Consider the following 57,671-nt stretch of genomic DNA (forward strand, 5'->3'; position numbering starts at 1 on the left):
TAACAGTATCTGAGAAAATGTAAACATAGAATGCCAAACAGAAGCCGTACTTTTAGGATCTACTTTAATCCTAAAAACAACGCATCATGAAGACAATGACTTATCTTGGATTCTTATCGGTTCCCCTATGCTTCTGCCAGCACCTACAGGCACAAAACAACTCCCGGCAAACAAATTCCCCCAATATTGTTTTCATCCTTGCAGATGATATGGGTTATGGCGATGTCTCGGCATTCAATGAACATTCCGGCATTACTACCCGGAACCTGGATGAAATGGCCGATAACGGAGTCTCTTTTACCGATGCTCACTCCTGCTCGTCCGTTAGTACGCCTACCCGCTATGGGATTATCACCGGAAGATATAACTGGCGTTCGAGCCTTAAAAGCGGTGTATTATATGGGTACTCACGCCCCATTATCCCTACCACACGAAACACAATAGCTTCTATGCTAAAACAAAGCAGATATACCACAGCCTGCATCGGCAAGTGGCACCTGGGGTGGAACTGGGGTACGAAAGCCGGACACGAAAAACCAAATGCCAATGCACTGGCAGAGGAAGATGTGGATTATAGTAAACCCATCACTAACGGCCCTGCCGATTTAGGATTTGATTATTTTTACGGCTTCTGTGGTTCATTAGACATGGCTCCTTATGTCTATGTAGAAAATAGCCAGCCTACTACCACTCAGATACAAACCATCGCCAAGTCGGGAGGATCTGCCATGTGGCGGGCAGGTGCCATAGGTTCCGACTTCTCACATCAGGAGTGCTTGCCCAACCTTACCCGCCGGGCCGTAGACTATGTAAATCAACACGCCCAAAACAAGCAGCCGTTCTTTCTGTATCTGCCTCTTCCTGCACCACACACCCCTATCCTTCCGGACGAAAGATTTAAAGGGAAAACCGGGTTAGGAGATTATGGAGACTTTGTGCTAATGGTAGATGATGTGGTAGGGCAGATCCGGAAAGCGCTCAAAGACAATAATATCTCAGAAAATACCATCCTAATATTTACCACAGACAATGGTTGCTCACCGGCCGGAGGTATTGACAAGATGGCACAGAAAGGACATCGCGCCAATTACATATGGAGAGGTATGAAAGCCGATCTTTTCGACGGAGGACACCGTGTCCCTACCATCGTAGAATGGCCCAAAAGAGCCGGAAAAGGCAAATGCAACCAAACGGTCTGCCTAAACGACTTTTATGCAACGTTCGCAGCACTGAACCAATATCAGATAAAAGAGAATGAGGCAGAAGATAGTTACAACATTTTGCCATTGATCGAGAATCCCGGTTATCCCCAAACAATCCGGGAAGCCGTTGTACACCATTCCATCCGTGGTGAGTTTGCTATACGCAAAGGCGAATGGAAACTACTTTGTTCACCCAGTTCAGGAGGTTGGAGTTACCCGAAACCAAATGTAGACAAAGAAGTCATTGCTACACTGCCTCCTATTCAACTCTACAATATGAAACAAGATCCGGGAGAGAAAAACAATGTATATCAGGAACATCCGGAGGTAGTACAAGAATTAAAACAGCTGTTACAGAAGTATATACAAGACGGAAGAAGTACCCCGGGAACAGTTCAGAAAAACGATGCGACCAACAAATGGGAACAGATAAAAGGCATTATGCAGGATGATTAAAGAGAGGGGAGAAGGGAGAATGGAGAGGGGAGAAGGAGCTGCGCTATTACGCTGCATAGTACTTCTCCCTTCTCCATTCTCCCCTCTCCCTTCTCCCCTCTCCCTTCTCTTAACTCCCTTTAATTACTGCACTGTTACAGTCAGCGGAGCACGCAATTTCTGTGCAAATGCAGCTACGTATTCATTCCATGCATCGGCAGTCTTGATATCAGCTTTATCCCATGCAGAACCCCAATAATAAGTATATTCAGAGCCCGGTTCATAGTCACTGACAGCCAGTACATGACCATCTGCACCACCACGCAATTCTTTCTTCTCTTTTTCAGGGAAAAGAACCACTTTGGCGTCTTTCACTGTAGCAGGAAAAGCAGCACCCACAAAAATCTTTCCGTTATTATTGTTCACATTATCCGTCGGATCTACATAAGTAATATAACCGTTAGCAGCATCTGTCACAACGGCACCGTCCGGTTCGTGAAGAACAATACCGGTAGCAACAGGCATTGTTTCTTTCAGATTACTGTAAGCAACAACAGTCTTGTTCATATGTGAACCAGCATCCAAAGAGATCAGACGAGTCTCTATAACGTCAGAATTATCCTTTACTGTCAGCGGGTTATACACCAGTTTCACTGTGAAACGCAACGGACCATTGTCAAGTATTTCCTGTGTTGCATAGCAATACGGATAGATAATCGAATCACCCGACATCAAAGCGGCCGTACCTCCTCCGAGCGTAGGACCTACTTTATAGCAATCCAGGCCGTTACCATGATCTACATGATAAGAAACAGAACGATAAAGTTCACTTGCTGCTTTAGGATCTGTCTTTTTCAGTTCAGCAATTTTAGCTTTTGTGTCCGGGTTCAACTCGCTTGCATAACGAGCCTCTACCACCGGCTCTGTTGTATTGTATTTAGTCCAGATATCATAACCGAAAGCACGCTCACCAGTTGCCTGCAAAGCAGGGCCGTAAGTACGGAAAGCAACCAGATCATTTTCCCATGCCACGTCATCTACACGTTCAGGATAGTAACGTCCGCAAGCCTTTGTATCAAATACGGCAGGAGTACCGGCCTGAATAGTATAAGCCGCTGTTCCGTTAGCTTTTACGGTAGCCGGGAAAATTACTTTCTCATCATAAGTAATCTGATAGGGCACTTGCTGACCATCAGCATCAAGCACAACAATCTGAGCAGTGTCAGCCAATTGCAGTTTAGAAGAGACATCACCCATGGATACCTCTACCATTTCACCGGCACGTTCCATAGCGGTGGGATTTGTTACTGTAACAGTAACTGTCTTGCTCTCAGTACAAGCAAAGCTTACAAGAGCAATTGCAATAAAGAAAAATAACTTTTTCATCTTTTTGTCGTTAGTTTGATAATAAAACCCGAAAGGGCGGAGTATTCCTCCGCCCTACAGCATAACTGTATTTTATCTCTTATTTCGGTTGTTTTCCGATATATGCCAAGATACCACCGTCAACGTATAATACGTGTCCGTTTACAAAGTCAGAAGCATCTGAAGCCAGGAACACTGCAGGTCCTGCCAGGTCTTCCGGAGTTCCCCAACGGGCAGCCGGAGTCTTAGCAATGATAAATGAATCAAATGGGTGACGTGAACCATCCGGTTGGATTTCACGCAACGGAGCTGTCTGCGGAGTAGCAATATAACCCGGGCCGATACCATTACACTGGATGTTGAATTCACCATATTCAGAAGCAATGTTCTTAGTAAGCATCTTCAAACCGCCCTTAGCAGCAGCATAAGCAGATACTGTTTCACGACCCAGTTCACTCATCATAGAACAGATATTGATGATCTTACCGTGACCTTTTTTAATCATAGAAGGGATAACAGCCTTAGACACAATAAACGGAGCATTCAAGTCTACATCAATTACCTGACGGAATTCAGCTGCCGACATTTCGTGCATCGGGATACGCTTAATGATACCTGCATTGTTAACCAGAATATCGATAACGCCTACTTCTTTCTCAATCTGAGCAACCATAGCGTTCACCTGTTCTTCATTGGTTACATCGCATACATAACCTTTAGCTTCAATACCTTCAGCCTTGTAAGCAGCAATACCTTTGTCTACCAGTTCTTGTTTGATATCGTTGAACACGATTTTTGCACCTGCCTGAGCAAAAGCAGTAGCCAAAGCAAAACCGATTCCGTAAGATGCACCAGTAACAAGTGCAACTTTACCTTCTAATGAAAAGTTTACCATTATAATAATTTATTAATGTGCCAATGTACAGAGTGCCAATGAAAGCACTTATTCACACATGTGGCACGAAGGTTATTAATTAATTGTTCTTATTAAGTCGTTTCTTAAATTGACACAGGGCATATCAGCACATGCCTCATTATTTAAGATCTGTAATCAGTGAGAAATCCTGATCTCCGTAATCCAGATTTTCACCCCCCATACCCCAGATGAAAGTATAGTTATGAGTAGCAGCAGCCGAGTGAATAGACCATTCAGGAGATAATACAGCCTGATCGCCTTTCATCCATACATGGCGTGTCTCATCTACTTCACCCATAAAGTGACATACAGCATGTTCTTCGGGCACTTCGAAGTAGAAATAAGCTTCCATACGACGGCTGTGAACGTGTGCCGGCATTGTATTCCAAACACTTCCCGGAGCCAATTCCGTCATACCCATCTGCAACTGGCAAGTAGGTAATACCTGATTTACCAGCATCTTGTTTATATTTCTATGGTTAGATCCTTCCAGTGAACCCATTTCAGCCACCACTGCATCCTTCTTTGTCACTTTCTTATCAGGATAGTTACGGTGAGCAGTCAGCGAATTAAAATAGAACTTAGCAGGATTCTTTTCGTCTTTACTTTCAAAAGTCACTTCACGATCTCCTGAGCCTAAGTAAAGTGCTTCTTTATAATCGAGTTCAAATACAGCATCGCCAGCTTTTACCACACCAGGACCACCGACATTGAAAATACCCATTTCACGACGAGTAAGGAAATAAGGAGCCTTCAACGGATCGATAGCTTCAAGCTTCAGCACCTCTCCTACCGGCATTGCACCACCTACTACCATACGGTCATACATGGAATACACCATATTTACTTCGTTTGCCGAAAATACTTTTTCAATCAGAAAATCACGACGGATTCTCTTGGTGTCATAGCTTTTTGCATCTTCAGGATGCGCAGCATAGCGAATTTCATAGTTCGTTTTCATACCTTATTTATTTAAATAGTTCATAATATCATACTCTCAAATGCACGTCGTTTGCGTACACGATGCAAAAATAAGAAAAGAAAACGGCAAAACCTTGCATTTTTGTTCTTATTATCTATCAATATTGTCCACAGATGTACAATAAGGCAGTTGTTTAACAATATATAATACGAATTAAAGGAGAAAGGCATTTAAAATTAGAGATAAGAGCACAAAAGGTTTCACAACATACATTAAAAAAAAGAATGCCCCGAAAGCTATTCACTTTCAGGGCGTTTATTCTTATTTTTTGTTGTCCCACCAAGATTCGAACTTAGACAAACAGAACCAAAAACTGTTGTGCTACCATTACACCATGGGACAAACTAACTGTGCTTTCTGTTAAAAAGCGGTGCAAAGATAGTGTTATACGTCTAATTCTCCAAATATTTTGCTACTTTTTTTATTTAGCAATGATCAGATAGTAGTTCTTCTTGCCACGCTGAACAAGTAAATACTTCTCGTCAAGCAGGTCTGCAGTGGTTATAACCTGGTCAAAAGCAGCCAGTTTCTCTTTATTCAAAGAAACTCCCCCACCCTGCACCAGCTTACGCATTTCACCTTTGGATGCAAATACAGCAGCATCGTCCACAAACAAATCAACTGCCTTTACACCTTCCACCAATGCATCACGGGATACTTCAAACTGAGGAACACCCTCAAAAACCGCCAATAGCGTGTCTTCATCAAGTTTTCTCAGCGCATCAGAGGTTGCATTACCAAACAAGATGTTCGAAGCATCTACAGCCGCATTATAATCCTCTTCAGAGTGAACCATGATTGTCACTTCTTTTGCCAGACGTTTTTGAAGTACACGCAAGTGCGGAGCCTGCTGATGTTCTGCAATCAACGCATCAATCTCTTCTTTCGACAAAGCAGTAAATATCTTGATGTAACGTTCGGCATCCGAATCGCTCACATTCAACCAGAATTGGAAGAATTTATACGGAGAAGTATATTTTGCATCCAACCATACATTTCCCGATTCCGTCTTACCGAACTTACCACCATCGGCTTTTGTAATCAACGGACAAGTCAAGGCAAAAACCTCTCCCCCATTCGTACGGCGTATCAGCTCAGCACCAGTAGTGATATTGCCCCATTGATCCGAACCACCCATCTGAAGTTTACAACCTCTTGTCTGATTCAGATGCAGGAAGTCATATCCCTGAAGAAGCTGATAAGTAAACTCAGTAAATGACAAACCATCGCGAGCTTCGCCATTCAGACGTCTCTTCACCGAGTCTTTTGCCATCATATAATTTACAGTGATGTGTTTGCCCACCTCACGAACAAAATCAAGGAAAGTAAATTCTTTCATCCAGTCATAATTGTTGACCAGCTCAGCCCGATTCGGAACATCCGATTCAAAATCCAGAAACTTAGCCAACTGCTTCTTTATACAAGCCTGATTATGACGCAACGTCTCTTCGTTCAACAGATTACGCTCTGCCGATTTACCGGATGGATCGCCAATCATACCTGTTGCACCACCGATGAGTGCCAATGGTTTATGACCACAACGCTGAAGGTGGCGGAGCATCATTACGCCACACAAGTGACCAATATGCAGCGAATCAGCAGTCGGATCAATTCCGAGATAAGCCGTTACTTGCTCCTTAGCTAACAATTCTTCTGTGCCTGGCATCATATCCTGTAACATGCCACGCCATCTTAATTCTTCTACAAAATTCATCGAATGATATTAGTTTTTAAATATTTAGTCTGGGCAAAAGTACGACTCTTTCTTCGAAGAAACAACTCTTATTCATTAAAAAATACATTCTTAATGTTGCGCTGTACCCGCCCTGTGAGTTCTCCCACAGACATATTCAGTGTATCAGCTACTTTCTTATAAATTTCATGAATATCCGTCTCTGCATCATCTGTTTCCAGAAACAATCGGTCAAGTGGTACAGCACGTAAAGTATCTTCGTTGTATCTGGCACCGAATGAGAGATAAAATCCATGTCGGATAAGTTGCAAAGCAAGAGGTTCTTTCCCTCGAAAACCATGTAATATCCAGGGAACAGGACCAGAACTACGACCTTTCATCAAACTGATGATTTCCGTAGATTTCACATTATGAATTAAAACAGGCTTCAGCAGACGTTCTGCAATGCCCAACTGCCGTGAGAAGATACGTTCCTGAGCCGGTAACAATTCTTTATGTACCAGTTTATCAATACCGCACTCACCAACAGCCAATACCTGGGGATGCATAGCTAACTCCTCAAATACCCCCCAATCAATCTCATCCTCCAGTTCTACATCCCAGGGATGAATGCCTATTGAATAATATCGCCCCGGTTCCGGAGAAAATTCTTCTTTGAGAAAACGAATATTCTTAATTGCAGAAAACGTACTTTCCGTCAGGTGATGGGTATGTATATCTAATAGTTCCATAAGCAATCAAGGCACAGGGTCATAGCCGGAACCACCCCATGGATGGCAACGTAGAATTCTTCTTATAGCCAGATAAAGCCCTTTGAAAGGTCCGTGTTTCTTGATCGCTTCAATAGCATACTGCGAACAGGTAGGAGTAAAGCGGCAAGAAGGAGGGGTCATAGGTGAAATACAGGCCCGGTAAAAGTAAATAGGAAGCAACAATATGTAAGACAAAAAGCGCCTCATTCCAGCTTCTCTGCTATGCGGGCAAGCAAAATCTTCACCTTGTTCTCTATTTCAGCAGAGGAGAACAATTCATTCGACAGATAGATAAAAGCAACAGCCACCCCCTGTTCCTTCTCTTCCAAAGCCTGCCACAATCCACCCTTATTTTTCCGGTAAGCTTCGCGTATCTGCCGCTTCACCCGATTGCGTTTCACAGCACGCTTAAACCGTTTTTTGGGAACACTGATAAGAATAGACGCAGGCACCTCCTGCCTGTCAACAGACATATACACTGCACGCAAAGGAAAGACAGAAAATGAACGCGAAGCCCCGCCTGCAAACATCTTCTCAATAACAATCTTACTATAGAGCCTTTCGGCCTTGCACAATGTATTCATCTTCTCCGGTTACAAGTTAAAAAAATTACGAGCTACAAGCACTAACACACGTACAATACGCAGCACCCGTAGCTCGTAGCCCGTAACTTATTCCTTTCTTTTATTTTCCCTTATTGTTTTCCTTAATAAACATATCCAGTGCAGCTGTCATAGAAGGAGCCTGCACAGTAGGGGCCTCCAAGTCCAAACGAAGGCCGGCATCACGAACAGCTTGCGCTGTAGTAGAACCAAATGTTCCAATCTTAATATTCTTTTGATCAAAATCCGGAAAGTTCTTCTTTAATGAAGAAACACCGGCAGGACTAAAGAATACCAACATATCATAGTCAAACTCTTCTCCCTCTCCAAAATCGTTGCTGACAGTGCGATACATTACGACTTCCGTATGCTGAACATTATGCTTGTCCAGCAGGTTCTTAATGTCATCATTATGCACATCAGACATTGGCACAAGATACTTTTCAGTCTTATGCTTTACGATAGAAGGAATGAGATCCTCAATCTTACCCGTAGCTCCGAAAAATATCTTACGCTTACGATATTGCACATACTTCTGTATGTATAGCGCGATTTGCTCCGTCACACAGAAATACTTCATCGTCTCCGGAATCGTCACACGAAGCTCCGTGCAAAGGTGGAAGAAATGATCAATCGCATGACGCGAAGTAAATATGACAGCTGTGTGGTCAAGTATTGACACCTTCTGTTGTCTAACCTCTTTAGCAGAAACACTTTCCACTTTGATAAAGGGGCGGAAATCTATTTTTACGCCATACTTCTCAGCAATGTCGTAATATGGAGATTTCTCCGAAGCAGGCTTTGGCTGCGACACAAGTACTTTCTTAATTTTCAACGTCCTAAAATTTTATTACCAATATATTGTTTAGCTCTCTCAAACCCTGATACAAAAGCAAACAGGGTATGATTTCAAGGGCACAAAAGTACAAAATTAAAAGGAAAATGCCGCTAATATTATCGAAAAAAAGCTTTAACCACTTATAGAACATCAATATTTTAGTAAAAATTATCAGAAACAATCCGATTGATACTAAAAATATGATTTTCAGATCGAAGTAAACAAGGAACAATACGAATGGAAAAAGGAAAAATCCAAGATAATAGATCAATGTAGAATAGGATTCCAGCCAAAGACTTGTCCGGTTTTTATCAAAAAACACCCATCCCAGAAAAGAATAGAGCATCCATTTGGACAATAGATAAAGCAAACAAACAAGTACATAGACTCCAAGCAGCAGGCGGGGAGAGACTTCCTCCATCAAAGCCGGCTGTACATCATTGAAATAATTAAAAATACAAATACCACCCAAAATACAAGTCTGCAGTACCAACAATAACAGATACCGCACATCAGCTGCCGTAGAAGTGGCAAAGATACTGGTACGTTCCCGATGAAGTACAAAATCCTTCGCCTGTTGAGAAAGAAACTTTTTGCTACGCGCCAATGCAAAAGAAGACAAAAAGAAACAAGTCAGCAATATCAATGCTACTACATCATCCGTGCGGGGAGAGTAGGGGAGGGGCATTCCCTCAAAGCCCGATGTCAGCATTAACCACATACTCATATCGCAGCAAACTTTCGAATAGACGCATCCCAGACAGGAACCGTATATATCAATTCCACAGCCTCTTCCGGTGTAGTAGCCACATGCCAGATCTCTCCGTGCTGACGCCTCATAAAGTTTTCATCAATAGCACGCGTAAGCATATCAAGCAACGGATCAAAGAAACCATTTGTATTTAGTATAACAATCGGATTAAGATAAAGCCCCAACTGCTTCCAGGTAATAATTTCGAGTAACTCCTCCAATGTACCACAACCACCGGGCAACGCAATAACAGCATCACTCAAATCAGCCATCAATTGCTTGCGCTCGTGCATACTTTCCACTTCTACCAGTTTACTTAATCCTGTGTGATGCCATCCCTGTTCTACCATAAACTTCGGAATCACTCCGGTCACCTCTCCACCATTTTCAAGAACAGCATCTGCCACCGAGCGCATCAGCCCGATACTACCCGCCCCATTAATGAGCCGGATATGGCGTTTGGCAAGCAATTGCCCCAACTGTCGGGCGGCATTAAAGTAAACTTCATCTATCTTGGTACTTGATGCGCTGTAGACGCATACTGAATTTATCTGGTTCATAAGTTGGCTCTCTCATTAGTTACGCTTGCAAAAGTACAGGATTTCATCAAGATAACCACAAAAGAGGCCAAGAATTAAAAACAGAAATATTGTATATCTCAAGCAAAAAGAAAAGATGTCTTAATACAAATAATTAAAAGAAACTTAAGTATCCCTCCTCCAGTTTTCCTTTAGCATCCATATTTCAGACATCTTTTTAAGTCCACTCTATAAATATCATTTAAGGTACATCAATCGCCCCACAAGGTAAATCCAGCACTGCGCCATTCTCCATCTCAAATCCGGCACCGCTTCGTAACTTGATCAGACCGTTGTTTTTGACAACCACTGTACCTCCTTTCTGCACCATAAGCCGTGCATTCAGGATACTGCCACCATCCACTTCAAGCGCAGCCCCCGAACGAACTATCACCGATGAAGTATTATTCAGCGTCATCGTCTTACCACCTGGAACCACCAGGCGTCCCGACTGCAATACCACATTTCCGCAAGGAGATTCCCCGTCCCATGTTTCATTGGCATTTATCAGCATTGGTTTACAAACTGTTGGAAAATACTCTCCCGTATTTTGCGGATTACCACGCATAACGCTCCACTCTATCGCAGTAGGAATACCTTCGGTCTTCCACACATACAAATCTTTTTCATTACCAGCGATTAGTTCATTTTTACCATCATTATCAATATCTGCTACACAAGGGGCCACCAGAAACTCCTCATCTGATACTATTGGAAACCCTACAATATCACTTCCGTCATTATGTAAAGCATAAATCAATTTTTTAGAACAGAAAACAATATCCGGTATAGCATCTCCGTCTACATCAGCCAAGATTGGAGTATTCACATTGGCTGCCCATTTTATTTGTGGTAACAATCCATCAATAGGCGTACTAAAAATCTCTTCTCCTGTATGCTTCCAAGCTTTTACCATTCCAGTACCTAATATCACAACTTCCAAATGCCCATCATTATTAATATCTCCTACCGACAAAGTATGGTCTAATGAATAACCATTATCAGTGTAAGGAATAGTCTGGCTTTCATTCCATCCGGCAACTGCTTTATCCCCTTCCATACTAACGGCATAAACGTGACTAACCGCTACATCATGCTGAGAAAAGATTAATTCTTTTTTTCCATCCCCATTCAAATCACATACTACAGGAGCAGATGCCAACTTAAGAATACCCGCTCCCCAAAATGGATTCGTTGTAAAAGCTGTACCATCCTGCCGCCAGATATAAATACCTAAAGAATCATAGGAGGCTATAATCTCCATCTGCCCATCGTTATCAAGATCAGCAACCGCCAAAGCTGAATAGTTACAACTTCTACCATCATTAACATTCGGATTTATTCGCCTCAATTCATTACCATTATGATCCAGAATAAAAATATCAGAAGTCTGATGCGATTTAATAACAACCTCCATCGTCCCATCCGAACTCCCATCTAAATTGGCTATTACCGGACTTTGAAACATTGAATAAGGAATCTTTTTTTCCCATAACAAATCCGGTTTATGATCTCCATCCTTATCAAATGGAGAATAACAGTAAACTGCGTTTTTATCTTTATATGTATCATCCCACGTAGATACTACAATGTTTTGTTCCCCATTCCCAGCTAAGTCTCCAAAAGCCACTTGGCCTGTCAGCATTGTTGGTGTTTTAGCAAAACCGCTGACCGTAGTTACATTTCCATCAATATCAAACAATTCCTCACCCGTAGGCCGGAATCCCATCAAATAGCTGGTACGAGTTCCAGACCGATCTTCGTATATCCAAAATATTTCTTGTTTACCGTCATTATCAACATCTGCAATATTAGGGCTGGATACAGATGAATAAGTGCCAGTAGCAATTCTTCGTGGGAACGGACTTACCACCGGATACGAAGTCCATGTACGATAAGCCGAACTCCAGCTACTTTCATTCCCATTGTCAGAAACTGCCGCAACTTTATAATGGAACATTGTACATCCAGGAAGATTTTCATCTAAATAATATGCAGCAGTCAATGGAAATTTATTCAGTTTCCTATATGTTCCATTTTCCCCATTATCACTGCGATATATATTGTAGCTTATCTTACTATCCATAGATGTCCAATATACATTGATCGACGAACTAAAAGCCTGACTATTAATCGTTGATATATTTACCACAGCAGGTCTTGACAATGGGTTCACCGGAAAGTTCCAGGTCTTCCCATACTCATTACTTACTTGTAAAGTTAAGTTTAACATACCTGTATAGCTGGCTGATGTCTGAAATTGAAAAGCAACCGTATTTGTTTTAGCCTCGGCGAAAGGAATAGCCGGATAAGCTATTTGTGCAGACGGACACGATACTTGTGCATTGTTTGAGATAAGTACAGCTTTCAATCCTGTTGCCGTAGCATTACCTACATTCATCAAATCGATATTCATCTTTACCGTTTCTCCTGCCTCAATCGTAGTATTTCCATTACTCGTCCAAGTTACTTTCTGATTACCCATTTCTATTTCAGGAGCACAAACACCTATCCGGAATTTCTCATTGACAGAATTTGTACCATCTGTTAAGGTTAGTACAAACTCTATTGAATCCCTGCCATTCTCAATGTGTCCTTGGCAATCTTTATCAATAGCAAATACAAACTTCGTATTCGATACCTGGCTGGCTCCCGCATTTATTTTACCAAATGAAGCTACATTATTTATTAAACTGATTTCCGGAGAGTTACAAGTTAACCTTCCCGTTACAACACCAGAGACTGCACCTCCTTCATTTTTCAACGTTACGGAGAGTTCTATCTTTTCTCCTGCATCCAGTTGCTTATCATTATTTCCATTACTTTCTCCCGTCTTATCATCATCATACGTCAAATCGGAAACATGAAGAACAGCATTCGGGCTAACACCCACCGGTATCGTTGTTTCAAAAGGACGGAAATTATGAGATGTGATTGTTACCTCCATTACTCCTGTAGTTTTAGGAGTAACAACAAATGACTGAGTACCATTCTGCATTGTCTGAACGGTATATACCTCGTCTCCTTTTTGCAGGCAGACCATAGCTGTTTGTGAATTGGGCAAATTATTAATTGTTACTGTTATGGTGGCACTTCCATTCTGTATTGAGCTTGGAGTTATACTAACATTCAAATTCTGAGGAATTCCAGTCCACACTTGCATTTCCGGATCACCCAATAGATGTAAAGAGCAATTTCCTTCATTGACAGGTGGATTATAAGAAGTATTTGCTTTTATATGTAAATATGATAAATCGTATCTATCGGTTAAAGATGGAGTTTCTTTATACAACTCTTTACAGAAACGTTGATATTGTGAATATTCACTAGCCCAACCAATATCTGTATTCCCAATAAAAGCAACAGCTCCTCCATTCGGATTATTCAAAAAATGTTCTGCTATACAGTCTTTAGTTATATCCGCAGGAGTACAACCACCAGACATCACTATTTGATTATAATTTCCATTTGATAATTTGTCAACATCAAATTTACTTATCGATTGATTCTTCATTTTTGATGATGTTCCCATACCATTCGGCGAAGAATGATCCATGTGGTAAACAATGTGAAAATGACCATAATTAGAATTTCCACCATTGTTTAAAGCATTTAAAAAATTTGTAGAAGAGAGTTCTTCATTACCTTCAAAACGGCAAACATTACCTAATACAGGATCTGATAAATCCTTTTCTTCATCACATTTTACATAATCCCAATACCCCCGTGCATTTCTATATGCGCAACGAAGTATATCGGTACCTAAATAGTCATCATACATAAACCATGATTTAACCATATTATTTTTGCTGTTTTTATACTCATGATAGTTTATTATCAATGCGTCTTTTCCTTCATCATACAATAAATATGTATTACATTCTCCACTGCTTATAAATGCATCGACAACCAATGCATTATTGTAGTATCGCGTATCTTCTACTCCTATACATTTTTCATAATTAATAACTTTGCTAACAAAAATTTCTGCTTCTTCCTTATTTTCAACAGAAGCTCTTCCCAGCTTAAATGTCACCCCAAACGCATTATTACCAAAACAATCTACAAACATATTATTACCATTAACGCGCCATTCTCCTTGATCCGCACAAGTATAATAATAATCTACTGCAACTAAAGACGGTCCTTTTGAGCTCCTTGACTTTTTCATACGAGTAGGAATAATATTTGTATCTCCCCCTAACAAAACAAATAACGAACCATATATAGACCGAATATCCTTCAGGTAATTACGAATTTTCTCTTGTGTATCACCTCCGCGATATTTTTCAACTATATTCTCCACTGTTTCAATAATAGTAGGTATACCCTTCTTTGTTTTCCAATCTGCCAAAGCTTGAAAAGAATTTTTCAAACTCTCATTCGTGATAATTAAATATTCCGGTACTATCTCTTTCACTGGTGATAAACTTTGATTAGCATATTGCACAAAAAAGTCTAACATATCTGCATTATCTACAATTGATTGAACATATTCTCTGTCCATCGCACTTAATCGTTTAGACTGTTTCTCTGGGGTAGACGTACGAGATATTGTTCTATTCATAGAATATTCTAAAGAAAAAGAGAAATCACAGAGATATAGTTTTCTTTCAAGAGGAATATACTCTATTGGGCAAAACTTAACCGAAACAATATGATAACCAAAATCTTCTCTATCAGAAATAACTTCAGCATATTGCCCCGGAAAGGGGTTCGACGAATTATAAATTTCTTTATTAGGATCTACCCAACTGGAATAACCTTCTCCCACAGGAGTAGGATATTGAGCTGGAATCACCAACAAATTTTCACCTATCAATTGTTTACTTATGGAAGTTATCTGAATCGTTGATACTTCCGCATTATTAGGTAAAACAAAAGATTTCACACAGTATGGAAGTTTAGGACTTCCAACTTCTTCTGTATAACACATTGTCCTTGCCCAAACCTCAGTATATTCATTTCCAGTTTGAATAGAAAAATCTACATTTTGTATCCATTTAATAGTACCATTTATTTGTGCATATGAAACAGTACATAATAATGCAAACAAAATAGTTAAAATGTGTTTTTTCATAGTATTTTAATTTGATAGTTTAAAAATTTCCTGATTACCATCAACAGTAGCAACTTTCACTAAAAGTAGTCCTTTGGATAGTTTAGAAGTGACCAATTCCCAAATCCTATTATTAATACATTCATTCCAAATACAAATTCCAATAGTATTATATATCTCTACTGTTTCAACCTCTTTGTCGCTTTTCAAATACAATATACCACTCTCCATCCAAACTTTTGAAGTAGAATTTTCTACTCGATTTGAATTTATACCGGTGTCTCCATTTATTGAATAAAAATCTTGCCAATAAGGAGTATTACGATAAAGATCAAAACTCTTTTCAGGAACAAATAAATTAATATTACTAGGAGTTGCAAAAGGATTACCAATTATAGTAGGAGGTATTAATGCATTGCATTCTACACTATTTAAGCAAATATAATCCATAAATCTCGTTGGTACACGTCTAACCATCCAAAAAGCATTATCTTCTATTTGGATTATAGATTCTGGTAAAATAACCTTTGACATTTCCCCACTTTCAAAAGCACTTTCACCAATTATTTCAGTTCCCTCTGGAACAATCGCAGGTTCTTTTAATCGTGGAAAACATAAAAGAGTTTTTTCATCTTTAGAAAATAATATACCATCTATAGCTATACAATTCTTACTATCTTTTAATGTCTGAAAAGAGCTAATTCCAGATCCTAAAAAAATATATCTCCCTATTTCTTTGGGGAAATTTTTCCATATAATCGTTTCTAGTCTCCAACAGTCTTGAAAAGCTAAATTCCCTATTTTATTCAATGTAAAAGGTAATATCAACTTATTTACTTGAGCATTTCTAAATGCATTTTCACTTATTTCTTCTACCCCTTCTGGAACTCTATATTCTTCAACTGTTTTATTTGTTGAATAATTAATTAAAGTTTTTCCATCAACAGAAAAAACGACACCATCAATCACAACATTTTGGGAATACAATAAAGTACCCCAAAATATGAAAATCGAAAATTGCAATATTCTATTCATAATTCTTTCCGATTAAATTAATTAAAAGTTTAATTTGATAACTTCTCTATCTCCATCTTCATAAATAACCTGTAGTAAACCGAAAAATCCATCAAGAAAAGAAGTATTACAAGTAGTGTTATTACTATTAACCCTATTCTTTTCATATACAACACTTCCATTTAGATCGATTAATCTTACTGTTTCCAATGGTTTTAAAGTTTCTATGTAAATTGTTCCATCCACACAATTAACTTTCAAAGCAGAAGCTGAATTTTCAGAAATTCCTTGTGGAGGTCCAGGAGTATACCCTTTTATAGTTCCGAATGTATTCCACTGAGAAGTGTTTTTATATAATTCCTCAGACTCTTTTGGAACCAATAAAGTACTATTACCAACATTGTTTTCAGTAAACACTTCACCTTCCAATTCGGGAGGAGTCAATACATCACAAGTAAATTCAAAATTATAATACGAAGGCTCTGAGCGTGTTGGCAAGGCAGGTTTAATATCATCAAAGGCATGCTCTCTAATCAAACGCACACTACCAGGAATATAAATAATTCCATAAGCAAAATAACAATCCTGAAATGTATACCTGTCAATTATTTCAACATACCCCATATTCCCTGCCATATACCCAAAAGCTATGTATACAGTTTTCCTATCTTTGGAATAAACAAAATTATCGTCCGATACTTGACAATAAGGATTACCCTCAGTAACTACAAAACGTCTTCCTCTACTCCAAACACGATTTCCAATAATGGGGAATTTCCCTGTAAGAATGAAATCAGATGGACCATTGTAAAATGCAGAATCGTTTATATGAGTTAATGTAGTTGGGAATGTCACTTCCCCTATTTGAGCTCCTGCAAATGCTTTTTTACCTATAATTTTCGTACCTTCAGGTATTACATATTCTTTATAGAACTTATCTGTAGGAAACTTTATCAATATACTTCCATCTGCTGAAAAGGTAACCCCATCAACCACTATATTCTGAGAATACAACAAAGTACTCCAAAATATAAAAATTGTAAACTGTAATATTCTATTCATAATTACCTCACATTTATTCGGTTAATATCATCTTTTTCGTACCAACTTCTTGGCCATCTACAATCAACGAATACATATACATTCCCGGAGTCAACTCATAGCCATTGATAGTTACCGAACCATTTCCTCGTGACTCAATATTGAGCTGTTTAATCTGTTTCCCTTGAAGGTTATAGATATGAATACTGGCTCTGGAAGATGCTTCGGGGATAAAGAAAGAAATGGTAGTCTGCTCCTTGAAAGGATTGGGTATATTGGAATAAAGTTTGGCTTTCAGCTTTTCATCCAGCAATGAGTTTACATCCGATTGTTCATCTACAGCACCAATAACAGATCTGGTTTGAACGATCTTAGATTGTCTTAATTCATCAATTTCGTTCTGCTGTTTATCTATTTCGTTTTGTTGTTCTTTGATGGCTTCCACTAATAAAGGAATAATTTCAGAATAAGCAATGGCTTTCTTTCCATTGGGTAATGTATAAACAGCTTCCGGGAATATTTCTTCCAATTCCTGAGCGATAAAACCGGACTTCTTTCTTTTCTTTTCAGCTTTTATCTTATTAACGATCTCAACCGGTACAGGAGACTGAGCGGATAAAGTATCTCTGGAAGAAACATCACTTTGAAGAGTGCTTGCAGTAGTTGATTCATCAGCCTGTTCCTTTAGCTTATAGGTAACACCTCTCATTTGTCTGATCGTATTCAGGCTATTGTTTATTGAACTTATATTTTCTTTATAGGATTCATCAGAGGCTGTCAATAAACTACCTTTAGAATAAACATTTCCATCCCCGGTCACATAAAAAGTAAACTGACCACTTCTTCTCACAACATAAGCCACATCGGTATCCCGGTTTGAATAAACTTTTATGACATCACCATAATCGTAGGGATACTTTGCATAAGCCATTAATGCAGATCTCTCCCCATAAGTATATATGTTAATATACTCAGGAGTATCCAGTTCTATAGAGGGATCGGCCCCAAGACCAATACCACCATCTTTATTTATTGTTATTCCAGATTTTGCTACTCCTCCAAAATTTAAATAGCCATAATCTCCGTTAGAATATAATTTAAAAAGAAGAGGATTGGTCAATGCGCTGTTATAAATAGTCAATCCGCCGGCAGTACCTGCCTTTCCAATATCCAGAAGGCTGTACTTGGGAGTAGTAGTACCAATTCCAACTTTACCATTTGAAAGCACTTTTAATTGTGCATGACTCGCTGAACAGCAGAAGAAAAGAATAATTGAGATGAAAATTGCATTGTTAGTTTTCATGAGTGTGTGTTTTTAAAGTTATTAATAATAGCAAATAGTTTAGTCCTAGTTTCTCCTACTTAGTTAGGGTCATTCTTTTCACATCAATCACATTTCCATCAACGATCAAAGAATACAAATACATACCTGCCTCCAGTTGGCTACCCGCCAAAGTGACAGAGCCCTCACCTTTTTGAGATAAAGTGAATTGCTCAATTTGTTTACCGCTCATATTATAGATAAGTAAATTGGCTTTTTGGGCATCTTGTGGAATAATATATTTGATCACCGTATTATCTGTAAAAGGATTAGGCATATTTTGAAATAATTCCGGTGCTATGATATCCCTGTACTCAGAAGAAGAGTCATCATCTCCACCTTTTGATACAGCCGCTCTCGTAAGGCCTTTATCTGATTTCAGATTATTCACTTCCATAGCCAACTCTTGGATAGATTGTACCAATAAAGGAATCATTTCAATATAATTAATGCTCAGTTCGCCTTGTGCATTTTCATACACCAGATCGGGATATACTTCTTTCAGTTCCTGTGCAACAAAGCCATAATGCGCTTTAGAATAAGCCTGAGCCTCTTCTACCGAAAGTTCCAAAGAACTAATCGCCAGGCTATCGCCTGCATTTCTAACCTTGGAAACATTCTGTGCGGCAGGTTGCTCTAAATTGTAGCGAACAGAATTCAACTGACTGAGCTTATCTGTTACACTCACATCAGCAGCAGAAACCCTCGATAAAGGAGACAAGCTTTGCTGAGAAGTAGCCGTAGGAGTTAATAACTGGCCATAAATACTACCAGTCACGTATACATTGCCTCTGAAAAAGCCGGCATAACGCCCCGGAACAGATTCTCCCCAATCATAAGCATTTGAAGTGCCATATATACCCGCTCCATTGACAGAACCATCAAGAGCTCCTAAAACACCAAAGTTATACCCGGAAGTGCAATTCCCTGCTCTTCCAAATACACCGTAAGCCCGTCCGCCTCCCAAAGGAGAACCAGCAACGGTATATCCACGTGTACCTATATTGAAAGAATTTGCATTGGGTGTGGCATCTCCTGTTATACCGATCCCCCACCCACCGTTCGGTGCTATTCCTGTACGATGCACCATTATACCTCTTTTCGTTGATTCAACAAAAACATCACTTTCCGTATTACCATTCCCATTTACACTTATCGTAGATAAAGGAGTTACGTCACTTTTAACAGCAACATTACCATTGGGATTCACTATTAATTGAGCAGATGCGAATGAACAGACAAACAGCAGACATGCAAAACATAAAATCTTTTTCATAAGTAAATGTATTTTAAGATTAGACTTCCAGAACCAATAATGTGTATCAGAAATATAACAACAGCTAATTAACCTCTAAAGATAAACAAAATTCTACAACAATAAAGCAAAAAGATGTCTTAATACAAATAATTAAAAGAAACTTAAGTATCCCTCCTCCAGATTTCTTTCAACATCTATATTTCAGACATCTTCTCAAAATTGTCTTACAAGTATATTATAGTTATTTCATTGCTGATAAATTCACTTTTCTATACTTGTAGCCATCTCCTAATTTCAATACTAACACCATAGTACTTTTTAAGTAGATATACATCATTATAACGAGAATTCAGCCCATAATGCAGTAGCATCCCCCGTAACGTCCAATCGATAATCACCAGCCTCTTCTGCATCTAAGTTTATAAATACCACCTCCGGCGTAGCAAAATTCTCAGAATAAACAACCTCGCCTGTAGAAGCATTAACTACTGTAATAATAACATCTTTAATGGAAGACGAAAAGTCAAGACGCATCGTTTTCTCACACATGAAAGCCTTAACAGGAGTAAGGGCTGGACTACGCAGTATTAGATCATCATTAGAATTTGTAGAGTGTCCTTTTAAAGGAACCGAATACCATACCAGCCCATTCGTTACATCATCATTTAGAACTTCTTCAGCCGCAACCGGCTGGCTATACAATACAGTAGAAATAATGAATAAAAAAAAGAATAATTTTGCCATAATATTATTTGTTTTATATTTACTGTCAAAATTATACGATTTATTCATAAACCAGGGTATAATACATGTGTAGTTATTTGTTAAAGCGCAAACCAACAAATAACTGATTTACAACAAATTAACAAAATAAGCAAAAATAGATAAGTGTAATTTACATGAATACTCCTTCAAATTCAATCAATATGTCTTAATAAAAGCCTCCAAAGATGAAGAAGTATCTAACTCAATTCTTTCAATCACCAGATCACGCCGCTTATACATCATATTAATAGTACGGTCACAAAGACAAGCAATATCCGAATATTTAAATCCCATTTTCAGTAAACAACAAAAATGAATATCATCTTTCTTCAACATAGGAAATTGATCGGACAACCTTATGGTAAAGTTATTAGTAACATCATCCAACTCTGATATTATTTTTCCCCAAAGCTTAATATCTATCATTTCTTTTGATCCTTTCTTATCCTTATTTCTCTCTATCATTAAGGTCAAGCTCTTAAAGACGGGAAGAGCATGAATTAGTTTATCAAGCAAATTGTCTCTCTCAGTATATACCGTTTTTAACTGCCTATCCAACACATAGATCTTCGCTTTATCTCCTTCACACTGTCCTATAAGTTCGTGCAAACGTTGTATCTCAGCTAATTTATTATTAAAAAGTTCTTTCATCGAAGATTGTTCTTCATTCAATTGCATGAGTCTCTTATGATATTTTTGTCGTTTATATACAAAATAAATCAACGACAATAACAATATAGTAACAATGAAAGAAAGAGCGAACCATTGCCACTTTGCAAGAGATTTATACTGAATAAGATAGCGTTGGTGTATCATTCTTTCCAGACTCTTAATTGTTTTTACCGGATAAGATAAAGTAGAAGCCAAATTATCATAAACAAGGCAAGAGTCTTTCCATTGAAGCGATTGAACCAAAAGCCCTTTCTCTGCTGCCATATTACTAAGAAGGTTATATGCCCAATACTTTGTATGATAATTAGGAGAAAGTAAGCTCTTCTTTAAATAAAAATATGCAGAATCATTCTGACTCAAGTTATAAAAGGCATCACCCAATATTAAATAAGCATCTATCTTTTTAATAGAATCCGGTTGAGTATAAATATATTCTCGCCCGAGTTGTATAGCATCATCATACCGTTCCATATTGCTATATAAAAATAACAATGAATTAGTAGCAGCTCGTCTTATGGATATATAGTTATTACTTTTAGCATACTCAAAAGCCTTCAATAACATAAGTTCAGCCGCCCCATAATATTCCTTACCTTTCTGTATAGCAATAGCCGCCCGATTAATCAATATTAATGCCCAATATGAAGAGTCTCTCTTCGATAACGCTACTTCCTCTGCTCTCTGATAATAAGAATCTGCTTCATCAGGTAAATCATGTTCTTTTAGAAGATTCCCTAAATTAGCAGCAGACAAACAGATAAAATCAGAATCCTTCACACCCTCCGCCAATTGTAAAGCAATCAAGAATTCACCTACAGAAGCAGATACACTATCCATATCCTGATAAACCCGGGCCAAATAATAATGAGCTTTCATTCGCAAAACATCATTATTTCCCGAATCATAATAGTCCACTACTTTATACATCACTGAATCAGTGGTGTGTTTTATGTAATTCTTGTCTTTGGCTTGCGTTAGCAATAATGCATAATATGCCCTGCCTGCCCGTAAAAGTGTATCTGTATTGTCAATATTTTCAAGTAATAAAAGAGCACTATCGGGGTGGTTTTCCATCAGTGAATCAGCATATTGCAATACAGCAAGTTGATTATTACCACCAGAAAAGTGACAAGAGGATAAAGATAACCCTATCAGGGCAAACAGAATAGCACGTCGTATAAAATGTGTCATAGATGCAAATATAGAAAACCTTTAGTTATTTAAAGATAAATGCCTAAGAATATATTCTTTAAGGGTATAAATTTATATACTTGAAAAGAAGGTACAAGAGCCTATCTACAAGTATGAATACAAGAGTTTAAGTTTCAAAACATCCGGATGTTATCATACACAACATCCGGATGTTATAAATCAGAACATCCCCATGTTTTTATTCAAAACATCCGGATGTTTTGAATCTATCTCATAAAGAAGACAGGGCCGACGCATTAAATAATTTACTATTGCATATGTACTTTTCTTATTGCTATTTAATTGAATATTAATTATTTAGCATTGTTTTATTTCGTTTATATTTCGTATATTTACATGGTAATATTAAACAGTAATTGACATGAAAATAGGTATAATTGACATTTGTAAGCAAATAGAGGACCCTCGGATGGATCGTAAAAAGTTACATAAAATGGAAACGATCATATATGTATCCATTGCTGCTGTCATCTGTGGTGCTCAGTCTTGGAATGAGATTGAAGAATTTGGCCATGCTAAATTCAATTTTTTTAAAAGTAGAATACCCGATTTAGAAGTTATCCCCAGCCATGATACTTTTAATCGTTTCTTCAGCATTATAAAACCATCCTATTTTGAGTTGATTTTCCGCAATTGGGTGAAACAAGTGTGTCAGGAGATTAAAGGTGTTGTAGCCATCGATGGAAAACTAATGCGTGGTCCTAGCAAATGTAATGATGAACATACTACCGGCAAAGAAGGCTTTAAGCTCTGGATGGTTTCAGCATGGTCTGCAGCTAACGGTATTTCTCTGGGTCAGGTAAAAGTGGATGATAAAAGTAATGAAATCACAGCTGTTCCTCTGCTAATCCATGCCTTGGATCTGGATGATTGTATCGTCACTATTGATGCCATGGGCTGTCAGTTGGAAATAACAAAAGCCATTATTGAACGGAATTCAAACTATATAATAGCTTTAAAGAAAAATCAAAAGAGCAGTTATGAATTAGCCAAGAAAATAATTGATGGGTATGAAAACAGAAATGTGATTCTCAATAGGGTTACCCGGCATACCAGCGAAAGTACAGGACATGGCAGGCTTGAAACAAGAGTCTGTACTGTAGTCAGTTATGGTCCGGTCATGGAGCCGATGTTTAAGGACAAATTTGCGGGATTGAGGTCAATAGTGGGCATGAAATCCGAAAGGATAATTTTGGCAACGGGGGAACGTACTGAAGAAACGAGGTATTATATAACTTCACTTGAAAATACTAACCCGGAGGAAATAGCCAATGCCATTAGACAGCATTGGTCCATTGAAAACAATCTGCATTGGCAACTGGATGTTACCTTCAGGGAAGACTACAGCAAGAAAGTGCAGAATGCAGCAAGAAATTTCTCGGCAGTTACAAAAATGGCGCTCACCATTTTGAAGAATGATAAAGTCACAAAAGGAAGCATGAATCTCAAAAGGCTGAAAGCAGGATGGGATGAAAAATACCTGTCAACACTTTTACAGGACAGCGCATTTTAATGCGTCGGCCCTGATAAAGAAGATATACATGAGAAGAGTACATCTTATAGTTATAAAGAACAGTTGTTTTACATAACAGAGATACATAGAAGTATAACGCTTAAAACAACCTGATCCTACCCTATAGCATTCTCAATATATTTCGATGGTGAAACATGATAGAACTCCTTGAACTTCTTTCCAAAATACTTGGCATCACAATAGCCTACCATTGTTGCTACCTCTGTAACGCTGTATCGCTGCGTGGCAAGTAAGGCTCTGGCTTTATCCATCTTAAAAGCAAGTATATAGTTTTCGGGGGCCTTCCCTATAATATCCGTCATCTTGCCATAGAATTTAGTACGACTCATCCCCATGTCTGCACTCAGCATTTTAATTGTATACTTCCTTTCAAAAAGGTTTTCCTCCAGGAATTTTTGTACCTTATCCATAAACAGAGCACTGTCATCATTCTTCACTGCTATTTCAGGAAGAATGGCAGATGAATTCTCTGCCAGAAGCTTTCTGAGCTGTTCACGCTGTAAAGTATGCCTGGCAATGAGCATCCGGATGTCTGCTTTGAGCCTGCAAATATTAACCATACGTCGTTCCAGTTTGTCGGCACCACAACGGGTGTGGGTGAGATAACTTTCATTATCATCGGAGTTTATCAGGAGAACGACAGGGATATTAATCATACTGATATCCGACTTTATCCGGGAACAAAGCTCATCCCCATACGTACCATCAATAGTTTCATCAATAATAATAACATCCGGCATGGATTGATCAAAGAAAGAGAAAACCTGTTCCGGCTTTTCAAGAGTTGTCATCCGAAAAGATACCGAGAGAGTTTCATTCAGATAATTGCTTAATTCTTTATCGGCCATCACCAGTAGAACATACGGAGCTTTATTGGATCCGAGCGATAACTTTACATCATCAACTTCATTATTATTAGAACAAATAGCTTTATCACTTTTCTGTACACAATTCTTCGCCACCGGATGTTTCGTTATATTACAATTTAAAGGAACGACTATTTGAAAAGTAACTATTCGTCCACGACTATTTACTATCAGTTTTCCACCATGCAAGTGGATTATCTTTTTTATAAGCCGAAGACTTCCGTAACAATGTACTAATCCCAGTCCGGAGATTGGTGCAAACACTCTTTTATCTTTATTGTCACACTCTGGACAGTTGGTTATTTGCAGACTCCAGCAATCAGCAAGGTGAGATACTCTAATATTTATACAACCACCACAAGGTGTAATATCAATTATCTTGTTCAGAAGACACTGAAGAGCAACAGTCATAGCAATTTCATTCACCTGACAACTGAGATAATTGAAACTCTTACTGACATTTAATTGTATCCGGTGCATATTGGCATATACACGGCATTGGTCAGTAAGCAGAGTCAGATACGTGTAAAGTTCAAACTCAGTAGTAGTAAAACCAGAATGCATTTTTTTCTCCATAGCATTCAATGCAATAATATTTTTATGACAATCCATGACATAGTTAGTGTGTCCAAGTGCCCGTTTTACTTTTTTTGATGCAGATTCAGAGATATTGTCAGAGGTTACATCCTCCAGCAGGTTCTGTATAAGTGTCATTGGAGTCTGTGCCTTATCAATTATACCCAATGAAATTCCTAACTTTTCATGGGAAAGTAATTCTTTATTATGTACTATCCTATTATAGGTCATTAGGGAGATAAGTATTCCTATCACCAGCGCTTCAAGGGGATAAAACCATAAAGCAGACCATAAAGATTCAACAATAATGGAAACTGTCGGACGTTGATCTGTAAGATATTCCTCCCCTTCCAGTTGAGCAGAGGATAGAGAACCAGGATATGCACCACCATATCTTGTACTCTGCAAAACAAATAGTAAAAATATAAAATGAAGTCTCATGTGATTAAGTAAATATTAAATTATTTATTCCTTAAGAAAGCTATGATCTCCTGTTCTTCTATTATCTAAAGATGATTTATTCATAGCCTTCCAATGCAAGTATATGGCTTTTTACACAGCCGGATTGGGTACTATCTTTCAAAATATATAGGTAATATTTATCAGGGAGATTTTTTTGTGGTAATTAAAAAAATGCAAGGAATGTGTAGAATAGGTCAGTAAAAATGATCTAAATCCGAAAAAATGTATCCGGATGAATCAAATTTAAAATTACGACTAATCGATGGGACAGAGTATGGAATACAGGTGGAATTTTATGTTAAAGGAGGGTATATTATATCATTGTTTATCAAGCAAATACCAATAATAAAATCAATGATATTATGTAATTATATCCAAATGAGATCTTGTGTTTATACTTGAATACTTTCAAATTATCTCTTAAAAAAGAAGAGAGCCGCCTTCTATAGCCTATGGCATAGAAGAGCGGCTCTCTATAAATAAATAGCTGTAAAGCTACGCTGATTACAAACCGAAAGCGGCTTTTACTTTGTCTACATAGTCCAGTTTCTCCCAAGTGAAGAGCTCTACTTCAATAGTCTTAGTGGGCTGATAACGAGAAGAGAAAGTTTTGGTTACTACACGGGGTTCACGTCCCATATGTCCATAAGCAGCAGTTTCGCTATAGATAGGATTACGTAACTTCAAACGTTCTTCAATAGCCTTCGGACGAAGATCAAATAATTCGTCAATCTTTTTAGCTATTTCACCGTCACTCATCTTCACATTACTGCGTCCGTAAGTATCTACATAAATGTTGATAGGGCGAGCCACACCAATAGCATAAGACACTTGCACGAGCATTTCGTCGGCCACACCAGCAGCAACCAGATTCTTAGCAATATGACGGGCAGCATAAGCAGCACTACGGTCTACTTTGCTGGGATCCTTGCCAGAGAAAGCACCACCACCGTGTGCACCTTTACCACCATAGGTATCTACAATGATCTTACGCCCAGTAAGACCTGTATCGCCATGAGGACCGCCGATAACAAACTTACCGGTTGGATTCACATGATAAATGATATTGTCATTAAACAAAGCCAATACGTCTGCATGATGAATAGAAGCAATCACACGAGGCATCAGTATCTCGATAACATCTTTACGGATGATAGCAAGCATCTCTTCATCAGCCTTCAACTGAGCCTCTGCAGAGTCGTCTGCCGGCTGGATAAAGTCGTCGTGCTGGGTAGATACCACAATTGTATCAATACGTACGGGTTTGCCGTTGTCATCATATTCAATAGTCACCTGGCTCTTGGCATCGGGGCGGAGATAGGTCATTTCCTTCCCTTCGCGACGAATATCTGCCAAAACGAGCAGGATACGATGTGCCAGATCAAGAGAAAGCGGCATATAATTTTCTGTTTCGTTAGTAGCATAACCAAACATCATTCCCTGGTCGCCTGCACCCTGATTCATCGGGTCTTCGCGTTCTACGCCACGGTTGATGTCGGCACTTTGCTCATGAATAGCAGAAAATACACCACAGGAATTACTTTCAAACATGTACTCACCTTTGGTGTAACCGATTTTCTTAATTACTTCACGTGCTACAAGCTGCAAGTCAATGTATGCACTGGTTTTCACTTCTCCCGCCAGCACTACCTGTCCGGTAGTCACTAAGGTTTCGCAAGCTACTTTCGAACTGGGGTCAAATGCCAACAGTTTGTCAAGTACAGCGTCCGATATTTGATCGGCCACTTTGTCGGGGTGTCCTTCAGACACCGATTCGGACGTGAATAAATATCCCATTTTAATTAAAAATTAAAAGTTGAAAATTGAAAATTAAAAATCAAATGAGAAAAGACAGGATGAGTAGGGGAGTGCCATCCGGCACACAGAAAGGAATGTTGTTTTAGCATTTTTTTCTGTGGTTGCAAGCTACTCAAATCTTTCCACATTTCATTTCGGATGCAAAGGTAGAGATTATTTCTGATTAATTACTAACTTTGGTCCATATTAACATCATTTTCGTATGAAGAAGAGAATAAAAAGAGTACTTATTTTGTTGGCATATATCGGAGTAACGATAGGAATCTATTATGTCATTTGCATGCTGATGCACAAGCCATTTACAGAGCTACATTATCTATATGCAGCATTAATAGGATGTATCGCCTATCTACCTCAGTTTATTGCGGAGAAAAAGAAGAAGTAAAAAGTTCTTTCATTGTTTTGTGAAGCACAGGGTGCATCACATCGGGAGCAATCTCCGCCAGAGGTTCCATTACAAACCGGCGTTCGGTCATTAGAGGGTGGGGGAGGATTAGTCCTTCTTCATCCATAATTGTATCGCCATAAAGCAGCAAATCGACATCTATAAGCCGATCTGAATATACTCCACCCATAGACTTACTTGTACGCCCTAACTCCCGTTCTATCGCCTGAGTTTCCTTCAATACCTCCAAAGGCCGGAGAGGGGTCTCTACACAAACTACAGCATTCAAAAAACTATTATCAGAAGCAAATCCCCAGGGAGCAGTCACATAAAAAGCGGAAAGGGAAACAATCTTCCCTATCCGCTCTTCTATTTTTTGTACAGACATCCGGAGATTCTGCTCTTTATTTCCTAAATTAGTTCCAAGCCCCAAATAAACCATGATAATGAGTGATTAGCGATGAGTGATAAGTGATTAACGATTAGCGATGAGTGATAAGCATACGCCGCATGGCACTAATCACTTATCACTAATCACTAATCGTTATTTTCCTAGTCTATAATCAACATTGCATCCCCATAGGTACCAAAACGGTAGCCTTCCTTCATTGCCACATGATAAGCATCCATTACCTGGTCATATCCACCAAAAGCGGCTACAATCATCAACAGGGTAGACAATGGCATATGGAAATTAGAGATCATCGCATTGGCTACCGTAAATTCATACGGTGGGAAAATAAACTTATTTGTCCAGCCTTCATATTCCTTCAGATGCCCGTCTGTGCTTACAGTACTCTCGATAGCACGCATTACAGTAGTACCTACGGCACATACATTTCTACCCAGGTCTTTGGCACGATTCACCGTTTTTACAGCTTCGCCGGTAACAAACATCTGCTCCGAATCCATCTTGTGCTTGGTAAGGTCTTCTACGTCAATATCACGGAAGTTACCCAAACCGGCATGCAATGTGATATAAGCAAAATCAATGCCTTTTATTTCCATCCGTTTCATCAATTCACGGCTAAAATGCAAGCTGGCAGTAGGCGCCGTTACAGCTCCTTCGTTCTTTGCAAAGATAGACTGGAAACGTACTGCATCTTCTTCTTCTACGGGACGATTAATGATAGAGTGGGGCAGCGGGGTTTCGCCCAACGCATAGAGCGCTTTCTTAAACTCATCATGAGGACCATCATAGAGGAAACGCAATGTACGCCCACGTGAAGTGGTATTATCGATTACTTCGGCCACCATTGAATCATCGTCACCAAAATAAAGTTTATTGCCGATACGGATTTTACGGGCCGGATCTACCAATACATCCCACAGGCGAAGTTCTTCATTCAGTTCGCGCAATAAGAACACTTCAATACGTGCACCGGTTTTCTCCTTATTACCATACAAACGAGCCGGAAATACCTTGGTGTCATTGAAAATAAACACATCCTTATCATCAAAATAATTCAAGACGTCTTTAAACATCTTATGTTCAATCTCACCCGTTTTACGGTGGAGTACCATTAAACGCGATTCATCTCTGTACTTCATCGGATGCAGAGCTATTTTATCCTCTGGTAACTTAAATTTAAATTGTGACAGTTTCATATCTATTCTCCTTATTACGTTAATTATCTTCTGTTATTTCAATCTCTTGCTGGTCTATCCAGTCTGCAAAGCGTTCGGGATCAAGGCAATCCTCCAATTTAACCTCACCTACACGGGTACGAATCAATCCTGTGAGATGGGCACCGCTGTGAAGCGCTTCACCAATATCACGGGCCAATGCACGAATATACGTTCCCTTACTACAAACCACCCGGATCTTTATCTCCATCTTCTCCAAATCACATGCCAGTAACTCTATCTCGTCAATGGCCAGCAATTTAGGCTTCAACTCTACCTCTTGCCCTTTACGTGCCAGATCGTAAGCACGGGCACCATCTACTTTACAGGCCGAGAAAGCCGGAGGAATCTGCTGAATCTCTCCCAAAAACTGCTTCAATGCTTCTTCGATCTTCTCACGGGTTATATGCTCCGTGGGATAAGTTGCATCTATCTCATGCTCCAGGTCATAAGACGGAGTAGTAGCCCCCAACTGTATGGTAGCAATATACTCTTTTGTATGATACTGAAACTCTTCTATTCTCTTAGTCGCCTTACCTGTACATAGAATCATGACTCCCGTAGCCAGAGGATCTAACGTACCGGCATGTCCTACCTTTAATTTCTTTACTTTCATCCTCCGGCAGATGTGATAACGTATGTGGCCTACCACTTTAAACGATGTCCACCCCAGAGGTTTATTGAAAAAAAGTACTTCTCCTTCTTTAAAATTCATTAAGCAATCTCTAAATTATATCCACACATCAACAGCACCAGAATTGTTCCTCCTACGATAATACGATACCAACCGAAAGCTTTGAATCCATACTTTGTAACAAAACTAATAAAGAACTTAATGGCCAGCAGCGCCACTATAAAAGCAACGATATTACCAATGATCAAGGCAGACATATTGTTCATTAAGACTTCTGTTCCGCCATCCAAAAAGAGTTTCAACACCTTATATCCGGTAGCTGCAAACATAGTAGGAACAGCCAGAAAGAAAGAAAATTCGGCAGCATCCTTTCGTGTCATCTTCTGGGCCATTCCACCCACAATAGTAGCCATTGAACGGGAGACACCCGGTATCATAGCAATGCACTGGAACAATCCGATATTAAATGCTTTCTTTTCCGTCATCTTAAAGTCTTTATCACTTTTAGAAAATATCTTGTCACAAAACAGCATAAATATACCACCTATCACAAGCATTACGGCTACCACTACCACGCTTTCCAACAATGCATCTATTTCGTCACTAAACAATAGGCCAAGAACTGCCGCAGGAATAAATGCCACCAAAAGCTTCCAGTAAAAATCAAACTTATGCAGAAAGCGTTTAAGGGCTGAAGTACCCTCAGGCAATGGAGTATGATTTAAACGGAAAAAACGTTTCCAGTAAAGGCAAACTACCGAAAGAATAGCACCAAACTGAATAATTACCGTAAACGCTTTTACAAATTCGGTACTTTCCACCCCTAACAAAGCCTGTGTTATAATCATGTGTCCAGTGGAGGAAACAGGCAAAAACTCAGTCAATCCTTCTACAATAGCAATAATAATAGTTTGTATCGTCGTTAAATCTCCCATACTTATTCTTCTATTTTGGTTTTAGGTTTGCGCAACACTGCGTATATCATAAAAATAAAGCCCAGGAAGCAAACTACCGGTGCCACTTTTATTCTTCGTACACTGAAAATATCCGGTTCAAAAACGGTCTCTGTAGAAGAAGGCCCCGTCATAAGGATAAAACCAATAATTACTACCGCCATTCCGATAGCAAGTAAAATGAAATTGGTCTTGTCAAAGGCAAATTTTTGTTTGTCAGCCATAATGTTATTTACTATTTACGATTTACAATTTACGATTGAAATTACACGTTGTGTTATATGTAATACAGCGTACTGGCTTTCATCCTCAAGTATTTATTGATGGACAAATAGGCACACAAGAACGTAATTACGACACCAAATATCAATACCGAACCAGAAACCAGCAACATCACTTCAGGAGTTATCACACGAATCAGTTCCGGTTCATAAGATACCAACCAATAGGCAGTTCCCATCAGGATAGCATCGGCCATGATACCTGCCAACACACCACTCCATATATTCCGTCGTAAAAACGGACGGCGGATAAAGCCCCAACTGGCTCCCACTAACTTCATGGTATGAATGAGGAAGCGCTTGGAATAGATAGCCAAACGTATGGTATTATTTATCAATGCGAAAGAAATAAGAGCCAGTACCACTGCCAGAGCAAGCAGTACAAGACTGATATTCCGTATATTATCGTTCACCAAATCAATTAATTCGCGCTGATAGAGTACGTCTTGTATATTGGTGTTCTTCTTTATCATTTTCTCTATCTTGGCAATACTATCGGAATTAGCATAATCAGAGTGTAGTTTGATTTCAATAGAAGCAGTAAAAGGGTTATAACCCAGGAACTCTTCCGGATCAGTACCCATGGCTTCACTCTGCTCTTTCAAAGCTTGTTTCTTTGATATGTATTCTGTCTGCTTCACAAAAGGTTCTTTATCCAGCTTCTTCTGCAACTTCAGAATATCAGTCTCTTTCATATCATCACTGATGAGAACTGAAAAATTAATATTTTCGCGGACATAAATAGAAAGATTATGCGCCCCCAGAACAAAAAACACAACGAGTCCTAACAACAACAATACCAACGTAGTACTGATACTGGACGTTATGAATTGCATGTCGAAATAAGACACCGAATTATTTTTGTTTTTATTCTTCATCAGCGTTTTTTTCTAAATACGTAAATCATAGAACTACTTCTCTCTTTCTTCGTTAAGGTACCAAGCCATGCCATTGCTCCTACCCACATACCCTTCATAAAAGGGAAAGAACTACCCCGGTGCTTTTCACTCAACATTGATACATAAAATGCATCAAACGGCATCGGATGGCGTGCTGCCATAATAAACCCATGTTTGGAAGCAAATTGCTGTATTGTAACCGGAGTGAAATGCCATAAGTGGCGGGGTACATCATACGCCGCCCAATATTTGCCATACTTACCGGCATCATACGAAGAGCAGTTGGGTACAGCCACAATAAGAACACCTCTGTCTGATAAAAGCTCCCGGAGACGTTCCCAGGTTTCATCAAGATGCTCCAGATGTTCCATCACATGCCACAAAGTAATCACGTCAAATGAACCCGCTTCGAACTCCTGCAATTCTTCTTCCGCCTTCACATCCAGTCCGAAATGCTCTTTGGCAAACATACGTGCCTGAGCATTTTTTTCGATAGCTTCCACTTTCCAGCCACGTTGCTCCATTGTCGAAGCAAAATAGCCTGTTCCTGTACCGATATCAAGCAAACGCCCCGATTTGCGATGAGACTCTTTGGCCACAAGACGTGCCTTCTTACCCAACATGTACTTACGTACCTGATGGTAAATAGCATTCATCACTCCTTTTTTTGTATCAGAATGGGAAATATAATCGGGAGTTTCATAATAGCGTCCTATTTCTGCTTCTACAGGCACACCCTGTGTGAAAGTAAATCCGCAGTCCTCACAGGAAAGCACATCAAACTGTTCACCCGATGCATAGAAATCCGTACAAGTCATGACACGCTTCAAGTGCGTGCCACCGCATAGCGGACAAGCATTTATAGAGAGTTTATTCATTGATTATTGCCATAAATTAAGTGCGGCATTGAGTCACAAGACCGCACTTCACCCGAATTTGGTGCAAAGAAACAAATAAAAAGTGATGTAAGGTAGTTTCTTTGAGGTCTTTTAACAGATAATGCAATCCAAATGCAATATGCTTATAAAAAGTTTATTCCTCTGATACACTACACACAGGTAAAATCAGTATCAGCATGACGAATATTAGATTTTTTATTTAACTTCGTAGCCATATTCAACCAGAATACCTTAATAAGTTTAGACATGGAAAAGATAAACAAAGAAATAGTTTTATTACTTATCAACGGTAGTCATTCGGCCTTCTCCAAAATATACGTAAAGTGTCACCGGCAATTTTTCCTGCTGGCATTACGCTATCTGAAATCAAAAGAAATGGCAGAAGATGCGGTGCAATACTCATTTATGAGACTGTGGGAAACCCGCACGCAGATCGATGTAGAGCAAGGAGTGGAACCTTACCTATACGGTATCCTTAAAAATCACCTGTTAAATACATATAAGTTTCATCAGCTGACTCTTGAAAAAAAAGAGGAAATCATACTGGGAATGCCGCTTTTTGAAGAAGAGAATATTACACAAACCCTGTACAGAAAACAGCGTGACGAAGCTATACAAAAAGCCTTAGCCCAGTTACCACCTCAAAAACGCCGTATTTGCCAAATGAAAATCTTCGAAGGCTTATCCAATGCCGAAATAGCCGAACAACTTAATATTACCGTCAACACCGTAAAAGTATCTTATTATAAAGCTATATTGTCATTGCGTGAAAGCCTGAACGAAAAAGATTTCATCTGTATTTGCATGGTATTGCTTAGTGCCTCCTTTTCCTAAACTATAACCACACCCTGATTTGTTTATAAACGTTAAATATCAAAAATCGGGTAATACTTTTCTTCACTACGATTTTACTCTATATACAAGGCGAAAGTAAAGAGTATTTTCTCATTACAACCTAAAACTAATAAAATGACAACAGAAAACCACTACCCAATCACGGACGAAGATATCCGGCTTTATTTATGTGATGCTTTGTCACCGGAGCGACGGGCTGAAATACGTCGCTGGTTCGGTACTGAAGAAGGACAACTTTATTTATCTGAAGTAATTGATGAAGATGTTACCCGTATTCTGATGGGCGAGGAACTGCAAAGCTCAGAAACCATAAAAATACAGCCACTTTGTATACCAGACCCGGTAGAAAAAAACAAAAAACATCTTCCAACAACCATCGGAAGATGGTTACGCCATGTCGCAATATGGATCCCTGCTATTTTATTATTAGCCGCCGGAGGATACGTATATTACAATCAAACACAATCACCCCGATTTGCCGAAATATACGTTCCTAAAGGAGATATGCAGACAATTATCTTTCAGGACGGAACTAAAATTATCCTGAATGCCGACTCCCGCCTAAAGTATACCCCCGGTTTCAAATTATTTAGCCGGGAAGTGGAACTGGAAGGAGAAGCCTACTTTGAAGTAGCCAAAAATAAAATCCGCCCATTTACAGTACACACCTCAGGAATTGACATAAAAGTACTGGGAACAAAATTCAATGTAAAAGCATACACCGATGAATCGGATATTACTACCACTCTAAATCAGGGTCATGTCCGGGTAAGCGATATCCGGGGAAAAAGCCTGGAACTGTTTCCGGGAGAACAAATTATCTATGAAAAGAAAAACGGGACAATGCATAAGCATTCTCTTGAAAATGTGTCGGACTATTCAGGCTGGAAGACAAACAGCCTATACTTCACAGACACTCGCCTTGATGATATATCCAAAGAATTATCCCGCAAATTCAACAAAGAAATTGTGCTGATGGATCAGTCTCTGGAGAATTCAATATACACAATATCATTTAATAACATGCCTCTGGATTCAATTCTGGAAGATTTAACACGCATTTCTCCGATTAGATATGAAAAGATCAACGACAAGATATTAATATACAAGAGAAAATAAAAAAAGGTAGCCAATAAAGGAATAGGGCCCTTCCATTGACTACCAATTTTATTCATATGTAAAATTCAAAACAAAAGTATGAAAATTTTGCCAGTTTTTATCAGAAAACGAATGATAAAGATTCGATTTTTTAATATTCTTAAAAAAGAATCACATTCATTCGTTCTAAAAGTCACAGTAGCGATACTATTCCTCTTCAACACTGGAATACTTTGCGCTCAAAAGGTTTCGGTACGGTACAAAGACGTACCCTTAAAAACCGTACTAAATGATGTTGCCAAACAATCTAAACTCCGCCTGGCATACAGCGGCAGTTTTACGGATTTGTCAGTGAAGGTTTCGGTACAGGCATCTGCAAAAGATGTAAAAGAAGTACTTTCCGAGTTAACTCAAAAAACAAATGTAAATTTTGAAATACGGAACGGAAGTATCTACATTTTTCTGAAAGAACCTCCCCAAAAAGAAAAAAAAGAGAAAGCAAACTTCTCGTTATCCGGAACCGTTTATGACGAAAATAATCTCCCTTTGATAGGCGTCAACGTCCTGATCAAGGGTTCCACCAAAGGAACAAGCTCCAACATGGACGGAGAATTCACCATTACAGCGGAAAAAGGGGATATTCTCGTATTGTCATATCTGGGGTACACTTCGAAAGAGTTAATAGTAAAAGGGAAAGAACCGATACGGGTAGTCATGTCGGAAGATACCAAAGTTCTTTCAGAAGTAGTAGTAATCGGATACGGCGCAGTCCGCAAAACAGATGTGACAGGAGCTATCTCCAGTATTAAAATGGATGAATTAAGTGTCACTACACCAACACTCGAGCAAGCATTGGTAGGGCATGCTGCCGGTGTTGAAATTAAACAGACATCCGGAAGCCCGGGTGAAGGTTTATCACTGCGTGTTCGTGGAGTAGGTTCTATCAATGCCGGTTCAGAACCACTGTATGTAGTTGACGGATTCCCCACATCAAAAGATGTATATATCAACCCGAACGATGTGGCTTCCATCGAAGTTCTGAAAGATGCAGCATCAGCAGCTATCTATGGTTCACGTGCAGCCGGAGGCGTTGTTTTAATAACAACCAAAAGAGGTACAAACAGCGGACGGGCAAAAGTAGAATATGATTTTCAATACGGTTTTCAACAGGTAGATCACAAAATAAAAATGCTGGACGCTTACGGCATGCGCGATTTTTCAATAGAAAGTGCTAACAATGCTTATCGTGACTGGTGTACCAAAAACGGGAAGGAATACAGTCCGCTACATAATAACGAGTACCGTATGTCTGTTGCCGGAGCAACCAGTGGAAAGATTTTCCAGATACCGGATATCTTTTTCAACTTTGAGACAGGACAACCCATTGAACCGGCTTATAATACAGACTGGCAGGATGCCATATTCTCCACAGCTCCTATTATGAAGCACAATCTGAATATTACCGGTGGCAATGACCGGGTAAAGTATATGGCCAGTGCCGGATATCTGGAACAAGACGGTATTATCGCACCATCTTATCATCACCGGTTTACGACGCGCTTCAACATTGACGGTAAACTGACCGACCGTTTGAGTATAGGAGTCAACACCGCAGCCTCCTATACCAAAAACCGAATCGTACAGGCAGAAGGACGTCATTACAATGACGGTATCATTATGAGTGCCCTCGTGATGTTCCCGCAATTCCCGGTATATAACACAGATGGTTCATACGCTGTCGATCAGCAGATGCAATATGCAAAAAAATATTCCATAGCACCGGCTGAAAATCCGGTTGCCCTGGCACATGAGATTGAAGATTTCCAGAAAAGATATATGTCATCCGTCTCGGGATACCTGGACTTGGAAATCGTAAAAGGCCTAAAAGCAAAGATCTATTCCGGAATGCAATATATATCCCAGACAGAAAGTTATTATCGCCCCTCAACAGTAGGAGGTACCATTATGAATACCGACGGCACAACGGCCGGTAGCGGATATGTGGGTGATCAGCGGCTTTCAAGGGCTTCTTACAGTACACAAACCAATCTTGACTGGATATTGGAAGCAACCCTTAATTACAACCGTACCTTCGGAGATCATGGGATAAACATTTTAGGAGGTTACTCTATGCAGGAAAAAGTATATGATAACTCTTCCATCGGTGCCCGCAACTTTGTAGATGATACGATTCGGGAATTAAGTGCCCATGGAACTGCTCCCGGAGACAGTTGGGGAGATACTGATAAATTCGATTGGGCCATGATGTCTGTTTTCGGGCGTGTAGTGTACTCATGGAAGGACCGTTATACATTTACCGGCTCTCTGCGTGGTGACGGTTCATCCCGCTTTGGAAAAGACAATCGATGGGGAATGTTCCCATCCGTTGCTTTAGGTTGGAATATATCCAATGAGGATTTCTGGACGAATCACATCGGAGAAAATTTCGGAGCAAAATTAAGAGTAAGCTGGGGTATCAGCGGAAACAATAACATCGGAAATTACGAGCATGTAGGGTATATGAGTGATTTAGGCGGTTACGTATTAGGCGGCCAAATAGTTCCCACACGTTATCCAAGCGCTTTCGTCGACAACTTACTGGGGTGGGAAAAAACAGATCAGTATAATGTAGGAATGGACTTGAGTTTCCTTAGAAACCGCATCACCCTGTCCGCCAACTATTACAACAGTACCTCGAATGACTTATTGTTCAATAAACCGGTATCGGCCATTGCCGGAGCAACTCAATATAAATCAAACCTGTCCAATGCCAAAATACGCAACACCGGCTTCGATATTCAAGTTGACGGACGCATCCTCACCGGGGTTGTAAACTGGAATATAGGAGCCAATCTTTCCTTGAACCGAAATAAAGTACTTTCGTTACCCGATTCTCAATCCATTGTCAGCATTGGAGAAAGAAGTGCTATCAGCCACATAACAATGGTTGGAAAACCCATCGGTTCTTTTTACGGGCTGAACAGTCTCGGAGTAATTTCAGAAGAAGAGTATCAACGGATACTGGTAGATAAACAACACATAGGTGAAGAAGGTTATCAGCTCACCGGCCCGGCCGTATGGAACTACGAAAATGTACAACCGGGTGATGCCAAATGGAAAGATGTCAATAATGATGGTAAAATCACAGATGATGACCGGGAGATATTAGGAGATAATTATCCGGATTTTACTTATGGGTTCAGCACCAATATCAGCTACAAAGGATTAAGCTTAAGCGCTTCCTTTTCGGGAGTACAGGGAGCACAGGTTATCAGTTTCCAGAATTACTACCTGCTGAATATGGAAGGTACCTGCAATCAATTTGCATTGGCAGCCGACCGTTACAATGCCGTCACTAATCCCAATCCGGCTATGTATCGTGCCAATATTGCCACCACTAACAAAAACACCTATGGGGTGTCATCCTATATGGTGAACGATGCATCATACTTTCGTTGTACTAACATCACTTTAAACTATAATCTGCCTCAAAAATGGGTAGAAAAAATAAAATTAAGAGGTATCTCACTTTTTGCCTCCGTTGACAATGCATTTACGATAACCGATTACATAGGCTATAACCCGGATGTAAATTACAAGTCGGGCAATCTGATGCCGGGTTTCGACTGGGGAACTTATCCACTGGCACGAGCCTATAATTTTGGTTGTAAACTATCATTCTAAAAAACAGGATCGCATTATGAAAAAGATAAAATTAATAAAGAACATAATTCTCTTTAGTTGTTTGATTACGGGATTTACCGCCTGTGACTTCTTAGAACGTTCCGACCCTGATAAACTCAATAAGAAAGACTTCTATAAAACTGAGGATGATATGTATCAGGCGTTAAACGCCGCCTATGACGGATTAAAAACAAATTATTACAATAACATGTATTATTGGACTGAAATCAGATCCGACAATACCACATTAGCATCCAAAACAGCCAATTCGGGTATATACAATGATTTTGACGTATACAATCTGACATCGAGCAATGCAGAGGTACAACGGGCCTGGTACGGAATGTTCACTTGTATCTATCGCAGTAACGTAGTGCTCGACTACATCGATGCCGTACCGATGAGTGATGAGAAGAAGAGCCAATACAAAGCAGAAGCCCGTTTTTTGCGTGCTCTATCCTACTATAACCTGTCACAACTGTTTGGTGATGTTCCTATTGTAGACAAACAATTAAACAGTGAAGCGGAAGTCCTCAAATACGGTCGTCGCCCGATAGCAGAAGTTTATGACTTTATTGTAAAAGACCTGGAATTCGTAACTCAAAGCCAACTGCCGGACAATTGGGGATTTGACGGAAACAATCCCAATTTCGGACGTGCTTCAAAAACAGCCGGATATGCTTTATTAGGAAAAGTATACCTTACAATGGCCAAACGGTTAAATGATGGGGCCACTCAAGACTATCTTCAATTGGCTAAAGAAGCCCTCGAAGCCGCTTACAACGTTCGCCCGTTCGGAAAACTGGAAGATATCGCCTATGGCAAAGTATTCGGTGTCGCCAATATTGCCTGCAATGAAATCATATTTCAGGTAATGTACTTACAGGGAACCGACGAAGGCTCTTACTTTGCGAAAAATTTTCAGCCACTCAATGCCACAGGAATCATTTCACAATCACAAGGTTTGGGAGACAATATTCCGGAAAATGACCTGACTAAAGAATACGAAACCGGCGATATGCGCAAAGTGGTTTCGTACAAGACCTATGGAACAACTCCCTATGTCAACAAATATGTAGATTTGGGAGATTCTCAAGGGCGCGGCGGTTCTTGCTGGATAGTGTTGCGCTATGCCGATGTTATTCTGATGCTTGCCGAAGTAAATGAGGCGCTCAACTTAGAACCCGAAGCCATTACTTATATTGATATGATTCGTACCCGTGCCAAATTAAAACCTTACGATCAGGCTTCTGAAACGTACAAAGCAGCCTATCCTACTCTCAAAGAGGTCATTCTGCACGAACGCCGCATCGAATTGGCTTTTGAAAACCACCGTTGGTTTGATCTTCTCCGGTTTTATAAGCCCGGCGACCTGGTAGAGTTCCTGAGCAGTAAATCGGTACAGGGGTGTTCCAAACGCGATTTATTACTTCCTATACCTTGGCGGGAAGTGTCCATAAATCCATCCGGAATGTATCAGAACGACGGATACTAAAATCCGAATACTATTTTATTTAAAAACTTTTCCGCAGGGAGTCAACTCTCTCTGTTGGTCCTTGCTATACCTATAAATTAAAATTATTACAATTATGAAAACAAGACTTTTCCTTTTCACAGCACTGGTAATGAACTGTTTAACCGGTTTTTCTCAGAAATATTTATGGAGTAGCCAATTTGGGATTGCCGATGTAGAAACTTCAGCCAAAAGTATGGCTATAGATGCCGACAACAATGTATACCTCACAGGTTGTTTCACCGGAGCAGAAATGACAATCGGTGATAAAGAAATAAAAGGAACCTCCACCGTAATGGATGCATACATAGCCAAGTTTACCCCCAATAAACAATGCGTATTTGCCTCATCCATTAAAAGTACATCGGGCTCGGTAATCATACAAAGTGTCGCCACAGATGCCTCAGGCAACTCTTACGTCGTAGGTAATTTTGAGTCTGACGCTCAAATCTCCGAAACATTTAAAATAGAATCCGACTATAAAGATTTCCTGATCGCTAAATACGATGCGACCGGAAATCCTGTCTGGCTGAAAGGCACCGCCTCCGGTATAGAACCTGTTATTAAAAGTATAGCAGTAAATCAAAATGATGGAAGTTTTGTCATTACCGGAGCTTTCACTGGAAATTTAAATATGGATATAAACGGAGGTAACTCAGAAATTTCATCCGGTGATTCCGAACTCGCTTTCTTTATCGCTAAATACGATAGTAACGCTAATCTGATCTGGACAAAAACAATGTCAGGAAGCGGAACAGGAACGGGAAATCTTATATCTGTAGACGAAGAAGGGGGAATATATGCAGCCGGAACATTCAGCGGAACCATTCAATTCGGAACACAGTCTATGACGGCGGCTTCTGTAGAAAACACAGACAATTTCCTGATTAAATATTCAGCTGACGGAAATCTGATTTGGGCACGCAGTTTAACAGGTAGTAAATTAGACGATATCAATGCCATGGATGTAGCCGGCAATCAGGTAGTCATCGGCGGTGTGATACGAAGCGAAGATCTGGTTGTGGACAATGCACCCGAAGTAACCATGAAGACCCTGGACACTTCCGGAAGTTGGAACAGTATGCTGATTGTCTCTTTCGATACAAACGGAAACTATCAATGGAATTATATAGCAGGCAGTATCAACCAACCGACAGATGTCAAAACAGTTGCCATAGACAAAGATGGCTCGATATGGAACGCCGGTACTTCTTTTGGAACTTATTATTTTAATCCGGATACAGAAGACGAGGCAAGACAGTTCCCTTCTAAAGCTAAAGGAGGACAGGATATGTATCTGATGAAATTATCATCAAGAGGCGAAGTACTGATAGGACACCGCATAGGAGATGCTACCCGGGAAGGTGCGATGGCTATGGTAGTAGGAAATGAAGGATTATTATATGTGGCCGATATGATATCTACCCGTAGCGGCGGTACGGCTTCTCCCGTAAACCTGTTTGGCGACCCGATTACAATACCAACTATCGGCAGCAACTACAGCGTAGCTTTACTATGCTATCAGCAAATCTATGCAACTCCGGCTGTATTACCTGTCATTAAACCCGGTACGGCTTTCAGTCAGGTTATTAATGCAGAAAATGCCAATGGTGATGCCGAATTCACACTCTATTATGGTACTCTTCCCGAAGGGCTCAATCTGAATCCGGCAACCGGCGAACTAAGTGGAACAAGTACTACTACGGGAATTTATCCGATTGTGATCAGCATGAAAGACGCTGATGGAAACATTGGATTTGCCGAATATACACTTACTGTTTCTACCGGTACCGGACTGAAAGACTATCAACAGGAAACTATCAGGGTATGGGGAGACCACGGTGCCATCGAAGTATCAACAAGTACATCGAATTGCAGAGTGATGATATTCGACCTGTCCGGCAGATTAATAATACAAAACCGTTTAAAAGGCAATGACCGTTATACTGTAGACAATGGTATCTATACCGTAGTTGTGGAAGATAGTATCTCGGGAAAGAAATCGGTACATAAAGCAAGCGTCTACTAATATTAATCAATGGAAGAATGCCCGGTACGCCCGAATTCCGGGTATTCTTTCCCTACGATATGTATATCATGAACAAAATTCTAATCATCATTATATTCTCTATTTGTACTGTATCGTATGCCCAACAGCCCGAAACGGTTCATCATTTCGGAAGTATAGCGGCAGTATGCGGACGGCAAATAGTATCGGACGGTGATAACATCTGGTTAACAGGAGAATTTAGCGGAGAGCTCATTTCCAATACGGAAACCGGACTGGTATCCGAACTCCCGGCTATTTTTGCTGCCAGATATTCGGTACAAGGTATCCGCGAATGTTTAATCAGAATCGAAAACGAATCAAAAGTGAAATCCGCAATATCCGATGAGGCGGGAGTACTATGGCTTCTTACCGGAAATGACGGAAACGAAAAATTATATTCGGTATCCCCGAAAGGAGTAGTATCTTCACCCGTTTCGTTTGAAAAAAGTGCAGACTTCATCATTCAGGATTTTATATTATTCAACCAAACAGTATATCTCTGCGGAAGTTCGGAAGAGAGGTGCTTTCTGGCTGCTTATACTCTATCCGGAAAACAACTGTGGTACTCTGCTGAAGAGGGCTATTTATCCGCCTCCGGAAAAAAAATAGAGACCGATGGCACGGATATTATTCTTGCCGGAACATACCAGGGAACGACTGCAAACAACACAGATATATTTGTCAGCCGTTTCAATATATCCGGCGAAAAGAAGTGGACATGCCCGATAATAGGAGCAGGGAATGAAACGATTTCCGACATAGCATGCCTGAGTGACGGTAAACTTATTTTGTCCGGTTCTACAACCAGTCAGCAGCTCTCTATCGGTTCTTCCACACAAACCACTACATCCACAGGGATACAGCATGCTTTGTGTATTATGCTCAATCCGGACGGTAGCTACTCATCCATCTATACAGCCGGAGGAACATCTACAGGCAAAAATACGGCAATCAATACCTTATACGTCAACGATAACGATGAAATATACGCAGGAGGTTATTGTATGGGGAAAGTAATTTTCAACCCATCCGGAGATAATCGCTATAACCTCCCTGATAAAGGTGCGAAAGATGCCTTTATCGTAAAATTATCTTCAGAGAATCAAGTATTGAATGTGAAACGTTTCGGTAATAAAACAGACGAGGAAATAACCGATCTATTATTTATACCGGATGCAAAAGAATACCGTTTATTTACGCTGACCAATTTCAAAGAAGCCAACGAATACGGTACTATTTACAATACTACCAACCTGACTCTATCCGGAACAACCACATTCCCGTTAGAAGCAATCGGATCGGGCAATAATGTCATTTTAGCTTCTTACGCACATATCCGGATATTCACCAATCATGTGATACCGGCACAGGAAGGAGTTTCTTACCGCAATTGCGTCTATCACCGGGGTGGTTCACGAAAAGTGACCTATCAATTACTTTCCGGTGGTTTACCTTCCGGCATGTATTTTTCATCTCAAGGGGATTTGTCGGGTACTCCTTCTGAAAGCGGTTCTTTTCCTTTGGTAATACGAGGTACCGACGAACTTGGAGACAGCTCGGACTCTGCTTGTATATTACAGGTAGAATCCAATGGAGGAGTAGGCTGGGCAGAAACTGAAGAAACCACATTTCAAGTCTATCCGAATCCTGTGGAAGATAAGTTTTTCATTAAAGGCTTAACGGGAAAAATACGACTTCAGATTATATCTACACAAGGACAGTTAATGGTTGACCATGTCCTTCAAGATACTTCCGAAGCAATTCATATATCTCATTTCCCCCAGGGAGTCTATATTATCAAATGTATTTCAGAACAGAGTATCCTGTCAAAGAAAATAATCAAAAAGTAGGAAGATGAATCATACTCAACAAAATCGAACGAATCGGACCAAATGGGCTGTATTTACAGCAGCAACTTTAGGTTATGGCCTTTTCTATGTTTGCCGGCTGAGTCTGAATGTGGTTAAAAAGCCAATAGTAGACACCGGTTATCTTACTGAGACAGAATTAGGCATAATCGGTTCGGCTTTATTTTTCTCCTATGCAATCGGGAAATTTGTCAATGGTTTTTTAGCCGACAGGGTAAATGTGCGTTATCTGATGGCGGGTGGACTTCTCGTAGCGACCTTGGTAAATGCCGCACTCGGATTTGCCGTACCATTCTGGGCATTTGTCATACTTTGGGCGATAAACGGTTGGTTTCAGTCAGTAGGCGGCCCCTGTAGTGTTATTGCATTAAACCGATGGTTTACAGAGAAAGAACGCGGAACAGTATATGGCTTTTGGAGTGCCAGTCACAACATTGGAGAAGCGCTTACCTTTATCTTTACATCATTCATCGTTGGTGCTTTAGGATGGCAGTGGGGATTTATGAGTGCTGCATGCCTGGGAGCTGCAGGAGTTGCTCTAATATTCATTTTCTTAAAACCGGCTCCTCCCGAATGGAAAGCAATCCCATCCGGTTCCGCAGAAAAGCAAACAGCCTCATCCGTTAAAAGTAAGCAGCTTGAAGTCTTAAAAAGCCCGATGATATGGATGCTTGCACTTGCCAGTGCATTCATGTATATCAGTCGGTATGCTGTAAATAGTTGGGGAGTATATTATTTCGAGATAGAAAAAGGATATAATATTGTAACCGCCAGTACCCTCGTATCCGTCAGTTCGGTCTGTGGCATTGTAGGTACTGTATTTTCCGGTCTCCTATCCGACAAGCTATTCCACAGTAACCGAACCATACCGGCTTGCTTGTTCAGCTTGCTCAATCTGCTTGCATTGGTACTATTTCTATTCGGTCCGCAGCACTGTGAGGTTTGGGACATTATTTCTATGATACTGTTTGGCATATCCATTGGTATTCTGTTATGCTTTTTGGGAGGGCTCATGGCCATAGACATAGCTCCCAAAGAAGCAACCGGCGCAGCAGTAGGAGTCATCGGAATAGCCAGTTATATAGCAGCCGGCTTGCAAGACGTAGTCAGTGGTTTTCTAATAGAATCACGTAAAGTTATCATCGATGGAAACCCTATCTACGATTTCTCCGCCATACGTATTTTCTGGCTTTCCGCAGCTTTCATATCCCTATTATTCCTGATAATAATCTGGAGTGCAAAAAGAAAAAATTAACTACTAAACAATACAAATCATGAAAAGAGTATTTCAAATCCTATTTATCTTATCATTTGTCTCAACAGGAATTATTTCTTCCGTTCAGGGAAAGAGTAAAACGACCGATTGTAACATCCGTTTTTGTACTTATAATATCCGGGGGGATCTGCCCAATGATGGTATTAACTCCTGGAAATTCCGAAAAGACTCCTTATGCAAAATAATCAAACATCACAATTTTGATATCGTATGTATGCAGGAAGTATTGGCCAATCAGCTTGAAGATATAGAAAAGGCCACAGGCTATGCTTTTGTAGGAATCCGAGGGCTTTACAACCCTATTTTCTATAAAGCAGAGCGTTTTGAACTATTGCATAATGAAATGTTCTGGTTGTCCGAAACAATGACGCCTTTTTCAAAAGGATGGGACGGAAAGTACGATCGTTATTGTACCTGGGCCAAGTTTCGTGACCGTAAAAACGGAAAGGTATTCTATGTTTTCAATACTCACCTCGACCATAAAGGGCGTATAGCACAACAGGAAGGTGCAGCCCTGGTCTGTGCACAAGCCCGGAAATTTGCAGGAAACTCCCCGGTCTTTATATGCGGAGATATGAACAGTTTCGATACAACCGATGCATACAAAGAGTATACTTCTCACTATAAAGATTCCCGGGTTATTGCTCCCCATATCTCAGGACCGGTAGGTACAGCTCACAATTTCGGGCAGGTAGAGCCCGTCCGTATCGACTACATCTTTGTAAATGATAAAATCACAGTGTTAGAATACGAAGCCGACGACGAACATTATCCAAACGGCTTTTTCCCATCTGATCATTATGCTGTATTTATCAACGCCCGTTTATAATTCAATAAAAAGATCTCAAATATGGCTTTCAGAATATATATATTCCTCTTTGCTTGCCTGAGCCTGTCATGGTTGCCGGTACATGGTGAAAATTTCGAAACCGAAATTACAATTTGCAGCTTTAATATTCGTGGTTCAAACATGGACACCGGAGTGAATGCCTGGTCGAACCGGAAAAAAATGGTAATCAAAGAATTCAGCAATTATCAGTATGATATTGTATGCATGCAGGAACCACTCATCGACCAGATACAGGATTTCCTATCCATCGGTATTTACGAGTGGCTTGGAGTATCCGGCCAGGGTACACCGGACAACGATGTATTTACTCCCATCTTCTACAACAAGAAAAAACTGAATGTATTAGATTACGGAACATTCTGGTTATCCGAAACTCCGGATGTTGTCAGCCGGGGATGGGATGGTAAATTCCCCCGCATTTGTACGTGGGCAAAATTCAGGGATATAGAAAATTGCCGCAGCTTTTACGTGTTTAACACTCACCTCGACCACGTCGGAGAGATAGCCAAGTTAGAAGGTGCCCGGTTAATCTGCCGGAAAATAAAAGAAATGGCAACCGAAGAAGCCGTGTTCATTACAGGAGATATGAACAGTACTCCCGAAACTCCCCCCATTCACACTTTTCTCAGTGAATTCAGCAATTCACGGGAAATTGCAACAGAGAAATCAGGGCCGGCAGGAACAGCACACAGCTATGGTAAATTGTATCCGCCTTCACAGATAGATTACATTTTTGTAAATGAATATATATCGGTAATCAAAGCAGTAACCATCACTAAAAATTCAGATCCGGTTTATATGTCGGATCATTATCCTATAGTTATTACTGTTGATTTTTAAGAACTTACTATACAGAAAAACAATGATTGACATATTTCAAAAAGTTAAAGGCCGACTCATCGTTTCGTGTCAGGCCGAGGAAGGCTCACCCTTTAATTCACCCGAAGGAGTAGGAGCATTTGCCCAATGTGCGGCCCAGGGAGGTGCTGCCGGTATCCGCTCCTGTGGTATAGAAAAAACGGACTATCTCATCAGACATAGCCATTTGCCGGTAATCGGTCTGACAAAATCTTATTTCCCGGACGGATTTGTGCGTATTACCGGTTCATTCAGGGAAGTAGAAGCACTGATTGCAATTGGTACGCCACTGATTGCTGTGGATGGAACATTCCGCCTACGGGAAAATGGACTTACCGGACCGGAATATATCCGGAATCTAAAAAAGAAATATACAGGAGTAAAAATAATGTCGGACATATCAACCGTTGACGAAGCCATTGCATGTCGGGAAGCCGGTGCTGACTGTGTATCAACTACCCTATGCGGTTATACTCCGTATACGGCAGAAGAATCCCATAACGGACCTTCTTTGGAAATACTGCGCCAATGTGTCAACGCTCTTCCCCAGTGCCCTGTATTTGCCGAAGGACGCTATAATACCCCTCTCGAAGCTGCAAAAAGTATTGAGAACGGTGCCTGGGCAGTCGTTGTGGGTTCAGCCATTACACGCCCCCACCTTATCACAAAATGGTTTTCGGAAGCCCTGCAACAGGTAAATATTCTCTAACAGTCAGAAACATTAAACAATAAAAAAACATGAATATATTTTTTGGAACAGATGGCTGGAGAGCACACATCGATACGGAAATAAATCAAGAGACCGTATCAGTGGTAGCCCAGGCATTTGCAGATTTCATACATAACAATTATAAAGAAGAATTCCCCCGGGTAGCCTTGGCTTATGACACACGCAAGAACTCACAATTGTTTGCTACGATTTTTGCCGAAGTACTATCAGGCAACCATATAGAAGTATTATTATCCGATCGCATCACTCCGACACCGGTATTATCTTATGCCACTTTGCATGCAGGCTGTTGTGCCGGAGTGATGATTACTGCTTCACATAATCCTCCTTCATATAACGGTATCAAATTCAAATCACGTTTAGGAGGTCCGTTCAATTCAGACGACACGCGAAAAGTAGAAAGTTATTTATACGTATCCCCCATAAGGCGTTCTGTATCGAACATACATCCGATGAACTTTATACCAGCTTATACGGAGCATATTGAAAAATTAATTGATTTTGAAATAATAAAAAAAGCAGGGTTACATCTATTGGCAGATAGCATGGGAGGGGCAGGGCTTACGCTCATCCAGGAGATTCTGGATGCCCATAACTGTCCGGCGGATACCATATACTCCGAAGCGTCCGAAACTTTTCACGGACGACTGGCCGAACCGATTGAGAAAAACCTGCTGCCACTAAAGAAAGCATTAAAAGAAGGAGATTTTGCTTTTGGTGTAGCAACAGACGGAGATGCCGACAGGGTAGGGGTATGCCTGGATACAGGTGAATGGTTATCGGCACAAAATACAATATTATTGTTAGTAGACTATCTGAAACGAGTAAAACAAATACCAGGCGGTATTGTAAAAACGTCTTCCGTTTCAGACAAAGTACGCAGCATCTTCGAATCTCCTCAAACACCTATATATGAAGTCCAGGTCGGTTTCAAATACATTGCTGACATCATGACTACCCATTCCATAGCTTTCGGTGGCGAAGAAAGCGGAGGATTCGGCTACGGTATGCATATCCCCGAACGGGATGGCATATTCTCTTCACTATTACTCCTCGAAATGCTTTCTGCATCCCCTTATTGCAAACTTTCCGACTACCTGGAAGAGAAACAAAAAAAGATGGGAGTTATATGTTATGACCGTATTGATATGGTTTATACACAACCAGATAAAAATGAACTGTTACCCTGGTTACATCAAAATCAGCCTCATGAAATAGCAGGTTTTGCAATTCGGAAGATTCTGCCGTTTTTAAGTAGCCGCAATCTTGTAAACGGACTCAAATTCGTTTTTGAAGGAGATTGCCGATGGCTATTAATCCGCAGTTCCGAAACGGAGGATATCATCCGTTTTTATGCAGAAGGACAGACAGGGGAAGAAGTAACTACTCTGCTTCAATACGGTCAGAATCTGCTTTTTAAAGTATCCGGCAGCATATCCAACCTAATAAAGCATTAAATATGAAAAGAATATTGATTCTATCCGTTCTATTTCTTTTTACTATCAGTACACAGGCAGCAAAAGGAAATAAAGACCTGGTAACCATCCAGATTACACCCGACCACTATGATTGGAATTATAAAGTAGGCGAAACGGCACGTTTCACCATTTCCTTATTTCAAGACCAGCAAAAACTGAAAAATGTAAAAATAGAATATAAAATAGGTCCGGAAAAAATGCCTCCGGCACAAAAAGACTCCGTACTTCTAAAAAACGGTTCTGCCACCATAGAAGCAGCAGGACTGCGCTCTCCCGGATTCCTGTCTTGTGAAGTCAGGGCTACAGTAGACGGATTTCCTTATCGGAATTTGATTAACATTGCATATGATTGTGAAAAGATACAACCTACCACTCTGCTTCCAAAGGATTTCCGTTCGTTCTGGGACAGTCAAATATCCCGTATGAGAGAATACCCCATGCAATCGGAAATGACATTTATACCGGAAGAAAGCGATGCCGACGTAAAAGTATACCGTGTGAAAATATCCCATTATTCACGCGGTAATTACCTGTATGGAGTATTATGTATTCCTAATAAAGAGGGACGTTTCCCTGCTGTTTTGCGTCTGCCGGGAGCCGGTGTGGCAAAGCACACCGGAGATAAAGAACTTGCACGTATGGGAGTTATCACATTCCGGATAGGGATTCATGGTATTCCTTTAGACCTAAAACCGGAAGCATACGCAAACTTACAAGCGGGAGCACTCAAAAACTACATGTATCATCGCATGGATAACCGGGAGGAGTATTATTACAACCGTGTGTTCCTTGGTTGTATACGGGCGAACGATTTCATTGCCTCACTTCCACAATATGATGGTGAGAATCTGGCGGCTTATGGTGGAAGCCAGGGAGGAGCACTGACCTTGGTTACTGCTGCTCTCGATCCCAGGGTAAAATACCTGGTGGCTTTTTATCCGGCTCTTTGTGATATAGCAGGATATGCACATAACCGGGCAGGAGGGTGGTTTGGAGTAGAAAAACTTACCCCCAAAGAAACACTGACATTGGCATATTACGATGTAGTCAATTTCGCACGTTTTATTCATATTCCCGGATTTTATTCCTGGGGGTATAGCGATGAGACTTGCCCGCCTACTTCATTTTACAGTGCATATAATGTTATAAAAGCCCCCAAAGAACTTTATCTGCTAAAGGAAACCGGGCATTGGCGCTATCCGGAACAGAATGTAAAAGTCAATCAATGGTTAATAGACAAACTGACGGGAAAGTAAGAAACCAGACCATCACAAAATGTGTCAAAACTCACCACAGAGTAACACAGAGATGATTTTAAGTCGTTGATTATTAGCAAAAAACTCTGTGTTACTCTGTGGTGAGTTTTGACATACCTTCATTATATTTATATACGCTTTATTAACGGGACATCTTATAAATCTGATTACCGGCCAACAGAAAAGCTCCGACTCCATACACTTCGGTCATATCACGGGTCACTTTCTTAGGATCAGCTCCAATGGGTTGTACATACCCCAGCTTACCATCTGTTTCAACAGCAGAAACCAATGCCTTCCACCCTTTTTCAACAATGGGGAGATAAGTATCTTTATCCAACAAACCTTCATTTATCCCATACGCCAGAGCATATACGATAAATCCGGTAGCACTGGTCTCAGGCGAAGGATAAGAAGCCGGATCAAGCATACTTGCATGCCAGAAACCATCAGCACTCTGTAACTCGGCCACACGGGCAGAAAGAGTTATAAAAAGGTTTTCATAAAACTTACGGTTCTTATCATTCTTTGGAAAGTCCTGAAGCATTTCCGCCAATCCGCCAAGTACCCAGCCATTACCACGTCCCCAGAACACTTTTGATCCATTCGCCTCTTTTTGAGTGAGATATCTTGAATCACGATAAAACAAACGTTCATCTTTATCAAACAAAAGGTCATAGGTCGCTTTATACTCTTTATTCATGAATTTGATAAACCGTTTATCTCCGGTCAGCATATAGAGCTTCACATATACGGGAGGAGCCATATAGAGTGCATCACACCAGGTCCAGCGTTCCAGTGTCTCGCGCTTTTTATAGTCAAGATCCATCGGTCCATCCGAAGGGTGATTTACCACCCATTCTGCACGTGCCTGGGTAGGATATAACATATTCTTATCTTTATACTTATTATACAGGTCTATAAAAACCTGTCCCACAGCAATATCATCAGCATGATACATTCGTTTATCAGGCTGCCAGCCATAACGACGACCCAATTTCACCAACCAATCATAATAAGAGGCATCTCCCATTTCCGTCTCAGCCAGTTCAGCCCAATCGAGCATTCCCATGTAAAGTGCGGCATTTGTCCAATCCAGTGCTCCGTGTTTCACATCCTTTTGATGAGCGATCTGCCAATCGGCCACTTTTTTCATAACATCCTTTACGTCTGTCTTTTGAAATGGTAACTGCCCCATCATCGACAATGAGAACAAAAGAGAGAATGTCAAAAGAAAAAATCTGTTCATAGTAGTACAATCATTTAGTGTTTATACGGCAAAGATAATGCAAACCGAGAGCAGAATAAAATGAACTCGTTTATTTTTTATGCCAAGATACAGCTTATCTTCGCTTTAGAGCAAAGATAAAACTTTCTTGAACAAAAAAATAAAGAATCACTCATATTAAAATAGTTTTGAGTGTATTTCACCACAGAATAACACAGAGTTCCACAGAGTACTATTTATCTGATGAAACGCGGATTAACACAGATTAAAAGACTGTAGTTCTTTATCCTAGATTTGTTTCCCTTTGCGAAAATCTGCGATCATCTGCGTTTCAATAAAGATTTAAACTCTGTGTTACTCTGTGGTGAGTTTCGCTCATTTCCATACTGAAATAAGCGAGATTAAGCCATTACTTCTTCACCCTTCAGTGTTGCCGAACTGGCTTCAGTAATTCTCACCTTTACAAAATCACCGATCTTATGCGTACCCCGGTCAAATACCACTACACGGTTCTGTTCTGTACGACCGAAAAGCTGTTCGCGCGAACGCTTGGATACTCCTTCCACCAAAACCTCATAAGTATTTCCGATACAACGCGCATTAGATTCAGCAGAAAGCCGATTTTGCAAGGCTATAATCTCATTAAGACGACGCACTTTAACATCTTCCGGGACATTATCCTCCAAATGCTTGGAAGCATACGTACCGGGGCGCTCAGAATATTTAAACATAAAAGCAGCATCATAACCACAGGTCTCCATTAGTGAAAGAGATTCCTGGTGGTCTTCTTCCGTCTCTGAGTGGAAACCGGAAAAAATATCAGTAGTCAATCCGCAATCGGGGATGATACGCTTGATGGCAGCTACACGATCCAGATACCACTCACGCGTGTATTTCCGGTTCATCAACTTCAGAATACGTGAACTTCCGCTTTGCACCGGCAAATGAATGTGTTTACATACATTAGGCATTTGTGCTATTACTTCCAGCGTTTCGTCACTCATGTCTTTGGGGTGCGAAGTAGTAAAACGAATTCTCACGCCTGGTGCTGCTTCGGCTACAGTGCGCAGAAGCATCGGGAAAGTAATAACCTCTCCATTTTCTCTTTCAAAACGATAAGAATTTACATTTTGCCCTAACAGCGTGATTTCTTTATACCCTTTTGACACCAGATCGGCCACCTCATTAAGGATACTTTCCACATCCCGGCTACGCTCACGTCCACGGGTATAGGGGACAATACAATACGTACAGAAGTTATTGCATCCACGCATAATAGACACAAACCCGGAAATGTGATTTCCGCAAATACGGGAAGGAATGACCTCGCGGTACGTTTCCGTTGTAGACAGCTCCACATTAATCGCCTTCTCTCCGGCCTCTACCGAAGCTATCAATTCGGGCAAAGTAAGATAAGCATCAGGACCTACTACGAGGTCAACATGATGATGCTCAATCAAATCATCCTTCACACGCTCTGCCATACATCCCAGTACACCTACTATCAGATGTTTCTTCTTTTTTTTCATCGAGTGGAAAAACTCCAGACGATTCAGAATCTTTTGTTCGGCATTGTCACGAATGGAACAAGTATTCATAAACACAGCATCTGCTTCATCCAAAGAGTCGGCCACAGAATACCCGGCCATCTGCATCACAGAGGCAATGACTTCACTGTCGGCCACATTCATCTGGCAGCCGTACGTTTCAATAAACAACTTCTTGTTGTCATCAGCAGTTGCGGATTTAAAGTCCGCTCCCGTTAATTCACTCATAATTTTATCATTATTTAAATTAGATGTTGCAAAGATACGGCTTCAGAGTCAATAAGTGGCAATTTGAAACAAAAATAACGTTTCAAGTTAGTAATCGAAGCCAAGAGTTATAATTAATGTTAAAGAAGCAAACATTTTCCAAGTTACAACTTGGAGGTTTCAACTTTATTTCACACTTTTGTGCAATGAAAGAAACATTAGATTTTTTCATAGTTAAGGTTTAGGTTAAAAAAATTAAGGGGAGCTGTGAAGCTGCCCTTTTTTCATGCTAAAATGTTAGCTCTAATCAGATTAAATAATTACCTTTGGCGAACAAAAATCCAACGAACCTATGGAAGATGTTATGCAATTTCTTTTGGTAGCAGGTATTCTCGCTTTTGGAATTTACAAACAGTTCAACAAAGAAAAGTCCAACAAGCCAGAAAAAAGCATACCTATGCCAACTCCCGAATATGAGTATGAACCAGAATTTAAAGAATCCGTAATCTTTGAAAAACCACAAAAGAAAGTAGCAGCACCACCTAAAGCCCCCCTCCCCAAGGAAGGCATTAGAAGTACTTATGTCCCTACTACAGCCCCCAAAGCTGCCAAAGAAGCCCCAGTGGATAAAGGTGAGTTTTCCATTCAATCGGTAGAAGAGGCAAGGCGTGCCATTATCTGGTCCGAAATATTGCAAAGAAAATATTAATGTAAATTCTAACACGAAAAATATACAGTTTATATGGCATTGAATTTTATTTCGGCAGCGGAAGCTGCCAGCCTTGTAAAACATGGCTACAACATCGGCCTTAGCGGGTTTACTCCTGCCGGAACGGCTAAAGCCGTTACGGCTGAAATTGCAAAAATAGCAGAAGCTGAACACGCTAAAGGAAACCCGTACCAGATTGGTATTTTTACAGGTGCCTCCACAGGTGACTCATGCGATGGTATATTATCACGCGCAAAAGCAATCCGTTACCGTGCTCCGTACACAACTAACTCAGATTTCCGCAAAGCGGTAAACAATGGTGAGATTGCTTATAACGACATCCACTTGTCACAGATGGCGCAGGAAGTACGTTATGGATTTATGGGAAAAGTAAATGTAGCGATCATCGAAGCCTGTGAAGTAACTCCGGATGGAAAAATCTATCTGACAGCTGCCGGTGGTATTGCTCCGACTGTTTGCCGCCTTGCAGATAAAATTATTGTAGAACTGAATAGTGCGCACAGCAAGAATATGATGGGAATGCACGACGTGTACGAACCACTTGATCCACCTTATCGTCGCGAAATACCTATCTACAAGCCAAGTGACCGTATCGGTACACCTTATATACAAGTAGATCCTAATAAAATTGTCGGCGTAGTAGAAACGAACTGGCCTGATGAAGCCCGCAGCTTTGCAGAGGCTGATCCTTTGACTGATAAAATTGGCCAGAACGTAGCCGACTTCCTGGCTGCCGATATGAAACGCGGTATTATTCCTTCTACATTCCTTCCGTTACAATCGGGTGTAGGAAATATCGCCAATGCAGTATTGGGTGCATTGGGTCGCGATAAAACAATTCCGGCCTTTGAAATGTATACAGAGGTTATCCAGAATTCTGTAATTGGTCTGATTCGTGAGGGCCGTGTTAAATTTGGCAGTGCCTGCTCGCTGACAGTAACCAACGACTGTCTGCAAAGTATTTATGATGATATGGACTTCTTCCGTGACAAGTTGGTTCTTCGTCCTTCGGAAATATCCAATAGTCCTGAGGTCGTTCGCCGTATGGGTGTCATTTCTATAAATACCGCCATCGAAACCGATCTCTATGGTAATGTAAACTCCACACATATCGGTGGTACGAAAATGATGAATGGTATTGGTGGATCGGGAGACTTTACCCGTAATGCCTATATCTCTATTTTCACTTGTCCTTCTGTGGCCAAAGAAGGTAAGATTAGTGCCATTGTTCCAATGGTGTCTCACCTCGATCATAGCGAACACTCGGTTAATATTATCATAACCGAACAAGGTATAGCCGATCTTCGTGGCAAGAGTCCGAAAGAACGTGCACAGGCTATTATTGAAAACTGCGCTCACCCAGATTACAAACAGTTACTTTGGGACTACCTCAAACTGGCAGGTAGCAAAGCCCAAACGCCACACTGTATCCAGGCTGCATTGGGTATGCATGCAGAGCTTGCTAAAAGTGGAGATATGAGAAATGTAAACTGGGCAGAATACGCCAGATAAAAGTCACAACCCCAAAATCTCAAGTATAGCGGCATAAATCCAGTTTTGGATTTATGCCGCTATTATTATTCCAAATATCCACAAGCCACCAATCATATAGCATATTTGTAAATATACAAAAATATACCAAAACATTTCTAAAGACAAAAGACACAAGAAAAAACAAGACACAAGAAAGTTCAGTTAAAGATCACACAAACTACTCATTTTCAACACATTGCATTGAGCACTTTTTTCCTCTACGAAGAATACCCCGAAACTCTACGGAGATCGCTACGATTCTCTACGAGGAACAGGCTGATTCTCTACGAAGAACAAGCAGACAATACATAAGATTTTACAGGATTAAAAGAAAAGAAATAATTATCAATATTAATTGTAAATATAAAATTCAATAATACAATTAACAGAACTTTTAATCTGACCTCTCAAAGACCGGAGTATACATTTTTACAAACATATCATTGCCAGTTATACACCCACTCAACTTATAGTTTTTCTTTCCTGATATATTTGGGTCTTTATTATATAATATATCCATTTTATTAGAGTATTTAATAAAATATTTAATTAAATACTTGCAAGATCATAATTTTATTGTTTTATTTGCCAAAAAGATTGAGATATTATTAAAAAACATCTTTCTAATCTCCTACAAATAGAAGATTAGAAAAAGGATGCACAAAGAAAGTGCAACAAACTACTATCCATATAGAATATATACTATTTTTAGAAAACCAATAATCTGTACAATCATAAAAACCAGGAAATATGAAAATCAACAATCGGAGGGAATTTTTAAAGAAATCAGTATGGGCAGGCACTGCTGCTATTGCCTTACCATCATGGCTCTCTTCATGCATCTCAAAGGAGCAAGAAACTACAACTGATGAAATCCGGAACAAACTTATCGTTCCCACAGATAATGCACTAAAAATAACCGGAACTTTTCTGGATGAAATATCTCATGATATCCCTCATCAGAACTGGGGAGAAAAGGAATGGGATGCCGATTTCCGGCACATGAAAGCGATTGGTATAGACACTGTCATTATGATTCGCTCGGGATATCGCAAATTTATTACTTATCCATCTGAATATCTGATCGGTCAGGGTTGCTATAAACCTTCGGTCGATCTTCTGGATATGTATCTGCGACTGGCCGATAAATATGGCATGAAGTTCTATTTCGGCTTGTACGACTCCGGAAAATATTGGGATACAAATGATCTTACATGGGAAATAGAACACAACAAACATGTAATTGACGAAGTCTGGAAAAATTACGGAGAGAAGTATAAAAGCTTTCAGGGATGGTATATCAGTACGGAAATCAGCCGAAAGACCAAAGGTGCAATCGGGACATTCCACGCACTGGGAAAACAATGCAAGGATATTTCAAACGGATTGCCTACGTTCATATCTCCATGGATTGACGGAAAAAAAGCCGTACAGGCCTCAAGTGCCATACTCAGCAGAAAAGATTCAATTTCGGTAAAAGAACACGAAGAAGAGTGGGATGAAATATTTGCCGGAATCAGT

The 57,671-nt window shown here is 40.1% G+C and carries 46 protein-coding genes and 1 tRNA gene (1 of these 47 only partly in view); 18 read left to right on the forward strand and 29 right to left on the reverse strand.

The genetic code is table 11. From position 1 onward, the window contains the following. Positions 1-86 precede the first annotated feature (86 nt). On the forward strand, positions 87-1,658 hold the full coding sequence (locus VCM39_RS21975) for an arylsulfatase (RefSeq protein ID WP_322933572.1): 1,572 nt from the start codon (positions 87-89) through the stop codon (positions 1,656-1,658). A 123-nt stretch (positions 1,659-1,781) separates the two neighbouring features. On the opposite strand, the gene VCM39_RS21980 is transcribed toward VCM39_RS21975, so the two are convergent. From VCM39_RS21980 to VCM39_RS22065, 18 genes are all read right to left on the reverse strand, one after another. Further along, on the reverse strand, positions 1,782-3,023 hold the full coding sequence (locus VCM39_RS21980; RefSeq protein ID WP_322933571.1) for a DUF4861 domain-containing protein: 1,242 nt from the start codon (positions 3,021-3,023) through the stop codon (positions 1,782-1,784). A gap of 79 nt (positions 3,024-3,102) precedes the next feature. Further along, positions 3,103-3,897, reverse strand: a complete 795-nt coding sequence (locus VCM39_RS21985; RefSeq protein WP_002558561.1) for a gluconate 5-dehydrogenase — start codon at positions 3,895-3,897, stop codon at positions 3,103-3,105. A gap of 139 nt (positions 3,898-4,036) precedes the next feature. Continuing rightward, positions 4,037-4,879: a 5-dehydro-4-deoxy-D-glucuronate isomerase gene (gene kduI / locus VCM39_RS21990; RefSeq protein WP_007483201.1), complete on the reverse strand. Its 843-nt coding sequence runs from the start codon at positions 4,877-4,879 to the stop codon at positions 4,037-4,039. Between the two features lie 292 nt (positions 4,880-5,171). Further along, positions 5,172-5,242: transfer RNA gene (locus VCM39_RS21995), tRNA-Gln, on the reverse strand. Positions 5,243-5,321: 79 nt separating this feature from the next. After that, entirely contained in the window at positions 5,322-6,614 is a 1,293-nt protein-coding gene (gene tyrS / locus VCM39_RS22000; protein WP_002558559.1) for a tyrosine--tRNA ligase, read from the reverse strand. 68 nt (positions 6,615-6,682) lie between these two features. Then, entirely contained in the window at positions 6,683-7,324 is a 642-nt protein-coding gene (locus VCM39_RS22005; protein ID WP_322933570.1) for a TatD family hydrolase, read from the reverse strand. 6 nt (positions 7,325-7,330) lie between these two features. Further along, positions 7,331-7,552 carry a membrane protein insertion efficiency factor YidD gene (gene yidD / locus VCM39_RS22010; RefSeq protein WP_002558557.1) on the reverse strand — a complete coding sequence of 74 codons (222 nt, stop codon included), beginning with the start codon at positions 7,550-7,552 and terminating at the stop codon, positions 7,331-7,333. After that, on the reverse strand, positions 7,549-7,929 hold the full coding sequence (gene rnpA, locus VCM39_RS22015; RefSeq protein WP_002558556.1) for a ribonuclease P protein component: 381 nt from the start codon (positions 7,927-7,929) through the stop codon (positions 7,549-7,551). Before rnpA ends, yidD begins: the two co-directional genes overlap by 4 nt. A 100-nt stretch (positions 7,930-8,029) precedes the next feature. Then, complete coding sequence (locus VCM39_RS22020) at positions 8,030-8,782, reverse strand: uroporphyrinogen-III synthase (RefSeq protein WP_002558555.1); 753 nt, start codon at positions 8,780-8,782, stop codon at positions 8,030-8,032. 4 nt (positions 8,783-8,786) lie between these two features. Then, positions 8,787-9,512: a DUF4271 domain-containing protein gene (locus VCM39_RS22025; protein WP_221648410.1), complete on the reverse strand. Its 726-nt coding sequence runs from the start codon at positions 9,510-9,512 to the stop codon at positions 8,787-8,789. Next, a complete protein-coding gene (locus tag VCM39_RS22030; protein ID WP_322933569.1) occupies positions 9,509-10,096 on the reverse strand; it encodes a TIGR00730 family Rossman fold protein in 588 nt (195 codons plus the stop codon). Before VCM39_RS22030 ends, VCM39_RS22025 begins: the two co-directional genes overlap by 4 nt. A gap of 220 nt (positions 10,097-10,316) precedes the next feature. Further along, on the reverse strand, positions 10,317-15,194 hold the full coding sequence (locus VCM39_RS22035) for a C25 family cysteine peptidase (RefSeq protein ID WP_322933568.1): 4,878 nt from the start codon (positions 15,192-15,194) through the stop codon (positions 10,317-10,319). Between the two features lie 6 nt (positions 15,195-15,200). Beyond that, the gene (locus VCM39_RS22040) at positions 15,201-16,208 is read right to left on the reverse strand and encodes a leucine-rich repeat domain-containing protein (RefSeq protein ID WP_322933567.1); all 1,008 of its coding nucleotides are present in this window, start codon (positions 16,206-16,208) and stop codon (positions 15,201-15,203) included. Positions 16,209-16,229: 21 nt separating this feature from the next. Continuing rightward, positions 16,230-17,249, reverse strand: a complete 1,020-nt coding sequence (locus tag VCM39_RS22045) for a leucine-rich repeat protein (RefSeq protein ID WP_322933566.1) — start codon at positions 17,247-17,249, stop codon at positions 16,230-16,232. 13 nt (positions 17,250-17,262) lie between these two features. Further along, the gene (locus VCM39_RS22050; protein WP_322933565.1) at positions 17,263-18,531 is read right to left on the reverse strand and encodes a tail fiber domain-containing protein; all 1,269 of its coding nucleotides are present in this window, start codon (positions 18,529-18,531) and stop codon (positions 17,263-17,265) included. Positions 18,532-18,586: 55 nt separating this feature from the next. Continuing rightward, positions 18,587-19,825 (reverse strand): T9SS type A sorting domain-containing protein, encoded by a 1,239-nt coding sequence (locus VCM39_RS22055; RefSeq protein WP_322933564.1) that lies wholly within the window; start codon positions 19,823-19,825, stop codon positions 18,587-18,589. A 318-nt stretch (positions 19,826-20,143) separates the two neighbouring features. Next, positions 20,144-20,551: a DUF3244 domain-containing protein gene (locus tag VCM39_RS22060; protein WP_322933563.1), complete on the reverse strand. Its 408-nt coding sequence runs from the start codon at positions 20,549-20,551 to the stop codon at positions 20,144-20,146. 177 nt (positions 20,552-20,728) lie between these two features. Further along, positions 20,729-22,435 (reverse strand): hypothetical protein, encoded by a 1,707-nt coding sequence (locus VCM39_RS22065; RefSeq protein ID WP_322933562.1) that lies wholly within the window; start codon positions 22,433-22,435, stop codon positions 20,729-20,731. A gap of 382 nt (positions 22,436-22,817) precedes the next feature. Between VCM39_RS22065 and VCM39_RS22070 the strand changes: the two genes are divergently transcribed. Next, positions 22,818-23,969, forward strand: a complete 1,152-nt coding sequence (locus tag VCM39_RS22070) for an ISAs1 family transposase (RefSeq protein WP_413544804.1) — start codon at positions 22,818-22,820, stop codon at positions 23,967-23,969. Between the two features lie 116 nt (positions 23,970-24,085). On the opposite strand, the gene VCM39_RS22075 is transcribed toward VCM39_RS22070, so the two are convergent. Further along, the gene (locus tag VCM39_RS22075) at positions 24,086-25,873 is read right to left on the reverse strand and encodes a helix-turn-helix domain-containing protein (RefSeq protein WP_413544817.1); all 1,788 of its coding nucleotides are present in this window, start codon (positions 25,871-25,873) and stop codon (positions 24,086-24,088) included. Positions 25,874-26,398: 525 nt separating this feature from the next. Beyond that, a complete protein-coding gene (gene metK, locus VCM39_RS22080) occupies positions 26,399-27,691 on the reverse strand; it encodes a methionine adenosyltransferase (RefSeq protein ID WP_007483177.1) in 1,293 nt (430 codons plus the stop codon). Between the two features lie 223 nt (positions 27,692-27,914). On the opposite strand from metK, the gene VCM39_RS22085 reads away from it, so the two are divergent. Then, on the forward strand, positions 27,915-28,097 hold the full coding sequence (locus tag VCM39_RS22085) for a hypothetical protein (RefSeq protein WP_081768103.1): 183 nt from the start codon (positions 27,915-27,917) through the stop codon (positions 28,095-28,097). Here the strand turns inward: VCM39_RS22085 and folK are convergent. The 7 genes from folK to VCM39_RS22120 form a co-directional block, all read right to left on the reverse strand. After that, the gene (gene folK / locus VCM39_RS22090) at positions 28,072-28,539 is read right to left on the reverse strand and encodes a 2-amino-4-hydroxy-6-hydroxymethyldihydropteridine diphosphokinase (protein ID WP_322932264.1); all 468 of its coding nucleotides are present in this window, start codon (positions 28,537-28,539) and stop codon (positions 28,072-28,074) included. The genes VCM39_RS22085 and folK overlap by 26 nt on opposite strands. Positions 28,540-28,649: 110 nt before the next feature. Next, on the reverse strand, positions 28,650-29,705 hold the full coding sequence (gene queA, locus VCM39_RS22095; protein WP_002558532.1) for a tRNA preQ1(34) S-adenosylmethionine ribosyltransferase-isomerase QueA: 1,056 nt from the start codon (positions 29,703-29,705) through the stop codon (positions 28,650-28,652). Between the two features lie 19 nt (positions 29,706-29,724). Beyond that, positions 29,725-30,438 carry a tRNA pseudouridine(55) synthase TruB gene (gene truB, locus VCM39_RS22100; protein WP_322932265.1) on the reverse strand — a complete coding sequence of 238 codons (714 nt, stop codon included), beginning with the start codon at positions 30,436-30,438 and terminating at the stop codon, positions 29,725-29,727. Next, the gene (locus VCM39_RS22105) at positions 30,438-31,292 is read right to left on the reverse strand and encodes an undecaprenyl-diphosphate phosphatase (RefSeq protein WP_221648395.1); all 855 of its coding nucleotides are present in this window, start codon (positions 31,290-31,292) and stop codon (positions 30,438-30,440) included. The genes truB and VCM39_RS22105 overlap by 1 nt, the downstream gene beginning before the upstream one ends. 2 nt (positions 31,293-31,294) lie before the next feature. Next, positions 31,295-31,534, reverse strand: a complete 240-nt coding sequence (locus VCM39_RS22110) for a DUF3098 domain-containing protein (protein ID WP_025866670.1) — start codon at positions 31,532-31,534, stop codon at positions 31,295-31,297. 53 nt (positions 31,535-31,587) lie between these two features. Beyond that, complete coding sequence (locus VCM39_RS22115; RefSeq protein WP_002558528.1) at positions 31,588-32,469, reverse strand: cell division protein FtsX; 882 nt, start codon at positions 32,467-32,469, stop codon at positions 31,588-31,590. Then, entirely contained in the window at positions 32,469-33,368 is a 900-nt protein-coding gene (locus tag VCM39_RS22120) for a methyltransferase domain-containing protein (RefSeq protein ID WP_322932266.1), read from the reverse strand. Before VCM39_RS22120 ends, VCM39_RS22115 begins: the two co-directional genes overlap by 1 nt. Positions 33,369-33,635: 267 nt before the next feature. Here VCM39_RS22120 and VCM39_RS22125 point away from each other — a divergent pair, with 267 nt between their 5' ends. From VCM39_RS22125 to VCM39_RS22180, 12 genes are all read left to right on the forward strand, one after another. Continuing rightward, positions 33,636-34,223: an RNA polymerase sigma-70 factor gene (locus VCM39_RS22125; RefSeq protein ID WP_221648393.1), complete on the forward strand. Its 588-nt coding sequence runs from the start codon at positions 33,636-33,638 to the stop codon at positions 34,221-34,223. Between the two features lie 135 nt (positions 34,224-34,358). Beyond that, on the forward strand, positions 34,359-35,363 hold the full coding sequence (locus VCM39_RS22130) for a FecR family protein (protein ID WP_322932267.1): 1,005 nt from the start codon (positions 34,359-34,361) through the stop codon (positions 35,361-35,363). A gap of 111 nt (positions 35,364-35,474) precedes the next feature. Next, a complete protein-coding gene (locus VCM39_RS22135) occupies positions 35,475-39,026 on the forward strand; it encodes a TonB-dependent receptor (RefSeq protein ID WP_255585222.1) in 3,552 nt (1,183 codons plus the stop codon). Positions 39,027-39,042: 16 nt separating this feature from the next. Next, positions 39,043-40,521, forward strand: a complete 1,479-nt coding sequence (locus VCM39_RS22140; protein WP_289292890.1) for a RagB/SusD family nutrient uptake outer membrane protein — start codon at positions 39,043-39,045, stop codon at positions 40,519-40,521. A 94-nt stretch (positions 40,522-40,615) separates the two neighbouring features. Then, complete coding sequence (locus tag VCM39_RS22145) at positions 40,616-42,568, forward strand: putative Ig domain-containing protein (RefSeq protein ID WP_322932268.1); 1,953 nt, start codon at positions 40,616-40,618, stop codon at positions 42,566-42,568. A gap of 68 nt (positions 42,569-42,636) precedes the next feature. Continuing rightward, positions 42,637-44,439, forward strand: a complete 1,803-nt coding sequence (locus VCM39_RS22150; RefSeq protein ID WP_322932269.1) for a T9SS type A sorting domain-containing protein — start codon at positions 42,637-42,639, stop codon at positions 44,437-44,439. A 4-nt stretch (positions 44,440-44,443) separates the two neighbouring features. Then, the gene (locus VCM39_RS22155; RefSeq protein ID WP_322932270.1) at positions 44,444-45,712 is read left to right on the forward strand and encodes an MFS transporter; all 1,269 of its coding nucleotides are present in this window, start codon (positions 44,444-44,446) and stop codon (positions 45,710-45,712) included. A gap of 19 nt (positions 45,713-45,731) precedes the next feature. Next, positions 45,732-46,562 (forward strand): endonuclease/exonuclease/phosphatase family protein, encoded by an 831-nt coding sequence (locus VCM39_RS22160; RefSeq protein ID WP_221648386.1) that lies wholly within the window; start codon positions 45,732-45,734, stop codon positions 46,560-46,562. Between the two features lie 21 nt (positions 46,563-46,583). Beyond that, positions 46,584-47,423, forward strand: a complete 840-nt coding sequence (locus VCM39_RS22165; protein ID WP_221648385.1) for an endonuclease/exonuclease/phosphatase family protein — start codon at positions 46,584-46,586, stop codon at positions 47,421-47,423. A gap of 22 nt (positions 47,424-47,445) precedes the next feature. Next, the gene (locus VCM39_RS22170) at positions 47,446-48,150 is read left to right on the forward strand and encodes an N-acetylmannosamine-6-phosphate 2-epimerase (protein WP_221648384.1); all 705 of its coding nucleotides are present in this window, start codon (positions 47,446-47,448) and stop codon (positions 48,148-48,150) included. A gap of 29 nt (positions 48,151-48,179) precedes the next feature. Continuing rightward, on the forward strand, positions 48,180-49,628 hold the full coding sequence (locus tag VCM39_RS22175; protein WP_322932271.1) for a hypothetical protein: 1,449 nt from the start codon (positions 48,180-48,182) through the stop codon (positions 49,626-49,628). A 2-nt stretch (positions 49,629-49,630) separates the two neighbouring features. Next, positions 49,631-50,905, forward strand: a complete 1,275-nt coding sequence (locus VCM39_RS22180; protein ID WP_322932272.1) for an acetylxylan esterase — start codon at positions 49,631-49,633, stop codon at positions 50,903-50,905. 142 nt (positions 50,906-51,047) lie between these two features. Here VCM39_RS22180 and VCM39_RS22185 read toward each other — a convergent pair whose 3' ends face one another. After that, entirely contained in the window at positions 51,048-52,154 is a 1,107-nt protein-coding gene (locus tag VCM39_RS22185) for a glycoside hydrolase family 88 protein (RefSeq protein ID WP_322932273.1), read from the reverse strand. A gap of 380 nt (positions 52,155-52,534) precedes the next feature. Continuing rightward, positions 52,535-53,908: a tRNA (N6-isopentenyl adenosine(37)-C2)-methylthiotransferase MiaB gene (gene miaB, locus VCM39_RS22190; RefSeq protein ID WP_322932274.1), complete on the reverse strand. Its 1,374-nt coding sequence runs from the start codon at positions 53,906-53,908 to the stop codon at positions 52,535-52,537. A gap of 331 nt (positions 53,909-54,239) precedes the next feature. Between miaB and VCM39_RS22195 the strand changes: the two genes are divergently transcribed. From VCM39_RS22195 to VCM39_RS22205, 3 genes are all read left to right on the forward strand, one after another. Continuing rightward, positions 54,240-54,596, forward strand: coding sequence for a hypothetical protein (locus VCM39_RS22195; RefSeq protein ID WP_221648379.1), 357 nt, complete (start codon positions 54,240-54,242; stop codon positions 54,594-54,596). Between the two features lie 33 nt (positions 54,597-54,629). Further along, positions 54,630-56,129: an acetyl-CoA hydrolase/transferase family protein gene (locus tag VCM39_RS22200; protein WP_221648378.1), complete on the forward strand. Its 1,500-nt coding sequence runs from the start codon at positions 54,630-54,632 to the stop codon at positions 56,127-56,129. A gap of 771 nt (positions 56,130-56,900) precedes the next feature. After that, on the forward strand, positions 56,901-57,671 hold the 5' portion of the coding sequence (locus VCM39_RS22205; protein ID WP_221648377.1) for a DUF4434 domain-containing protein. 321 nt of this gene lie beyond the right edge of the window; only the first 771 of its 1,092 coding nucleotides appear in the window; it begins with the start codon at positions 56,901-56,903; the stop codon falls past the right edge of the window.

The organism is Bacteroides mucinivorans, assembly GCF_034654355.2.
GTDB classification, from domain to species: domain Bacteria; phylum Bacteroidota; class Bacteroidia; order Bacteroidales; family Bacteroidaceae; genus Bacteroides; species Bacteroides nordii.

Coding starts and splice junctions, on each gene's coding strand:
- VCM39_RS21975 (WP_322933572.1), top strand. CDS start 87: ATGAAGACAATGACTTATCTTGGATTCTTATCGGTTCCCCTATGCTTC.
- VCM39_RS21980 (WP_322933571.1), bottom strand. CDS start 3,023: ATGAAAAAGTTATTTTTCTTTATTGCAATTGCTCTTGTAAGCTTTGCT.
- VCM39_RS21985 (WP_002558561.1), bottom strand. CDS start 3,897: ATGGTAAACTTTTCATTAGAAGGTAAAGTTGCACTTGTTACTGGTGCA.
- kduI (WP_007483201.1), bottom strand. CDS start 4,879: ATGAAAACGAACTATGAAATTCGCTATGCTGCGCATCCTGAAGATGCA.
- tyrS (WP_002558559.1), bottom strand. CDS start 6,614: ATGAATTTTGTAGAAGAATTAAGATGGCGTGGCATGTTACAGGATATG.
- VCM39_RS22005 (WP_322933570.1), bottom strand. CDS start 7,324: ATGGAACTATTAGATATACATACCCATCACCTGACGGAAAGTACGTTT.
- yidD (WP_002558557.1), bottom strand. CDS start 7,552: ATGAGGCGCTTTTTGTCTTACATATTGTTGCTTCCTATTTACTTTTAC.
- rnpA (WP_002558556.1), bottom strand. CDS start 7,929: ATGAATACATTGTGCAAGGCCGAAAGGCTCTATAGTAAGATTGTTATT.
- VCM39_RS22025 (WP_221648410.1), bottom strand. CDS start 9,512: ATGAGTATGTGGTTAATGCTGACATCGGGCTTTGAGGGAATGCCCCTC.
- VCM39_RS22030 (WP_322933569.1), bottom strand. CDS start 10,096: ATGAACCAGATAAATTCAGTATGCGTCTACAGCGCATCAAGTACCAAG.
- VCM39_RS22035 (WP_322933568.1), bottom strand. CDS start 15,194: ATGAAAAAACACATTTTAACTATTTTGTTTGCATTATTATGTACTGTT.
- VCM39_RS22040 (WP_322933567.1), bottom strand. CDS start 16,208: ATGAATAGAATATTGCAATTTTCGATTTTCATATTTTGGGGTACTTTA.
- VCM39_RS22045 (WP_322933566.1), bottom strand. CDS start 17,249: ATGAATAGAATATTACAGTTTACAATTTTTATATTTTGGAGTACTTTG.
- VCM39_RS22050 (WP_322933565.1), bottom strand. CDS start 18,531: ATGAAAACTAACAATGCAATTTTCATCTCAATTATTCTTTTCTTCTGC.
- VCM39_RS22055 (WP_322933564.1), bottom strand. CDS start 19,825: ATGAAAAAGATTTTATGTTTTGCATGTCTGCTGTTTGTCTGTTCATTC.
- VCM39_RS22060 (WP_322933563.1), bottom strand. CDS start 20,551: ATGGCAAAATTATTCTTTTTTTTATTCATTATTTCTACTGTATTGTAT.
- VCM39_RS22065 (WP_322933562.1), bottom strand. CDS start 22,435: ATGACACATTTTATACGACGTGCTATTCTGTTTGCCCTGATAGGGTTA.
- VCM39_RS22070 (WP_413544804.1), top strand. CDS start 22,818: ATGAAAATAGGTATAATTGACATTTGTAAGCAAATAGAGGACCCTCGG.
- VCM39_RS22075 (WP_413544817.1), bottom strand. CDS start 25,873: ATGAGACTTCATTTTATATTTTTACTATTTGTTTTGCAGAGTACAAGA.
- metK (WP_007483177.1), bottom strand. CDS start 27,691: ATGGGATATTTATTCACGTCCGAATCGGTGTCTGAAGGACACCCCGAC.
- VCM39_RS22085 (WP_081768103.1), top strand. CDS start 27,915: ATGAAGAAGAGAATAAAAAGAGTACTTATTTTGTTGGCATATATCGGA.
- folK (WP_322932264.1), bottom strand. CDS start 28,539: ATGGTTTATTTGGGGCTTGGAACTAATTTAGGAAATAAAGAGCAGAAT.
- queA (WP_002558532.1), bottom strand. CDS start 29,705: ATGAAACTGTCACAATTTAAATTTAAGTTACCAGAGGATAAAATAGCT.
- truB (WP_322932265.1), bottom strand. CDS start 30,438: ATGAATTTTAAAGAAGGAGAAGTACTTTTTTTCAATAAACCTCTGGGG.
- VCM39_RS22105 (WP_221648395.1), bottom strand. CDS start 31,292: ATGGGAGATTTAACGACGATACAAACTATTATTATTGCTATTGTAGAA.
- VCM39_RS22110 (WP_025866670.1), bottom strand. CDS start 31,534: ATGGCTGACAAACAAAAATTTGCCTTTGACAAGACCAATTTCATTTTA.
- VCM39_RS22115 (WP_002558528.1), bottom strand. CDS start 32,469: ATGAAGAATAAAAACAAAAATAATTCGGTGTCTTATTTCGACATGCAA.
- VCM39_RS22120 (WP_322932266.1), bottom strand. CDS start 33,368: ATGAATAAACTCTCTATAAATGCTTGTCCGCTATGCGGTGGCACGCAC.
- VCM39_RS22125 (WP_221648393.1), top strand. CDS start 33,636: ATGGAAAAGATAAACAAAGAAATAGTTTTATTACTTATCAACGGTAGT.
- VCM39_RS22130 (WP_322932267.1), top strand. CDS start 34,359: ATGACAACAGAAAACCACTACCCAATCACGGACGAAGATATCCGGCTT.
- VCM39_RS22135 (WP_255585222.1), top strand. CDS start 35,475: ATGATAAAGATTCGATTTTTTAATATTCTTAAAAAAGAATCACATTCA.
- VCM39_RS22140 (WP_289292890.1), top strand. CDS start 39,043: ATGAAAAAGATAAAATTAATAAAGAACATAATTCTCTTTAGTTGTTTG.
- VCM39_RS22145 (WP_322932268.1), top strand. CDS start 40,616: ATGAAAACAAGACTTTTCCTTTTCACAGCACTGGTAATGAACTGTTTA.
- VCM39_RS22150 (WP_322932269.1), top strand. CDS start 42,637: ATGAACAAAATTCTAATCATCATTATATTCTCTATTTGTACTGTATCG.
- VCM39_RS22155 (WP_322932270.1), top strand. CDS start 44,444: ATGAATCATACTCAACAAAATCGAACGAATCGGACCAAATGGGCTGTA.
- VCM39_RS22160 (WP_221648386.1), top strand. CDS start 45,732: ATGAAAAGAGTATTTCAAATCCTATTTATCTTATCATTTGTCTCAACA.
- VCM39_RS22165 (WP_221648385.1), top strand. CDS start 46,584: ATGGCTTTCAGAATATATATATTCCTCTTTGCTTGCCTGAGCCTGTCA.
- VCM39_RS22170 (WP_221648384.1), top strand. CDS start 47,446: ATGATTGACATATTTCAAAAAGTTAAAGGCCGACTCATCGTTTCGTGT.
- VCM39_RS22175 (WP_322932271.1), top strand. CDS start 48,180: ATGAATATATTTTTTGGAACAGATGGCTGGAGAGCACACATCGATACG.
- VCM39_RS22180 (WP_322932272.1), top strand. CDS start 49,631: ATGAAAAGAATATTGATTCTATCCGTTCTATTTCTTTTTACTATCAGT.
- VCM39_RS22185 (WP_322932273.1), bottom strand. CDS start 52,154: ATGAACAGATTTTTTCTTTTGACATTCTCTCTTTTGTTCTCATTGTCG.
- miaB (WP_322932274.1), bottom strand. CDS start 53,908: ATGAGTGAATTAACGGGAGCGGACTTTAAATCCGCAACTGCTGATGAC.
- VCM39_RS22195 (WP_221648379.1), top strand. CDS start 54,240: ATGGAAGATGTTATGCAATTTCTTTTGGTAGCAGGTATTCTCGCTTTT.
- VCM39_RS22200 (WP_221648378.1), top strand. CDS start 54,630: ATGGCATTGAATTTTATTTCGGCAGCGGAAGCTGCCAGCCTTGTAAAA.